55 protein-coding genes (1 of these 55 only partly in view) are annotated in these 57,671 nt (G+C 40.3%); 46 read left to right on the top strand and 9 right to left on the bottom strand.

Going from position 1 to position 57,671, the window contains the following annotated elements:
- Nucleotides 1-79 precede the first annotated feature (79 nt).
- Together fabZ and V7097_RS03770 are read left to right on the top strand one after the other, a co-directional pair.
- Nucleotides 80-514: a 3-hydroxyacyl-ACP dehydratase FabZ gene (fabZ, locus tag V7097_RS03765; protein ID WP_335702255.1), complete on the top strand. Its 435-nt coding sequence runs from the start codon at nucleotides 80-82 to the stop codon at nucleotides 512-514.
- Between the two features lie 163 nt (nucleotides 515-677).
- Nucleotides 678-1,055, top strand: coding sequence for a hypothetical protein (locus tag V7097_RS03770; RefSeq protein ID WP_335702256.1), 378 nt, complete (start codon nucleotides 678-680; stop codon nucleotides 1,053-1,055).
- Between the two features lie 258 nt (nucleotides 1,056-1,313).
- On the opposite strand, the gene V7097_RS03775 is transcribed toward V7097_RS03770, so the two are convergent.
- Nucleotides 1,314-1,664: a hypothetical protein gene (locus V7097_RS03775; protein WP_335702257.1), complete on the bottom strand. Its 351-nt coding sequence runs from the start codon at nucleotides 1,662-1,664 to the stop codon at nucleotides 1,314-1,316.
- A 602-nt stretch (nucleotides 1,665-2,266) separates the two neighbouring features.
- Nucleotides 2,267-2,704, bottom strand: a complete 438-nt coding sequence (locus tag V7097_RS03780) for a YwpF family protein (RefSeq protein WP_335702258.1) — start codon at nucleotides 2,702-2,704, stop codon at nucleotides 2,267-2,269.
- Nucleotides 2,705-3,003: 299 nt separating this feature from the next.
- Between V7097_RS03780 and ssb the strand changes: the two genes are divergently transcribed.
- The 8 genes from ssb to V7097_RS03820 all read left to right on the top strand — a co-directional run bounded on the left by ssb (nucleotide 3,004) and on the right by V7097_RS03820 (nucleotide 8,335).
- Nucleotides 3,004-3,345, top strand: a complete 342-nt coding sequence (ssb, locus tag V7097_RS03785) for a single-stranded DNA-binding protein (protein ID WP_335702259.1) — start codon at nucleotides 3,004-3,006, stop codon at nucleotides 3,343-3,345.
- A gap of 27 nt (nucleotides 3,346-3,372) precedes the next feature.
- Entirely contained in the window at nucleotides 3,373-3,543 is a 171-nt protein-coding gene (locus tag V7097_RS03790; RefSeq protein ID WP_335702260.1) for a hypothetical protein, read from the top strand.
- 400 nt (nucleotides 3,544-3,943) lie between these two features.
- Nucleotides 3,944-4,309 (top strand): GntR family transcriptional regulator, encoded by a 366-nt coding sequence (locus tag V7097_RS03795; protein ID WP_335702261.1) that lies wholly within the window; start codon nucleotides 3,944-3,946, stop codon nucleotides 4,307-4,309.
- Nucleotides 4,310-4,320: 11 nt separating this feature from the next.
- Nucleotides 4,321-5,010, top strand: coding sequence for an ABC transporter ATP-binding protein (locus V7097_RS03800; RefSeq protein WP_335702262.1), 690 nt, complete (start codon nucleotides 4,321-4,323; stop codon nucleotides 5,008-5,010).
- Nucleotides 5,007-5,837 carry a hypothetical protein gene (locus V7097_RS03805; RefSeq protein ID WP_335702263.1) on the top strand — a complete coding sequence of 277 codons (831 nt, stop codon included), beginning with the start codon at nucleotides 5,007-5,009 and terminating at the stop codon, nucleotides 5,835-5,837. Before V7097_RS03800 ends, V7097_RS03805 begins: the two co-directional genes overlap by 4 nt.
- 15 nt (nucleotides 5,838-5,852) lie before the next feature.
- Nucleotides 5,853-7,043 carry a hypothetical protein gene (locus V7097_RS03810; RefSeq protein ID WP_335702264.1) on the top strand — a complete coding sequence of 397 codons (1,191 nt, stop codon included), beginning with the start codon at nucleotides 5,853-5,855 and terminating at the stop codon, nucleotides 7,041-7,043.
- 53 nt (nucleotides 7,044-7,096) lie between these two features.
- Nucleotides 7,097-7,609, top strand: coding sequence for an RNA polymerase sigma factor (locus tag V7097_RS03815; RefSeq protein WP_335702265.1), 513 nt, complete (start codon nucleotides 7,097-7,099; stop codon nucleotides 7,607-7,609).
- A 102-nt stretch (nucleotides 7,610-7,711) separates the two neighbouring features.
- Nucleotides 7,712-8,335: a hypothetical protein gene (locus V7097_RS03820; protein ID WP_335702266.1), complete on the top strand. Its 624-nt coding sequence runs from the start codon at nucleotides 7,712-7,714 to the stop codon at nucleotides 8,333-8,335.
- Between the two features lie 249 nt (nucleotides 8,336-8,584).
- Here V7097_RS03820 and V7097_RS03825 read toward each other — a convergent pair whose 3' ends face one another.
- The 3 genes from V7097_RS03825 to V7097_RS03835 all read right to left on the bottom strand — a co-directional run bounded on the left by V7097_RS03825 (nucleotide 8,585) and on the right by V7097_RS03835 (nucleotide 13,167).
- Nucleotides 8,585-8,710 (bottom strand): hypothetical protein, encoded by a 126-nt coding sequence (locus tag V7097_RS03825; RefSeq protein ID WP_335702267.1) that lies wholly within the window; start codon nucleotides 8,708-8,710, stop codon nucleotides 8,585-8,587.
- A gap of 116 nt (nucleotides 8,711-8,826) precedes the next feature.
- Entirely contained in the window at nucleotides 8,827-11,556 is a 2,730-nt protein-coding gene (locus V7097_RS03830; protein WP_335702268.1) for a DEAD/DEAH box helicase, read from the bottom strand.
- A 12-nt stretch (nucleotides 11,557-11,568) separates the two neighbouring features.
- On the bottom strand, nucleotides 11,569-13,167 hold the full coding sequence (locus V7097_RS03835) for an SWIM zinc finger family protein (protein WP_335702269.1): 1,599 nt from the start codon (nucleotides 13,165-13,167) through the stop codon (nucleotides 11,569-11,571).
- 328 nt (nucleotides 13,168-13,495) lie between these two features.
- Between V7097_RS03835 and V7097_RS03840 the strand changes: the two genes are divergently transcribed.
- From V7097_RS03840 to V7097_RS03855, 4 genes are all read left to right on the top strand, one after another.
- A complete protein-coding gene (locus tag V7097_RS03840) occupies nucleotides 13,496-13,657 on the top strand; it encodes a hypothetical protein (RefSeq protein ID WP_335702270.1) in 162 nt (53 codons plus the stop codon).
- Between the two features lie 386 nt (nucleotides 13,658-14,043).
- The gene (locus V7097_RS03845; RefSeq protein ID WP_335702271.1) at nucleotides 14,044-15,900 is read left to right on the top strand and encodes a GAF domain-containing sensor histidine kinase; all 1,857 of its coding nucleotides are present in this window, start codon (nucleotides 14,044-14,046) and stop codon (nucleotides 15,898-15,900) included.
- A complete protein-coding gene (locus V7097_RS03850) occupies nucleotides 15,875-16,510 on the top strand; it encodes a response regulator transcription factor (protein WP_335702272.1) in 636 nt (211 codons plus the stop codon). The genes V7097_RS03845 and V7097_RS03850 overlap by 26 nt, the downstream gene beginning before the upstream one ends.
- Before the next feature lie 411 nt (nucleotides 16,511-16,921).
- Nucleotides 16,922-18,325 carry a S8 family serine peptidase gene (locus V7097_RS03855; protein ID WP_335702273.1) on the top strand — a complete coding sequence of 468 codons (1,404 nt, stop codon included), beginning with the start codon at nucleotides 16,922-16,924 and terminating at the stop codon, nucleotides 18,323-18,325.
- Between the two features lie 514 nt (nucleotides 18,326-18,839).
- Here the strand turns inward: V7097_RS03855 and V7097_RS03860 are convergent.
- Complete coding sequence (locus tag V7097_RS03860; protein WP_335702274.1) at nucleotides 18,840-19,301, bottom strand: hypothetical protein; 462 nt, start codon at nucleotides 19,299-19,301, stop codon at nucleotides 18,840-18,842.
- A gap of 751 nt (nucleotides 19,302-20,052) precedes the next feature.
- Between V7097_RS03860 and V7097_RS03865 the strand changes: the two genes are divergently transcribed.
- Entirely contained in the window at nucleotides 20,053-20,589 is a 537-nt protein-coding gene (locus V7097_RS03865; protein ID WP_335702275.1) for a glycerol-3-phosphate responsive antiterminator, read from the top strand.
- Nucleotides 20,590-20,752: 163 nt separating this feature from the next.
- Here the strand turns inward: V7097_RS03865 and V7097_RS03870 are convergent, their stop codons facing one another.
- Nucleotides 20,753-21,406: a hypothetical protein gene (locus V7097_RS03870; protein WP_335702276.1), complete on the bottom strand. Its 654-nt coding sequence runs from the start codon at nucleotides 21,404-21,406 to the stop codon at nucleotides 20,753-20,755.
- Nucleotides 21,407-21,987: 581 nt separating this feature from the next.
- Here V7097_RS03870 and V7097_RS03875 point away from each other — a divergent pair.
- From V7097_RS03875 to V7097_RS03885, 3 genes are all read left to right on the top strand, one after another.
- Complete coding sequence (locus tag V7097_RS03875) at nucleotides 21,988-22,218, top strand: DUF1659 domain-containing protein (protein ID WP_335702277.1); 231 nt, start codon at nucleotides 21,988-21,990, stop codon at nucleotides 22,216-22,218.
- Between the two features lie 36 nt (nucleotides 22,219-22,254).
- A complete protein-coding gene (locus V7097_RS03880) occupies nucleotides 22,255-22,470 on the top strand; it encodes a DUF2922 domain-containing protein (RefSeq protein ID WP_335702278.1) in 216 nt (71 codons plus the stop codon).
- Between the two features lie 64 nt (nucleotides 22,471-22,534).
- Nucleotides 22,535-22,705, top strand: a complete 171-nt coding sequence (locus tag V7097_RS03885; protein WP_335702279.1) for a YvrJ family protein — start codon at nucleotides 22,535-22,537, stop codon at nucleotides 22,703-22,705.
- 39 nt (nucleotides 22,706-22,744) lie between these two features.
- Here the strand turns inward: V7097_RS03885 and V7097_RS03890 are convergent, their stop codons facing one another.
- Nucleotides 22,745-23,128, bottom strand: coding sequence for a VOC family protein (locus V7097_RS03890; protein WP_438824191.1), 384 nt, complete (start codon nucleotides 23,126-23,128; stop codon nucleotides 22,745-22,747).
- An 826-nt stretch (nucleotides 23,129-23,954) separates the two neighbouring features.
- On the opposite strand from V7097_RS03890, the gene V7097_RS03895 reads away from it, so the two are divergent.
- From V7097_RS03895 to yiaK, 11 genes are all read left to right on the top strand, one after another.
- Nucleotides 23,955-28,499: a LysM peptidoglycan-binding domain-containing protein gene (locus tag V7097_RS03895; RefSeq protein ID WP_438824192.1), complete on the top strand. Its 4,545-nt coding sequence runs from the start codon at nucleotides 23,955-23,957 to the stop codon at nucleotides 28,497-28,499.
- Nucleotides 28,500-28,999: 500 nt separating this feature from the next.
- On the top strand, nucleotides 29,000-30,853 hold the full coding sequence (locus V7097_RS03900) for a sensor histidine kinase (RefSeq protein WP_335702281.1): 1,854 nt from the start codon (nucleotides 29,000-29,002) through the stop codon (nucleotides 30,851-30,853).
- A complete protein-coding gene (locus V7097_RS03905; RefSeq protein ID WP_335702282.1) occupies nucleotides 30,850-31,551 on the top strand; it encodes a response regulator transcription factor in 702 nt (233 codons plus the stop codon). Before V7097_RS03900 ends, V7097_RS03905 begins: the two co-directional genes overlap by 4 nt.
- A 102-nt stretch (nucleotides 31,552-31,653) precedes the next feature.
- On the top strand, nucleotides 31,654-32,940 hold the full coding sequence (locus tag V7097_RS03910; protein WP_335702283.1) for an ABC transporter substrate-binding protein: 1,287 nt from the start codon (nucleotides 31,654-31,656) through the stop codon (nucleotides 32,938-32,940).
- A gap of 68 nt (nucleotides 32,941-33,008) precedes the next feature.
- On the top strand, nucleotides 33,009-33,701 hold the full coding sequence (locus V7097_RS03915) for a hypothetical protein (RefSeq protein ID WP_335702284.1): 693 nt from the start codon (nucleotides 33,009-33,011) through the stop codon (nucleotides 33,699-33,701).
- A gap of 15 nt (nucleotides 33,702-33,716) precedes the next feature.
- Nucleotides 33,717-34,652 (top strand): carbohydrate ABC transporter permease, encoded by a 936-nt coding sequence (locus tag V7097_RS03920; RefSeq protein WP_438824193.1) that lies wholly within the window; start codon nucleotides 33,717-33,719, stop codon nucleotides 34,650-34,652.
- Entirely contained in the window at nucleotides 34,642-35,478 is an 837-nt protein-coding gene (locus V7097_RS03925; RefSeq protein WP_335702285.1) for a carbohydrate ABC transporter permease, read from the top strand. Before V7097_RS03920 ends, V7097_RS03925 begins: the two co-directional genes overlap by 11 nt.
- Before the next feature lie 24 nt (nucleotides 35,479-35,502).
- A complete protein-coding gene (locus V7097_RS03930; RefSeq protein ID WP_335702286.1) occupies nucleotides 35,503-36,843 on the top strand; it encodes an FAD-dependent oxidoreductase in 1,341 nt (446 codons plus the stop codon).
- Between the two features lie 36 nt (nucleotides 36,844-36,879).
- Nucleotides 36,880-38,529, top strand: a complete 1,650-nt coding sequence (locus tag V7097_RS03935) for a DUF4127 family protein (RefSeq protein WP_335702287.1) — start codon at nucleotides 36,880-36,882, stop codon at nucleotides 38,527-38,529.
- Between the two features lie 421 nt (nucleotides 38,530-38,950).
- Nucleotides 38,951-40,039 carry a YecA family protein gene (locus V7097_RS03940; protein WP_335702288.1) on the top strand — a complete coding sequence of 363 codons (1,089 nt, stop codon included), beginning with the start codon at nucleotides 38,951-38,953 and terminating at the stop codon, nucleotides 40,037-40,039.
- 305 nt (nucleotides 40,040-40,344) lie between these two features.
- Nucleotides 40,345-41,349 (top strand): 3-dehydro-L-gulonate 2-dehydrogenase, encoded by a 1,005-nt coding sequence (gene yiaK / locus V7097_RS03945; protein ID WP_335702289.1) that lies wholly within the window; start codon nucleotides 40,345-40,347, stop codon nucleotides 41,347-41,349.
- Between the two features lie 98 nt (nucleotides 41,350-41,447).
- On the opposite strand, the gene rpiA is transcribed toward yiaK, so the two are convergent.
- On the bottom strand, nucleotides 41,448-42,128 hold the full coding sequence (gene rpiA / locus V7097_RS03950; protein WP_335702290.1) for a ribose-5-phosphate isomerase RpiA: 681 nt from the start codon (nucleotides 42,126-42,128) through the stop codon (nucleotides 41,448-41,450).
- Between the two features lie 164 nt (nucleotides 42,129-42,292).
- Here rpiA and V7097_RS03955 point away from each other — a divergent pair, with 164 nt between their 5' ends.
- From V7097_RS03955 to V7097_RS04035, 17 genes are all read left to right on the top strand, one after another.
- A complete protein-coding gene (locus V7097_RS03955) occupies nucleotides 42,293-43,261 on the top strand; it encodes a C-terminal binding protein (RefSeq protein WP_335702291.1) in 969 nt (322 codons plus the stop codon).
- A gap of 27 nt (nucleotides 43,262-43,288) precedes the next feature.
- Nucleotides 43,289-44,317, top strand: coding sequence for a TRAP transporter substrate-binding protein (locus V7097_RS03960; protein WP_335702292.1), 1,029 nt, complete (start codon nucleotides 43,289-43,291; stop codon nucleotides 44,315-44,317).
- A gap of 68 nt (nucleotides 44,318-44,385) precedes the next feature.
- Nucleotides 44,386-44,877: a TRAP transporter small permease gene (locus tag V7097_RS03965; RefSeq protein ID WP_335702293.1), complete on the top strand. Its 492-nt coding sequence runs from the start codon at nucleotides 44,386-44,388 to the stop codon at nucleotides 44,875-44,877.
- Nucleotides 44,878-44,903: 26 nt separating this feature from the next.
- Nucleotides 44,904-46,208 carry a TRAP transporter large permease gene (locus tag V7097_RS03970; protein WP_335702294.1) on the top strand — a complete coding sequence of 435 codons (1,305 nt, stop codon included), beginning with the start codon at nucleotides 44,904-44,906 and terminating at the stop codon, nucleotides 46,206-46,208.
- Nucleotides 46,209-46,283: 75 nt separating this feature from the next.
- Nucleotides 46,284-47,288, top strand: a complete 1,005-nt coding sequence (locus V7097_RS03975; protein ID WP_438824194.1) for a zinc-dependent alcohol dehydrogenase — start codon at nucleotides 46,284-46,286, stop codon at nucleotides 47,286-47,288.
- A 9-nt stretch (nucleotides 47,289-47,297) separates the two neighbouring features.
- Nucleotides 47,298-48,053, top strand: coding sequence for an SDR family oxidoreductase (locus V7097_RS03980; RefSeq protein ID WP_335702296.1), 756 nt, complete (start codon nucleotides 47,298-47,300; stop codon nucleotides 48,051-48,053).
- A gap of 25 nt (nucleotides 48,054-48,078) precedes the next feature.
- On the top strand, nucleotides 48,079-49,071 hold the full coding sequence (locus V7097_RS03985) for a Gfo/Idh/MocA family protein (RefSeq protein WP_335702297.1): 993 nt from the start codon (nucleotides 48,079-48,081) through the stop codon (nucleotides 49,069-49,071).
- Between the two features lie 28 nt (nucleotides 49,072-49,099).
- Entirely contained in the window at nucleotides 49,100-49,555 is a 456-nt protein-coding gene (locus V7097_RS03990) for a YhcH/YjgK/YiaL family protein (protein WP_335702298.1), read from the top strand.
- A gap of 15 nt (nucleotides 49,556-49,570) precedes the next feature.
- Complete coding sequence (locus V7097_RS03995) at nucleotides 49,571-50,530, top strand: sugar kinase (protein ID WP_335702299.1); 960 nt, start codon at nucleotides 49,571-49,573, stop codon at nucleotides 50,528-50,530.
- A gap of 95 nt (nucleotides 50,531-50,625) precedes the next feature.
- Complete coding sequence (locus tag V7097_RS04000; RefSeq protein WP_335702300.1) at nucleotides 50,626-51,303, top strand: GntR family transcriptional regulator; 678 nt, start codon at nucleotides 50,626-50,628, stop codon at nucleotides 51,301-51,303.
- 158 nt (nucleotides 51,304-51,461) lie between these two features.
- On the top strand, nucleotides 51,462-52,481 hold the full coding sequence (locus tag V7097_RS04005; protein ID WP_335702301.1) for a zinc-binding alcohol dehydrogenase family protein: 1,020 nt from the start codon (nucleotides 51,462-51,464) through the stop codon (nucleotides 52,479-52,481).
- Between the two features lie 158 nt (nucleotides 52,482-52,639).
- Nucleotides 52,640-53,008 carry a hypothetical protein gene (locus tag V7097_RS04010; protein WP_335702302.1) on the top strand — a complete coding sequence of 123 codons (369 nt, stop codon included), beginning with the start codon at nucleotides 52,640-52,642 and terminating at the stop codon, nucleotides 53,006-53,008.
- Between the two features lie 130 nt (nucleotides 53,009-53,138).
- Nucleotides 53,139-53,267 (top strand): hypothetical protein, encoded by a 129-nt coding sequence (locus V7097_RS04015; protein ID WP_335702303.1) that lies wholly within the window; start codon nucleotides 53,139-53,141, stop codon nucleotides 53,265-53,267.
- A gap of 139 nt (nucleotides 53,268-53,406) precedes the next feature.
- The gene (locus V7097_RS04020; RefSeq protein WP_335702304.1) at nucleotides 53,407-54,378 is read left to right on the top strand and encodes a Gfo/Idh/MocA family protein; all 972 of its coding nucleotides are present in this window, start codon (nucleotides 53,407-53,409) and stop codon (nucleotides 54,376-54,378) included.
- Nucleotides 54,379-54,940: 562 nt separating this feature from the next.
- Nucleotides 54,941-56,620, top strand: coding sequence for a methyl-accepting chemotaxis protein (locus V7097_RS04025; protein ID WP_335702305.1), 1,680 nt, complete (start codon nucleotides 54,941-54,943; stop codon nucleotides 56,618-56,620).
- Nucleotides 56,621-56,670: 50 nt separating this feature from the next.
- Complete coding sequence (locus V7097_RS04030; protein ID WP_335702306.1) at nucleotides 56,671-56,820, top strand: hypothetical protein; 150 nt, start codon at nucleotides 56,671-56,673, stop codon at nucleotides 56,818-56,820.
- A 548-nt stretch (nucleotides 56,821-57,368) separates the two neighbouring features.
- Nucleotides 57,369-57,671 carry the start of an N-acetylmannosamine-6-phosphate 2-epimerase gene (locus V7097_RS04035; RefSeq protein WP_335702307.1) on the top strand. It continues 402 nt past the right edge of the window, so only the first 303 of its 705 coding nucleotides appear in the window; the start codon lies at nucleotides 57,369-57,371; its stop codon lies off the right edge, out of view.

Raw genomic sequence — 57,671 nt, forward strand, 5'->3', positions numbered from 1 at the left:
TCGTGTGGGCCTAAAAAATCTGGGTGCAAATACGCCAAGGCGCATTTGATTAGATACATAGAGGAGGAAATTGTAAATTATGTACGATATCAATGAAATAAAGGAAATTATTCCACATCGTTATCCGTTTTTATTAGTCGATCGGATTCTTGAATTGGAAGAGGGAAAACGTGCACTTGGTATTAAAAATGTTACGGCAAACGAAGAGTTTTTCAACGGACATTTCCCTGGCTACCCAGTTATGCCTGGTGTATTAATTGTAGAAGCATTAGCGCAGGTTGGTGCAGTAGCGATGCTTAAAAAAGAAGAAAACAAAGGCAGACTTGCGTTCTTTGCGGGAATTGACAACTGCCGTTTTAAAAAGCAGGTAGTCCCTGGTGACCAACTTCGTCTAGAAGTGGAAATCACTCGTCTTCGCGGGTCTATCGGTAAAGGAAAAGGCATTGCAACAGTGGACGGCGAGCTTGTTTGCGAAACAGAAATCATGTTTGCATTAGGAGATAAAACAGAATAAGTTTAGTTTTGAAAAACCGGATGGAATGAGCCCATCTGGTTTTTTTTATTCTTTTTTGACGAAATTTGTAATTTTTTTGATACATATTTAAACTTCGGGGAAAGCTATGCGAAGACCAAGTAGGTCAAACTATACTTAGACGAAATCAGAAAGGAGAATATCAATGAACAACAAATGGTTCTTAAAGCTAATGGGGTCACTCCTTGCCGTGTTTTTAATAACAGGCTGTAACACGGACGACCAAAATCCACCACCAGAGAATAATGGACTTGAAACACCGGGTGAGGGTTTCAATAATGACGTGGATAACGACCTAGATAATAACTTGGACAATAATGTGACTCCAGAGGAAGAAGCTGTTCCTAACAATAACGGGATGAACAGAGGTGACCAAGACGTCGTTGAAGATGAAAATCGTGACAGAGATCTTGATCTCAACAATGACAATAATAACCGTAATGATAACAACAATAAAGTAAATCCAAGTGGAACAGGTGGCGCTGAAGGAGCAGGCGCAGGTGGAACTGGTGGAGGTAAATAAGCCTTTTTCAATAGAAAAGGCGGGTATTGTCCTAACGGGTTCAGTTTTAAAGTACAAACCAGAAAATTGATGGGAAAATAGCAAGTTATATCTCATACAAAAAAACACCTAAATTAACGGTGTTTTTTTGTGTATTTTTTATTCAACTAAAGCTTAAGTACAATTTTTCACATTCCTTCTTGAAGAATCGCACCATATAATGCAAAATATTAACTTCAAATAGTTGGTTTTGTTCAAAAAAGACTTTTCTTTTGAAACTTACTTAACTTTTATAATGTCTAATCTTTTGCTAGTAGAAATCAAATCTATTGTGTGTTTTCCCTTTGTGTATAATACAGAAGAACCTACTCTTTCTCCCTTGATCCAATCGTTTTTCGCTAGAACTAATTCATATCCAAATGGTATTCCATTTTCTTCAGATGCCCTTAACCAATCATAGCTTTCCGTTTGGTTACTTTTATTAACTAATTCAGCATTTTTAGGAATTGGAAATCCATATAATTCTTCTGATGGCTCATAAAGCGATAATGTTATGAAATAGTAACCAACGCCAACTCCTATCAAAAGTGTCATTAAAGCTATCGTCCAACCAATTTTTGTCTTTATCATACTCACCTCAATTTTACTAAATTCATATTTTAAACAACCTGATCCTTTAGCTCAATAAAAGATTCAATATAAAAGGGTATTAATCCTGCATTGAACTTTAGGTTTCATAGAGTTAGCCCATTTCTAATCATCAACTAAATTTCTTTAGTTGAACAAGAAAAAAAGCTGCTTCTTTACAGCTCAATTCTTATACTCTAGCACCCATTCATATATTCAACTGCTCCGTTAGCCAGCCATGAAGCAGAGCTTCACCACAGAAAATGAAAGTTAATTACGTTCTTTCATAGTAGTTGGAGAACATCTTTCTTAATTTTAGCAGGAACATCCACCAACCCAATATAATAAAAAAGAAAATCGCTAAAACAATTGGTACTTTTTTAACATATGGATTAGCATAGATACACAATCTTCTGTAATTAACTAAAAGAGGTGCGAATTAGGGTGTAACTTACTTGTAATTACGCTAAAAATCCCATTATATCAACAAAAAAAGCAGTACAATTCAAATGCGAATTCAACTGCTAATTAAAGTGATATTTAATTTTTTGTACTCGAAAACAGAGCCAGCTAGGATTGTCCTGCTTTTTTGTGTTACGTTCTCTTTAACTTTGTATTGGTTTTTTCTTTTCTTGAAGGCGGTGTTTGAATTCAGCAAGTAGGCCTTCACCTTGTAGGCCTTGTTGGATAAGGTCAGTCAGTACAATCTCGGCAATGTTGAGTTTACCTGGGACTAAATTTCCTTCCAGGAGGACGCTTACGCTATTTTCCATTACTTTGATGATCTTAACTTCACCCGTTAAAGAGGCAGGATCATTTGATTTTTTTGTAATCGTAACTTGGAGATTTAGCTTTGCTTTGTCTTGTTTGGCTTTTTCGAAAATAGATTTATACGATTTTTCAATAAATGCTTCCACAATCCAACTATTTTCCCCATCCTCTTGATTGATGATCAATCCGTCAATCAATGGTATTTCCTCAATGCGGCTTGGCTGCTCATTCTGGTGAAGAACCATTAGTGACACCAATCTAAACGTTTTCAATTCCCTGACCCCCTTATATTCCGTTCGTACTATAAAGATAGTTAAATTATAGCATATTCACCTGTTTATTATATGAAATAGAAGAGGAAAAGAACCCGAATTATCCAACGTGAAAAAACTTGTAGAAATTTAGATAATTGATGGTTTTGGTAAACCTTCGATCAGAAAATTGAAAATAACGCAGAGAATTTCCATTTTTATAAGAAAAATCCATTTGATAATCAAATTTTCCTAATTTTACCTATGTCGAATCGTGAAGTATGATAGCTTTGTTAGATTTAACCAAGGAGGTAAAATACATGATTAATCAAGTGATTTTGGTAGGAAGACTGACCCGGGATCCAGATTTACGGTACACCCAGGAAGGAAAAGCCATAGCTCATGTGACGCTTGCAGTTAGCCGAAATTTTAAAACCGCAGGTGGTGAAATTAACACTGATTTTGTGAACTGTACGCTTTGGCAAAAGACAGCTGAGAATACGGCAAACTATTGTAAAAAGGGATCCATTCTAGGTGTAACAGGACGAATCCAAACACGTAACTATCAAAACAATGAGGGAAAAAGGGTTTATGTGACTGAAGTGTTAGCTGACTCTGTGAAATTTTTAAGTGGAAAGCCAAGGGAACTCGTTGAAAATTAAGGTTTATGAACTTAGGAGGAAATGCGTATGAATAATGATGAAATGAAGACCATCAATGACAAGCTAAATAAGCTAGCAATGGGAATAGCGTTACATTTGGAAACGTTACAAGGTCAAATTGGCGATCGAATGGATCAGATTGATCGAACCTATAATGAACGACTTTTACAAATCAATCGTATTTTAGAAGGGAAGTAGCTATGAGATGAAATCTTTGAAAAAGAAATTCGGAATTTGAAAAATTGTATTAGCCCACTAGCCATGTACCTCGCAACAAGAAGCCCCAGTCGCCTTTTCAAAAATGGATCCTCGAGAGATAGATGGATACTCCGGTAATTCCTCAGTTTATTTGCCAATCATGGTCACAACATGGTTGGCTTTTTCTTATTTATAATATAGAACACTAGTTCTGTATTGTCAACAATATTTTTTTAATGTTGACAGGGTTGTGTATTAATCATATAATACACAGTGTATTAACCAATTGATACACGGCGTATTTTTTTATCGCAACTGTATGGTCTGCTTAATACAGTTTTTTTATAAGTGGTGTATGAACCCCTTGATACAGGGAGATGAAATTTTAGGAGTTGGGTCTATGGATATAAAGTTTAACAATCGAGATCCTGTGTACGTGCAAGTCACTCAGTATTTTAAGGAGCAAATTGCGAAAGGTTTTTTTGAACCAGGGCAAGAGATTCCATCAAGAAGGGAATTGGCAAATCGGTTGAAGATTAATCCGAATACGGCGCAGCGTGCGTATAAAGAAATGGAGGAACAAGGGTTGATTTTTACGGAAGGAAATTTACCAAGTCGTATTACGAAGGATGAAGAGGTGTTGAAAATGGTTCGCGAGGAATTGATATTGGATGCAGTTTCTACATTTATTCAATCGGTTCGGTCCATTAACGTGCCTTTAGAAGATGTCTTGAATCTAGTTGAAAAAGAGTACGAAAAGGAATAGGGGGGATTTGGGTGATTGAAGTAAAGAATGTAACAAAGAAGTTTGGCAGGAAGACGGTACTTAAAGGGGCTTCATTTACTGCTGAAAAAGGAAAAATTACGTGTTTAATTGGGATTAACGGTGTTGGAAAAACAACGATTATGAAAGCAATTATGAACTTAACTCCGATTGATGATGGACAAATTCTTATTAATGGAGAAAAAATTCATAAAGGTAGCTATGAAAAAATCACGTTTATCCCTGACACGATTACGATGCTGCCTCAAATGAAAATAAAAGAGGCTTTCACATTTATGGCAGATTTTTATGACAGCTGGAATCAAAAACGTGCAGATGAGCTGCTTGAATTTTTCAGATTAAAAGAAACGGATCGAATTTCTGAGCTCTCAAAAGGAAATACAGCAAAAGTAAACCTGATCCTTGGATTAGCATTGGATGTCGATTTTGTATTAATGGATGAGCCTTTTTCGGGGATTGATATTTTTAGCCGTGAACAAATCGCAGACGTATTTACAAGTCATTTAATTGAGGACCGCGGTGTCATCATTACAACGCATGAAATCAATGATATTGAACATTTAATTGATAAAGTCGTTTTACTAGATGATGGTGTTGTGTTAAAAGAGTTCGATACCGAAGAAGTCAGAGAGAATGAAGGGAAATCGGTGATCGATGTGATGAGAGAGGTGTATAAGGGATGAATCGTTATTTGAAACTAGTGAATTTCGAGTTTTCACGTTTTTTAAAGCTCTATCTTGTTTTGGTTGGGATTACAGTATTTTTTCAGGTAATTGGCATTATTTTTACGTCAAAAAGATATTTAAATCGGGCAGATGAAGCGATTTTTGAAGAAATGCTCTCAAAGAGTGACTTTATTTCACAATATGGAAAAATCTCGATGATCGATTTTGCTCAGACCCTTTGGTTTATGGGGCCAATTATGCTTAGTGGTGCCACCTTACTTATTTATGTATTTTTTATTTGGTACCGTGATTGGCTTGGGAAAAACACATTCAGTTATCGTTTACTTGTGTTACCAACGGCACGGTTGAATGTGTATTTGGCGAAGGCTACGACCATTTTATTATTTGTTTTAGGTCTCATTGCCGTGCAATTAGTATTAATACCTGTTGAAAGTCGAGTGTTACAGTGGATGGTTCCAGGGGAGTTTCGTACGGATTTCACAGTGGGAGAAATTACGAATATCAATTATTTACAACTATTATTTCCTAAATCATTTATGGATTTTATCCTTTACTATGGCAGTGGAATCGCAGCGGTGTGTGTTGTTTTTACGGCTATTTTGTTTGAACGCTCCTACCGATTAAAAGGGATTTTCTTTGGAATTCTTTATTGTGCAGTTTCTTTCTTACTCCTTTTGGCACCGATATTGGTGGATGAATACATTTTAAGAAACTATTTATATCCAAATGAACTGTTTTATTTGGTGGTTGGAGCAGGGTTGCTTGCTTGGGCTGCTGCCATTTGGACTAGCAATTATCTTTTAAATAAGAAAATAAGGGTTTGATAGGAGGTAGCATGAATGAAACGATATTGGAAAATCCTCACGATCTGTCTCGTTACAGTCATCGTGCTTGGAACTTTTTATATACAATCAAGTTTAGCGTCTGGGAATATACAAGTTGAATTTGAAAAAGTAAGTGGCAATGAAAGTCTAGTAGAAAACGTAGTTCTTACTGCTGATTATGTTATTGGAGACATTCATCAACCCTTAAAAATTTCCGAAAAGGAAACAACAAATTTAAGCAATCGACCCGTTGTTCAACAATTGACTGGCCTTTATGCGGAAGCTCCTACACTTCAATTAGTTGAGAATTATAAACAATTTATGAGGGGGAAAAGTTTTTTCCCATCATACTTTTATGAGGATGAACATGTACTCGTCTATGTCAGTATTGAGGGCAGAGGTGTTAATGTTGCTTATGGTAAGGCCTATTTTGATATTGACATTTTAGATAAAAAATCAGATGAGTCTACTCCAATGAAAATTAATTTACCAAAAAACAGAAAATTAAACTGGGTAGATATTGCGAGTATTCAGATAGTAGATAGTGATTTGAAGGTAATCGCAAGGGGTTCTGGTCCGGATAGCGGAGAGGATTTGATTGTCTACACGATTGACTTGAATAGCAAGAAAATAACAAATGAAGAAGTCGTTTTCTCCATTCCAGCGGTTGAGAATGGCTGGTATGGCTTTAACATATTCAATGACTATTATTCGAATGAACCACAAAAATATCTGTTATTTAAAGCAGAGGCTTTTGAACATGAACAAGGTGAGGGTGGTCCGACGGTCCTAGCTGATGATTTCATGGTATACGACATTGAAAAGAATAAGATGGTTAAAAGCGAACTGCCTGAAGACTTTGAAGGGGACATTAGAAATGCATCGGTATTTAATTCCGTTGCTTATGTTCCTGTTCAGTCCGAAAATGAAGTAGAGATCATTCAATATGATATTGAAGCTGCGAAATGGGAGAAGAAACAAACCTTTGCAGTCGACCAATCAAAGGATGCTGAGACTGTGCCTTTTGTAAAAATACAAGATGGAAAAATCTATATCATTAGTAATACTGATGACGGACACACACTTTTAATTGGAGACGTAAATACAGGGGAAACATTATACGAAGGCAAGATAAAGGTGAAAAATCAAAAAACAGATCAAAACGATTACAGAATATACTTTCACGAAATAAATAATGCCGGGTAATGGATCTGGGTCATGGGGACAGGTTCCGTGACCCAGATAGTAGGGTGAGAAAAATGAAGGAACATCAAATCGAACAAATAATAAGTGAATATGAACCTGAGTTACGGTATGCGGCCTTTCGATATGTACGAGATTGGGTCGTTGTGGATGACATTATGCAGGAAGTATTTTTGAAGATTTTTTTGAAATTCAATTCTTTCAGGGATCCCTCTAAGATAAAGGCATGGTTGTACAAAATTACTCGCAATCAATGCATTGATTATCTTCGCAGCAAGGTTGTGAAAGCCACAGTATTAATGGATGATATTGAAGATTTACAGTATACAAACTATGAAACGGTCGAAAAAGAAATCGTTGAGAAATTTGATCGAGAAATGCTGTACGAACATGTCGATTCTTTGCCGAAGGATTACAAACAGGCATTATCTCTTTATTATTTTCATGATTATTCGTATAACGAAATTAGCCATTTATTGAGGAAGGATATTTCGTTTGTAAAGAATAAGCTTTTTAGAGGTCGGCGCTTGCTAAAGGAAGTATTTGAGAATAATGAGGTAATGGTGTAAATAATGGCCAATCATGTGTAAATTAACATGATTGGTCTTTTTTAATGGGTTTCTAATAGGGTATAATTATCCAAACATAACAATTTTCGGGGGTATTAAAAGATGAGATACATAGTTTTGTTTGGGGTAGCGATTCTGTTAGGAGTTTTGTTGGGATTTTTGGATGTAGGTCAACCGTTCAGTATGATCATAAGCATGATTGTCATAGTTGGTCTATCAACCTACTTATTTGTTTATCCGATCTATTGGGAGAAGAATGTGAAAAAGATAGAGTCCTATCTTGAAAAGCGAAGGAAAAACCCGTTGTTTAAGCTTTACTATGGGATGGGCAATCGGATTGATCAGGATGTGAAGGAAGCAACGGAGGCATTGCTTCAAAAGTATAAGCAGCCAGCAAGACAAGCGATATTTAAAACCTTATTCGCTTTGTATGAGGATGATATTGGACGAGCAAAAAAAGATATCGAGGAGATTCAGCCTCCACAATATAGATACTATTACCAAGCAATTATTGCGATTGAAGAGGGCCAGGTGAATGAGGCGACGGAGCTTAGTGGACAAATCAATAGCGAGTGGATGAAGCACGCCTTGGCAGCTGGGATTGCTAAAAAGGAAGGTAATCAAGCCGAGTATGTCGCTGAAATCCAAAAAGCGTTTGAAAAGACACGAGGAATGCAGAGATATGTCATATATAAGCAATATGAGAGGGATTTGAAGGCAGTTTGATTGGGGAAATGCTTCTTCATTAGGCTATATTTGCATCTTAAAATGAAGGTATGCGTCTGTTCTGAGATATTTGCGTCGAAATATAAAGATTTGCGTCAGTGCGTGGATATTTGCGTCAAAATGTGAGGATATGCGTCAGTGTGTGGATATTTGCGTCAAAATGCGAGAATATGCGTCTATGTACGTTTATTTGTATCTTAAAGGCTATTTACACAAACTAGGGTGGTGACAACAGTCACCACCCTTACTTTATTTCTTCAGTTTTTCTTCGACCAGGTGGTAGAACTTTTGCCAAGGTTCGGTTTTGTCTTTGTGCTTTTCACTTGGCACAAATTTCTTTGCCCTTTTCTTTGGTTTGGATGTTTTTTCTGCCAAATGAATCAGCTCCTTTGGTTTTCGGTATATCATGCACCAAAATTTTATCCCCCGATATGCTACTGGCCCTACATTTTTGGTAGAGGGCGGGGAAAGAGGCCCCCTGACTTACCCCATTAAAACACCCCAAGTAGCTCCTTCAGTTCGCTAGTGGAGAGTTCGGTGATCCAGTTTTCGCTGGTGATGATTTCGTCGTTCAGCGATTGCTTTTTCTCGAGCATTTCATCGATTTTTTCTTCGAGTGTGCCTGTGGCGATTAGCTTGTGCACGTGGACGAAGCGCTTTTGGCCGATGCGGTAGGCACGGTCGGTTGCTTGGTTTTCGACAGCTGGGTTCCACCAACGGTCATAATGGATGACGTGATTCGCTTCCGTTAAGTTCAATCCGGTTCCCCCTGCTTTTAGTGACAGGATTAGAATATTGAACTCTCGATCTTGGAAGCCTTCAATCATTTTGTCGCGTTGGGCCTTCGCAACACTACCGTTCAAGAATTGTACAGGTTCATTAAAGCGTTTTTGAAGCACATCCTGAATCATTTCGCCCATTTGAATATACTGAGTGAAAATCAAACAGCTTTCGTCCTGGTCACGAACGTGATCCACCAACTCAAGCAGCTTCTCCATTTTCACGGAGCGATCATCCACATTCACAGGATTCTGCTCTTTCAAATATAGTGCAGGATGGTCACAAACCTGTTTCAACTGCCCAAGCATTTTTAAAATCAGCCCTTTACGCTGCATACCCGCAAGTTGTTCGACTTGATCCAGGGTATCCTTCACAAGCTGCTCGTAAATCGAAGCTTGCTCAACCGTCAGCGGACAATATTCCTTCTGCTCGAGCTTATCCGGTAGGTTTAGCGCAACGGCCTCGTCATTTTTCGTACGTCTTAGTAAAAATGGCTTAATCAGGCGCTGCAGCTGGGCGATCGTTTCCTTATCATGTTCCTTTTCAATGGGGGACACATATCGTTTTTGGAAACCACCTAGGCTGTCTAAATAGCCACGATTGATGAAGTCAAAAATCGACCATAGCTCAGTTAAGCGGTTTTCCATAGGTGTTCCGGTCAATGCGATATTATGGTCGCTTTTTAGCTTGCGAATCGTGCGTGACTGCTTCGTTTGCGCGTTTTTAATGTTTTGCGCCTCATCTAAACAGATCGTACCCCAGTCAAAAGCGGAAATTTCTTCTTCGTCCAAATGAGACAACCCATAGGAGGTAAGGACAATGTCCGCCGCACTCACTCCTTCAGCAAATTCTTCGCCCTTCAAACGATTGGATCCGTAATGAAGGTGGACACGTAAATCAGGCCCGAATTTTTCAAGCTCCTTTTGCCAATTTCCTAGAACTGATGTTGGGCAAATGATGAGCGCTGGCTTAGCACTACTTTCTTTGACCGCTAAAAAGTACGCAATCATTTGGATCGTTTTTCCGAGTCCCATATCATCGGCAAGACAAGCCCCAAATCCGAATCGTCTTAAAAATAAGAGCCAGTCGACACCTTGCTGTTGGTAAGGACGGAGCTCGCCTTTAAATGTATTAGGAATGGCGGCTTGTGGAATCTCCTTGATGTCGGTTAGCTGTGTAATCATATGCGACAGGTGGCGGTTCAGTTCGATTTGAACGCCAGCAAATGCGCTTGCCGCTTCTTGTTCCTCACGTTCCGCTTTTTCCGAAAGCGAGAGTAGCTCCTGCTCAAGGACATCGCGGACATGCAGTCCCTCTTTGTTTGCGCGCGCTAGGATCGACTGAACCTGTTTAATAAACGCAGGGTCAAGCTTGATCCATTTACCGCGAATGTTGATTAAACGCCTTTGTTCATTCACAAGCGACAAAAATTCTTCTTCAGAAAGCTCAACACCATTTGTTGAAAAACGCCAGTCAAAATTGATGATAGACTGCAAGCCTACGAAGGATTGACGGCCACCACCAGTAGAGGTTTTAACCTTTGCTTTGATAGCGAGTTGCGCATCCTTGATGGCTTGCCACCAGGCTGGTAAAAGGATTCCGACTCCGGCTTCAATCAACCTTGAGCTTGCTTCTGTTAAAAAGTCCCACGCCTGGCGCTCGGTTAACTCGTGAACAATGCCGTCTCCATCACGAAGCCATGGTACGAGCTTACACCACATGGCTTGGTCGCTCTCAACTTTGCCTGCAAACTCTGTCCATTCTTTTGGCATAGCGGTATACAATGTATGAGGTTTTTCTTTCTTGCGAAGCACAGTGTGAAGAGTCCAAGCCCCATTATCCACCTCGGGTTCTTCGATTTGCAACATCACATCAAATGGTGTGTGATCTTCCTTCCAACCGATTCGTTCAAGCCAATTGTTTTCATCTACGACTGACTCAGCGCCGGCGGTACTTTTTACAAGAGGGAAGGTATGGGCGATCTCTTCCCAGGCGTCGGACAGCGTTGAATCCGATTGAATCCATTCGGTGATGGCTTCAGAAAACCACTCTGTTGCAAATCCGGTTAGCTCAGTGTTAACCGGTTTCCAGCCAAAACGTTCATTCTCGCGCCAATAGTCAAAATCGGGCATAAATTCGCCATCCTTAATATGCGGCAGCAAGGCTTGCGAAATGGAGTGATAATGTTCGACATTCTCGCTTAGTTCGATTTGGATATGTGAATTGACGGGCAATTCGGCGAAAAAGGTTAACGCTTGCCAGGGGGAAAGAAGGACTGCATGATCTGTCTCTTCAAGAAAGGTCCCGTAAAAGGAGGCTTCATGCCAGACAAAGAGATGTTGCTTCCATTCGTTTATTTCAAGTTCGTAGCCATCTTCCGTTGTACACCAAACATAACATCCTGTTTCCGAAACCCATTCTGTATGGACTAAAAGTATCATCGTTTCACCCCTTTACTCTGAAATCATGGAAGCCCGGAGCAGCTCTTGCTGGAAGGCACGTAATCGTTTATTCACAGTGGCAAGCTTTGTAATATAGTCATCCCAACGGTCTTCTTGTTTTAATTTTTTGTAATGCGTGCGGACCTTGCGCAAATATTTAACCGCCTTTTTATAGCTTGGTCGATTTTTGCCCTCAATTGCCTTCGTGATGGCTTGGTGATAAAGAGGAAGCAAAGCTGCACGATCGAGGGTTTCGATTTCTTTTATAATATAGCGGTCCATTTCATCGATATTATAGCCGACCATGATTTGCAGTTCGACCCATTTCCGGTATTGGTCGTTATCAAGCAAAAAGTCGTTGTATTCAACATAGCTATACGGAAGCAGCTGTTTTAGCGCCTTTATATAAGCGGCTGAATCGCGTTCATCAGCGTATGTCATAATGTTTTGTAAAAACAGCCTTGTCATGTGACGGCGGCCTTCATAGCTTTGAATGCCAAAAATATAGTCGTGGATTCCTTCTAATGCATGGTCAATCCACGGGCGAACCCGGTCCCAATTTTTTGCTTCAGACAGATAGGAAATCCACCAGAAGCTGTACGGTGTCGCCGAATGCCCAAGCTTTTTCATCGTTTCGATTGCAGTTGTATCGTCCTTTTGTAGAAAGCGAATATGGGCATAGGCTATCTGATGCACTAAGGTTTCGGTGTCCAATGCGTTTTCTTCGATTTCAAGCCATTTTTTTCGATTAAAAAAGGTTGCCCAAAGCAAACGGTACATTTGCATGCGTTCATATTGGAACATGGTTTCAATAAGTAGCGTTTTGCGGACAAGCTCGAGGCTTTCCTCAAGCAGCTCGTCAAGTGAAAATGGGAGAGACACCTTCCGCATCTCAAGCGAGTTATCGAGTACAACATCTGTAAAATTATGAAAATAAGGCTTAATATACGTATCCACCTGGTAATTTCGCACTTCAATTTGGCCGAGAAACTCGACCGTTTTTTGAATGCAAAAAAGAGCCGCATGGATCAGATACAAACGTTTGAGCTCCTCAGAACGAGGCGCTTTCCTTTTTAAGGTTTGAAACAGGGAATGATACAAGGTCGCGAAAGTATATACGTTCTTTTCGCGGTGACCTGATTCAAACCGCTTAAATTCACTGTTGAAAAGAGTTAGCCAGCTCTCAAGTGAATTCTCCTTATATTCCACACGCTGTAGGACGTTTCCATTTTTAATGGGAATGGATGCTAAGGTAGGCTTGGGTTTGTTGCCGGCCTTCCACTGTTCGAGCAGGGACCCCACTCGGTCAACACTTGCGTACATATAGAAAAACAACGCCATCCGGTGCCGGCAAAAGGAAGGAGATGGGCATGTACAGCTAGACATTTCTAAAAAATCAAGATCAAGTGTGACATCAACAGAGGTGACGTCCTGCACACGGCCCCCAAGTGCTTTTCCGTTGAACTGCACATTATAAACACTCCCCTGCCGGTAGAGGTTTAGTCCTTTTTTGATTAGAGTGCGGTCTTCTTCATTTTCGAATGTAATCATACCGCGAAGCTTTTCGGAAAAATGCATTACTGCATCCTTTTGAATATCGTTTTGAAGCAAAGTGGTCTCACTCCCCACAAAATTCATATCTTTTTATTATACCGCAAAATCGTATCAATTGGGATTTTGGGATTGGAAAGTGTGTGATGTTTACATCAATTTTATAAATTTTTCCATAAGACAGTCGCAAAACAGAGGCTACTGGCGTACATGTATAGTAATTACTTGGCGGAGCTGGTTTCTCCATCCAACCTCCCCAAGCTATCATTTTCTCCCAAAGTACCAAAATGGTACTTTCCAGAATTCTCTTGTGCCTGGTGGAGGCGTCTCCATCCTTCACCAGGCAATCTTTATATTAAAGCACTTTTCAACTAGGAGTGAACATATATTGGATCGTAAATCATCAGATAAGGTTATTTCTATTGATGAGAATAGAGTAAGAAGAGCATTAATTCGTGCTTACATGAAGGGAGAAAGAAGCACAGAAATCGATATGAAGAAATTTATTCAAGACTTAGCAAACGATATAAAAGGGTACCCGACAACATAATTCTATAGTCTAATGCCATGATTCGACACTATTTCGGGTGGTACAGGCGTCTGTTAGAAGCTGTCTACCAATAAGGGGACAGTTTTTTGCATGTCAAGGACAGGCTGTACTGCTTTTGTAGTATAGAAATAATAAATTTGGGTCATAGAAATTTTCCTATTTATTTGACATAATTATCAACACAAACATTCGCCGGTGTTTGTGGTTACCCAGCATTGGTCAGTGGTTTTTAAGCCATTCGACTAGTCTGGGTTTTTGTTGGGTTTATATGAATTTATTAAGATTGAATCCGTTTTCGAAGGTCTTGGATTGTGCTTTTTTTATGGTATATATATTATGATAATAATAAGGTTAATTAACTGAATGTTATGATAAGGGGGAGCGGTGTGAAGCTACCAGAGGTATCCTCTCAGAAGAGGGAGAATTATGCGAAATTCTATATGATTTTCATTTCAGTACTAGGATGTGCTGCTGTGGTGAATGCGTTTTTTCATCTTGAACCAACACCCAAAATTACCATCCTTTTATTGCTTACAGCATTTTTAGCGATAACGGAGTATTACCCAATTCCGCTATTGAGAGGTTCAACGTCAATCACGTTCCCGTTTATCTTTGTCATGTATGAGCTTTTTGGGATTTCGTATTCAATCATCATCTATGCGGGGATTGCGCTAGCGATTAACATCCTCCATCAACGTCCCTTGAGGATAATCCTGTTTAACCCAGCTCAGTTGGCTGTAAGTTTATTTTTAGCGGAGTATATATTATCACATACGAATGTGGTGCAAGTTCAATCATCCACGAGTAATTTTATATCAGGTTTTAGTACATATATTCTTTTTCTTACCCTGTTTTTTATCATAAATAATCTAATTGTGGATATAGTGTTGTTAATTCGTCCGCAACCCTATACATTCTATTTATTTAAAACCAAAACGCTGACTGAATTAGGGAATGTAGTGATTTCCTTGCTCTATGGAGCGATGATTTTTTATCTTGGCAATCGAAAAATCGACGAATTCTCGCTGTTCTTTTTCTTCTCGCCATTGGTGGCGGTTTCGTTATTGTACTCGGTCATATCAACTTTAAGAAATGAAAAAAAGCGCCTAAATGCACTTTTTGAAATCACAACTAGAGTTAACAAGAAAATCCATTCAACAGAGTGGATTGAGACATTTAAGAACACATTTTCTCAAATCGTTGATGTGCAGGCAATTATGATGTGGGTCAAGGAAAACGATGTGTGGAAGATATTATACTACGATGGGCGTGTGATACCGAAAGACGAACTGACAGGTGAAGCGCTAGCTCGTTTTGATGGAAAAAAAGAACCAATTGTCTATCAGGACAGAGTGAAAAAGCTAGGCCCGATTGATGAGTTTTTTAAAAAGGATATGAAGGCCTTTGTGTATTCACCGATGGTGGTAGAGGATGAAACGATTGGGATGCTCGTTGTTGCAAAAAGTCGGTCGCGAAGCTTTGAGGATGACGAAATCCATTCCATCGCTACACTTGCAAACCAGCTAGCGATTGCAGTGAATTCAAGAATTTTAATTGAAGAAAAGGAAAAGCGAATTGTTCTTGAAGAGCGCAACCGAATTGCTAGAGGAATTCATGATGGGGTTGCTCAAACCTTGGCCGGTGCGGTCATGAAGCTTGAGACGGCAGAGCGAAAATTCGATCGTCATCCCGATGAAACGAGAAAGCTCATACGGGAAAGCATGGATAAATTAAGGCTTAGTTTACGGGAAGTGCGCGAATCGATATACGAGCTACGTCCTTATCCAACGGAGCGGGTTGGACTTTCCACTGCGATTGAAAAACGAATTGAAATTGTAAAAGATGAGTACGATATTAAATTTTCATTTGATATAAGAGGCCAGGAGGTTCCGCTCAGTCCAATGGTCGAAAAGGAACTATTTGATATTTTTCAAGAGAGCCTGCAAAACACAATTAAACATGCACAGGCCACAAAAATAGAAGTTCTGTTAAGCTATCAGAAGGAGCATATAATTTTAAAAATAAAGGATAATGGTGTAGGTTTTTCATTATTTCAGGCGATGGTCAAGGCACAGAACAATCCTCATTTTGGAATTTTGAACATGAATGACGCTGCAGAAAAAATTAATGCGACTCTTCAAATTGACACAAAAGAAGGCCTTGGTACTGATATTACATTAACTGTTCCAAAAATGGGACTTGAAGGAGGTAGTACTATTGATCAAGCTTATGCTGGTGGATGATCATGCTGTGTTACGTGACGGACTTAGGAATATTTTAGAGCTGGAGGATGATATTCGTGTTGTCGGCGAGGCAGTATCAGGGGATGATGCCCTTGAGAAGGTGCCGGAGTGTGAGCCCGATGTGATTTTAATGGACATCAATATGCCCCAGAAAAATGGCGTTGAAGTGACGGGCATAATAAAGAAAGAATACCCATCGATTAAAATATTGGTGCTGACGATGCACAACCATGATGAGTATTTCATGGCTGCGATTCGTGAGGGTGCCGACGGTTATTTGCTAAAGGATGCTCCATCTGAACAGGTGGTCGAAGCCATTCGCACAGTTGCACGCGGTGAGTCTGTGATTCATCCATCGATGACGAAAAAACTCCTTAATTTCCATCAGCAAAACCAGGAGCAACCGAGGGACAACGCACTAACGGAGCGGGAAACGGAAGTCCTTCAATGCCTGGTGGAAGGATTGAGTAACAAAGAAATCGCCGAGCGCCTCTTCATCAGCGACAAAACCGTAAAAATTCACGTCAGCAAAATCTTCAAAAAATTCGACGTCAAAAGCCGCTCCCAAGTCGTCATCTACGCCGTACAAAACAAACTAGTTCCGATGTAGGTGGGAGGGGACCAGGGGGACGGTTCTTGCGGTTCCTTGGGTCATGTTGGGGACCAGAGGGGACGGTTCTAGTGGTTCCTTAGGTCATGTTGGGTCGGGTGACAGGTCCCTTTACCCAGAAGTTTGCATTTTTGGGTTCAGAGGTTCCATCCCCAAGCAATCTGTGCTTTTTTAATAACGAAGTCAACAACTGTTATCCAGTGTGGAGGCAGTTGTTTTTTTTGTGCTCATTTTAGTAAACTGTAACTTTATTAAAAAAATAAGTGAAAGATTACATCGATATGTCTTTTGTATAACAAGAAATACTGCTTTTGAGAAAGGTTTTACGACTTTTGCGGAATAGGAATGATCGAGCTGGGGCGCGATAATAGGATTACAGAAGTTACAAATCTGAAAAGAAAGGGGAATAAGATGAGAAAACTTGTTGTAGTTATATTTGCACTTTTACTAGTTATCCCGACATTTTTACAAGAAAAGAAGACTGTTTCAGCAGCTGAGACGGGTTCAGCGGTCATTGATCCTGCCTTAGAAGCTGTGCGGGACAAGGTCAGTTCCTTGCAGGTGATCGTGACGTTCCGTGGTGAAGGTGCGCCAAAAGAGCATCAATTGAATCTTTTAAAATTGCTCGGAATCAAGGTTGGCGTTTCGATGGAAAATCTGCCGATTACCGGAATTGTTGCAACGAAGTCACAAATTGAAAAACTCGCACAAAGTAATGAGGTCCGCTCGATATATTTTAATAGAAGGCTAGAATATTTCAATGAAACATCGACGGATATTACTGGTGTGGACCGAGTGAGGGCGGATGAGCAAATCAGGCTCACAAATGGTAACCTGCCTTTAACGGGTAAGGGAGTTGGGGTTGTCATCAATGATAGCGGTGTTGACGGGACACATGGTGACCATACTTTTGGTGAAAATCTTGTGCAAAACGTGCTTGGATCTGTGAATTTGGCAAATGTGGTACCAGGACTTCTGCCGATTACCTACCTTGAAAATGTGCCGAATACGGATACGAACTCCGGGCACGGTACACATGTGGCGGGAACGGTCGGAGGAACAGGTGCGATGTCAGACGGTAAATATGAAGGTGTGGCACCAGGCGCAGATTTAATTGGATATGGTTCCGGTGCAGCGCTGTTCGTTCTTGATGGTATTAGTGGTTTTGATTATGCGCTTAAAAATAAGGATAAATACAATATCCGTGTGATCACAAATTCTTGGGGATCATCAGGGGATTTTGACCCGAGTGATCCAATTAATATTGCAAGTAAAAAAGCGTACGATGCTGGGATTACGGTTCTTTTTGCAGCAGGAAATGAAGGGCCGAGTGATAACACTCATAATCCTTATGCAAAGGCACCGTGGGTGATTTCAGTAGCAGCAGGTGACAGTAGCGTAAAACTGGCGGAATTCTCATCCCGAGGTACAAAAGGAGTTGGCGGTACTTTTACATTGGATGGCAAGGAGTGGACATGGAAGGACGCTCCAACCATTACGGCACCAGGCGTGGATATCGTGTCAACAAGGGCAATTGCACCAATTTCATCTTTAGCGGCTTTACAGGACTTGCAAACCTTGAATCCATTACATGTTCCGTTCTACACGATAATGAGTGGCACATCGATGGCAACACCACATGTCGCAGGAATTGTTGCACTTTTACTTGAAGCGAATCCACAGTTAACACCGGACGATATTAAGCAGATTATCCAAGAAACTGCGATGTCAATGCCAGGCTACGAGGAGTGGGAAGTCGGCGCAGGCTACGTAGACGCATATGCGGCGGTGAAGAAGGCAATTGAAATGAAGTAGTGTGGGTCACGGGGACCAGGGGGACGGTTCCTGTGGTCCCACGCAAAAAGTTAGCCTTCCGGGTTGAACGGAAGGCTTTTGAAATAGCTGAAGCTTTATGATTGTCCCTTCTCTGGATGTTTTTGGTATGGAAAATTTTATGAGGCAAATATCGGTACCCAGACGCAAATCTTCATATTTTGACTCAAATATCAGTACTCAGACGCAAAACTTCATATTTTGACGCAAATATCCGAGCTTGGACGCAAATCTTCCTATCTTGCCGCAAATATCGGTATTCAGACGCAAAACTTCATATTTTGGCGCAAATATCAGTACCCAGACGCAAATCTTCATATTTTGACGCAAATATTAGGACCCAGACGTAAATCTCAGCTAAGCGACTGGTTTTTAGAGTGAAATCCTTTGCTCAAACTGCGGTACCAAAACAAGTACTCCAGGGAGAATATATTTTACCCACATTCTTGCCGCGAAATCAGCGGCCCACACCACAATCGAGGGCCAGCTCTTCCAACTATTGATAAGACCACAAGATCGTCCAGTCACCAGATTCTTGAACGACGAAGACATCTTGGTGGATAGTGAAGGTGCCGTATGTGCTTTTGTAGGTTTGAGTGATGGGCACTTTGTAGACGTCGTGAAAGATGGGGGTGTTCTTCGTCATCTGCCAGGATTTGAGTTTTTCTACGTCCTCCACAGTGTATTTGAACGTATCGGTCCCGAAATGGCCGACAAATACATGGTTGCGCTGCTGGATGTAGTCGGCTTTTTTAAACCGCTCCTGCAATAGGGGATGGAATAATTCCCACGAACTTCCGAAATCCGCGTCTTGCTCGTATTTATAAAAGGATTGGACCAGCTCCTTCGCTTCCTCCTCCGGTGATGAGCGAAACAATGAAAGAATAAGAATAAATATAAGGATGACCCCAGCTGATACCAGAATCAGCTGAATGGGTAAGCCGCGTCGTCGTCTCATATGTAAATAAAAGCCCCCTTAAGCTTGTTTACTATCATGGATATGCGCTCGGAAAGTTGTCCTAGTACAAGATTCGATTTTAATGTTTGGTTTGAGACAACGGCCTGACACTCTGTTCAAAAAAAATAGGCTAGAGCCTAAGCCCTAGCGCTAAATTTACTTAATCGAGTTAAAAACGGACGACGAGGTCCTTTTCCGAGTCTCACAAAATAAATCCGATCTTCAAGTCTTTTATAAAAATGAATTCGCACAATCTTTAGTGGTGTCCAAATTTCTTTAAACGAATAATACGGCACGTTTAGCACTCCTCTCCCAATCGAAAAAAAGATTTCTATGATATTTTTCCAATTTTCGGAATCCATTAATGGAATGATAGCATGTCCTGGGTGATAAAAATGTTGATTCGTGTAGAAAAAAATTAAATTATTTCGGACAAATTTAGACAAAAATGGCTAAAAAAAGCCCATTTTAGGAAAGTTGCCTCAAAAAAACACCAATAATCGCTATAAATTTACACGGATTTTCCCAATATACTTTTTTCTAATACATTGGTACTATATAATTATAGTAAAATACTTGATTGGACTATCACCAATCAAACTATTGTTAGTTAATGTAGATTTTCTACATTTGACTATATATTTTTACCTGTAGACTTTTTTCTCTTTTTGCCCTGCTCATGTGCGAGCAGGGTCTTTTTTTGCCTGCAACCAAAAGTGTATACTACTTATAAGAGATGGAGGGGAGACAGGTGGACCAACAAATTTTTCCTGCATCGACGACGATGAAGGAATTTGAGTGTTTTTTAGAAAGTAAATATGAAATCGGTATTTTTACAGAAATTCACATTGCTCAGTTAAAAAATATTAAGAGAATGGCACAGCAGCACGGGAAAAAAATGATCTATCATGTGGATATGGTACATGGGATTAAAAATGATGAGTATGCGACGGAATTTATTTGTCAGGAATTTCAGCCGTACGGGTTAATCTCTACGAAATCAAGTGTGATTCAAAAAGCGAAGCAAAAGGGTGTTTTCGCGATTCAGCGGATGTTCTTGATTGATACGCATGCACTTGAAAAAAGCTATAAGCTGATAGAAAAAAATAAACCTGATTATATCGAGGTGCTGCCTGGGGCAATGCCGTGGATGATCCAAGAGGTTAAAGAAAGATTGAAGATTCCCGTGCTTGCAGGTGGGCTTATTAGGACAGAGGAGGATGTGCGAAAGGCACTCGAAGCTGGTGCGTCTGCGATTACTACTTCAAAACGGGAGCTGTGGGTGTAACTAAGTATTCGGTTGTTAGTAGAAAATATAAATTAGCAAGCTAAATAACCCGCTAAATCACATGTATTTTGACAGCCACTTGCATAAGAAAACGCAGAGGTTATTACTCCTCTGCGTTTATTCCTTATTTTAATGATTTATTCTTTAACTGATACACTCTTTACTACCAATCAATATATCTAGCCTCACCCGTTCCAAACAATTTATCTGCAACTAAATTACCATCCTTATCAAGTGCTCTTATTGTCCATGTTGCTTCTGAATACTCATCAAGTACAAAGAAAGCATGGTTAGCAACTACCTCTTCGATATGATAACTAGAGGGATATTTCTCAACCGTTTCCATATTAAAGCTGTATGTATCAGAGGGTGTAAAATTTTTAAGATGATTACCAACTACTATGTACTTTATATTTGGATTACTAGTTCTAACTCCTATTATAAAACCATCTTCTTCGTCATTTCCGTAACCAGCAGCTTGGAAGGGTTCGTTTCCTTCAATGAAATAGTCGGAAGTTCCGCCTGAGTAATGATATATGAACCCAAGGTTTCGTTCTACTTTCGCTAATCCAAATGTATTATCATTGGTATCCTCATATAATATAGCTTTACCATAAGTTGTATTTATGCTTTGGATAGCTTTCGAACCCGAAGGTAATGCACTTGATGCAGTAATGCGAAAGCCCATCAGTAATAATACTCCACTGATTAATATTAATATCACTATGCTGAATTTCCACGGCTTTCTTTTTTTAATAGTTAAAAATAATATTATTCCAATTATAATTATTACTATGAAAATCAGTAAACTTTGCAAATAAAAACCTCCCTCAAATAAAATCTAGTATTACTATGAAATAATTAATGATGAAATGTCAAATCTATTTATCATTTTTACTCTGAATCGACCTCCCAAGGGTATAAACGCTCCTTTTTTTGATGCAATTTGGCAGAATTTGTTGGGGAGTTCTTATGTAAGCGTTATCCAAATTCCGTTATAATATAAGTAAGACAAGATGAGGAGGCGAAGTGATGGAAGAGAATACGAATCAATTAGCGGTTGGCATGGTATGGGGAACGACATTGAGTATACCTCTTTGGATTGCATTTTTTGGTTGGTTGAAGCTTCTATCACATCTCATCCTTTGATCGGAAATGCTTTGCAAACACTTGCTAATAGAGGAACCAGGAGAACCGTCCCCGTGGTCCCAACTATTTTTTTCTTTTTACGTATAAGAAAGTCCAAATCAGGCAAAGATGAATAATGTATTCCCCCCCTTTGTTTATATATTTTGTTGAACCTCCTTTTTGGAGGTATTTTTTTTGCCTTTTTTCAAAATCGATGCCCCTTTTTACCTCTTACCTCTCTATAACATAGGTGTAAAGGAGGTGAGGGACATGGCAGCAACACAGGATATTCAACGTACACAGCTACGCTTTGTGTTTGAAAACGGGATTGATGAGAAAGGAAAGATGACTTACAAAAACAAAAACTACAACAATATCAATCCTGTCGTGACAGCTAATGATTTATATTCAGTAGCCGTTGCAATTGAAAAACTTCAAACTCTACAGCTTGTTAGCTTAGAGCGCAACAACAGCTATTCATTAGCAGGTGACGGAAAGTAAGAGTGAAATCAATTTTAAGGAAAGGGGGAATAAAAAGTGGCAAAAACACTAGAAATGCAATTTATCAATGAGGATGGAAAAACTGCAACAGTTTCCATTGAAAATCCGATCGAACCGGTTGATGCAGTGGCGGTTTCCGCTGCGATGGATCTCATCATATCAACAAATGTGTTCCTAACATCTGGTGGTCCGATTATCGAGAAAAAAGGCGCACGCCTTGTCGAGCGCAATGTTGAGTCAGTGGAATTTTAATGAGATTGGGCCAACTCTCTTATAGGGAGTTGGCTCTACTATTTTAAAGGAAGGAGGAGTCTTGGTGGAGCAGTTACTGCCTTTTATTCAAGAGGTTGGCTTTCCTGTCGTCGTGACATTCTATCTATTGCACCGGATCGAAACGAAGCTTGATAGTGTCATTGACTCAATTCAATTGCTGCCACAAAGCATGAAGGCCGACCCACCATATGAGACGAAGAAAAGTATATCGTAATAGATTGAACATCTGACGGGACCTTCGTCAGGTGTTTTTTTATGGTGCCACCAGCTCCACCTTAATCCGGTCAGGATCCTCGAAATAGACGGCGTAATAGTTTTCTCCTCCAGCATAGGGTGTTTGATCGGCATACAGAATGGAAATTCCTTTCTCCTTCAGCATCTCTGTCACCTCGTCCACATGCCCTTTTGACCGCGCATGAAACGCCAAATGATTCAGCCCAACCCGACAGCGATGGTATGGAACATCCGCAAACCGCTCCTCCACCTGCACAAACACAAGATAGGTTTTACCATATTTCCAGCTAACTCCAGCATCCCACTCCTGATATTTTTCGTATCCCAGCTCCTTTAAAAACCAACCCCAAAATGCGTTCGACTTTTCTAAATTGGACACATATATTTCTACATGATGTAGCATAAAAATCCCTCCTCTCTCCATCTTATCTAAAAAAAGGAATGAATAAATAGGAAGTTGAGAAACTAAGACGAGAAATGAGGTGTTCCGTTTGGAAATTCAAGGATATAAGCTTGTGAAAAATAAGAATGAGTATACACTCATTGTCTATGTGGAGTCTCAAATGACAGAATTTGCATCGGAGTTTGGTGGACATTTTCAACAGGAAAAAAAGGACCTGAACACACAAATTCGCCAGCTCGTAAAAGAAAGATTCCCGCACCTACCGATTAAGGTCGCGAAGGTGCTAGCGGGTTCGATGCTGATTACGACCTTCTATTTTGGAGCAACTGCCCCAAACGTCGGGGCGCAAACCATCAGTGGTCAAACTCAAACAGTCAATGATCTGTACACCGTAAAAGCGGGCGACACTCTATACTCGATCGCTATGCGCTACAATGTGTCGGTAGATTCGCTTAAAAAAGTTAATGGACTTACGTCGAATATGCTGTTTGTTGGTCAACAACTGAGATTGCCGTTTTTTACATATACCGTGAGATCAGGCGACACGCTCTATAACATTTCGAAGCGTTATAACACAACAGTTGGCGAGATTCGCACAACCAACAATTTAAAATCAGACATGCTGATGATTGGACAAAAATTGCGGATTCCGCAGCAACAGCCGGTCACAACACCTGTACCAACGCCTAAACCAGTGCAGGAAACTTCTACTTATACGGTTGTCGCGGGTGATACGTTGTATAAGATATCTATAAAATTGGGCACAACGGTTGATCAGATAAAATCGCTCAACCAAATGACGTCAGATGTGCTGAGCATTGGGCAGGTGCTTAAGGTTCCGAGAAGTGAAGCCAAGCCAGATGTGGTTACACCGACAATTCCACCTCCGACACCCGTCACTTCAACATATACAGTTGTTGCAGGCGACACATTATATAGTATTTCCAAGCGGTTTGGCACATCTGTTGGAGCCATCCAAGCTGCGAATAATTTAACAACGACAAATTTATCAATTGGTCAGGTGTTGACGATTCCTGCTGCACCGACTATCCCGGTGGAACCAGTAGAAACCCCAGACACGGATCCAGTCGTCGAAGAGCCACCACCTGTTCCTGCTGACACAACTGCGCCAACCGCACCAGCTCTCGTGCAGATTCTCGGGGTTACAACAGCCAACCAGTCCAATCTCACGGTTTCTGGTACGACTGAAGCCAATGCTTTGGTGACACTTACGGTAACTGATGCTGTCACTTCACCAATAACCGTTCAAGTAAAGGCGGATGTAAATGGTGCATTTAGAACAGGAATTGATGTTTCCGAATTACAAGATGGTTCCATCACCATCACAGCTACAGCAACAGACGAAGCAGGAAATAAAAGCACCGAAGCAACCCAATCGATTAAAAAAGATACAAAAACGGATGCACCAACCTTGGTTCATACCCAGATTATCAATAGCGAGTCGGCTCATTCCTATCCGGTGACAGGAACGGCGGAGCCCGCATCGCGAGTGCAAATTGTCTTTTTTGATGGAGTAAATGCACCAATTACGACGGAAGTTCTCACGAATGAAAGAGGGGAATTTAGTGCGTTTGTGAATCTCAGCAAATTGCGCGACGGTCCAATTTCGATAACGACGAAGGCCGTTGATTCTACTGGAAACGAAAGTGGCATGACGAAGCTGACAGTGAAAAAGGATACCACAGTTGAGGCGCCCATTTTTCAAGAATTACAAGACATTACTGGTAAAAATGTAGCTAATTATACGTTCGCAGGAACGGCTGAGCCAAATTCGACAATTACAATTCGCGCAACAGATGGTGTTAACCCGGCTGTGGAAACCACAATTACAACGAACGAAAACGGCGAATTCCAGACGGCTTTGGACCTGTCTAGTTTGAAGGACGGAACGATCACCATTACCGCAACCACAACAGATGAAGCTCAAAATAGCTCTGCACCGGCACAGGTTACCGTAACGAAGGACTCTATTGTGGGTGAGCCTGTCCTTGACACGAAGCAAACGGTCACCACACAAAATGCCAACAGCTACACGCTGTTAGGAATGGCGGACCCAGGTTCGACCGTACAAATGGTGTTATCGGATGGAGTGAATCCTGAAATTACGGTGGAAGCTGTTGCGAACGAAAGCGGCGAGTTCCAAACAACTGCTGACCTTCGCACCTTGAATGACGGGGAAATTTTTATCACAGCAAGTGCAATTGACGAGTACGGAAATCGAAGCGAAATTGAGCAGGCAACACTCATCAAGGAAACAACGCTAGCACCACCTGTCATTAGTAATACGGAGATCATCAACAGTATGACGGCGACAAGCTATCATATTTTCGGAATGGCACAGCCGGGCACAACCGTTGATATCACAGTGTCTGATGGGGTGAATCCGGATATCATCACATCGACAACAGCGAATGAAAATGGGGAGTTCAATGTCGCCATTGATGTGAGCGCCTTGTTGGATACAAATCTGACAATTTCAGCGTTCCAAACAAGTGCAGCCGGCATTACAAGTAATGTGAGTAATGTAACGGTTGAAAAAGACACAAAGGCGCCGACAGCACCGATTTTTCATAATACCGAATTTATTACCGGAAAAAATCAAGCGAACTACCAGCTAATCGGGAAAGCTGAGGCAAACACAGATTTACGGATTCGCATTTTTAATGGAAATGGACAGGAACAGGTTGTGACCGTAACCGCAAATGAAAATGGTGAATACCGCTTGCCTGTTGATTTGACTGCTTTTTCAGATGGGGATTTATCGTTTGAATTAACCCAGGTCGACCGAGCGGGAAATGTGAGTCCGGCAGTAACCAAGACCTTGATCAAGGATACAGTGGGGCCATCCGATATTCAGCTGGAAACGCCGCTGCCCATTTTTTCGGATAATGTGTTGGTTTACCCAATTCGTGGTGTCGTTGAACCGCATAGTACAGTTGTGATCGAAATTTCGGATGGTGCGAATGTGGTTACGAAAACGGTTGAAACGAATGACGACGGAAGGATAGAGGAAATTTTTGATCTGAGTGTGTTGAAGGATGGCGAGCTGACCGCCACATTCCGTGCAACAGATAATGCCGGAAATGTTGGTGAAACGAGAACCTTTACGCTTGAAAAAGATACAACGGTACCATCTGGGGTGGTGACGAATCAGCCAGCTTATGTGAATCTCGAGAACCAGTCGAATTTTACAATTACGGGCTCAAGCGTGGAAGAAGGAGCGACCGTTGAGATGGTTGTTAGTGATGGCGCGACAACAGTGAGGCAAACCGCACAAGTTGTAAACGGAGCGTTCGGTGCCAATTTCAATCTATCAGGGCTGAAGGATGGGCCATTGACCTTTGAAGCGCGACAAACAGACCGTGCTGGTAACAAGAGTATTGTCGAAGCGTTGACAATTGTAAAGGACACAGTCGTTGAAAATGTAGCCGCAACAAAGAACGGCTTCCGCTATGAAAACCTGCAGTACATTTATACGGTGATTGGGACTGCGGAAGCGAATGCAAAGGTTGAGGTTTCCCTTTTAGATGCTGATAAAAATGTGCTCGTCACAAGAATCGCAAATGCAGATGAGAATGGATATTATTCAGTCGATGTGTATGTCGACCAAGCCTCTAATGTTGCGTCAGCCTCTGTTACGCAAACAGACGAAGCAGGAAATAAAAGCGGAGTAACAAATGTTTCGCTGAATTCGTATACGGTTGCCCAGGGAGACACCTTGTATACTGTAGCAAAGCGCTACAACACGACGGTCGATTCACTAATGTCGCTGAACAATTTGACGAGCGATGTGCTTCAACCTAACCAAACGCTACGCCTGCCAATAACTGCGAGCGAGGTCGTCAATCTTGGGTATATGTATTTTGGCAATACAAAAGAATATGTGAATACGGTGAATTCAACGGGACATGCCGTGAACATTGTCGCACCGAGTTATTTTGATATAAACCCGGACGGAACGCTGAAGCTCACCTACCAGGTTGATCCGAATTTTATCGAGACGATGCACAGACAAGGAATTCGTGTTGTTCCATTTTTAAGTAACCATTGGAACCGCGATGTGGGTCGGGCGATGCTTGCAAACAAGGAGCTTGCTGCACAGCAAATTGCTGATGCAATCGCGCGCTATAATCTCGATGGAGTCAATGTCGATATCGAAAATGTGTCCGATGTGGACCGCGCAAACTATACCGAATTTGTTCGACTGCTACGTGAAAAAATACCGCCAACGAAGGAAGTGTCAGTCGCGGTTGCAGCCAATCCAAATGGCTGGAATGCGGGTTGGCATGGGTCGTACGACTACACAAATCTTGCGAAATACGCAGATTATCTCATGATCATGGCGTACGACGAGAGCTATCAGGGCGGCAACCCTGGGTCAGTCGCAAGCTATTCGTGGGTTGAAAAATCAATTCAGTACGCCCTGGCGCAGGATGTCGCGCCTGATAAGATTGTCCTTGGAATTGCACATTTTGGTCGCTATTGGATTGAAGGACAAACCTATGGTGGCTTCGGAATTTCAAATAGTCAGGTTCAGACCTTGATTGATCGCTATAACGGCACCGTTGTGTTTGATGAAGTGAGCAAAACCCCAAAAGCGATCATCACAATTAAAGAGGGCGACCCTCAGACATTTGTGAGTGGGGCCGCACTTTCTCCAGGAACCTACACCATTTGGTATGAAAATGACGAATCGATTCAGAAAAAGCTTGAGCTTGTCGGTAAATACAATATTCGTGGCGTTGGAAACTGGAGCCTCGGTCAGGAAAACAAAGACGTCTGGAACAGCTACACGACAACATTGCCTAACACTGTGCCAGTTGTGTCCCCAGTCTATACTGGACCTGTCCAGAATTATAAAACATACACAGTTGTTGCCGGTGATTCGCTCTGGGCAATCGCGAACCGCAACGATACAACGGTTAGTGCGTTGAAGAAGACAAACGGTCTAACATCAGACTCGTTGTATATCGGACAGGTATTGCGGATTCCGACGGATGAAGTTGCACAAACGGCTCCACCTCCTCCTGGGAACGTGGGCGGCGCGACTACACCGGCATATACAGTAAACTATACAGTTGTAGCGGGCGACACACTGTCGCAGATTGCTTCGAAAAATGGCACATCCGTGACCGCTATTAAAAATGCAAACAACCTAACCTCGGACATGATCTATGTCGGGCAGGTATTAAAGGTACCTACAAATGTTGTGGTGTATACAGTCGCTTCAGGTGATACCTTATATGGAATTGCCAAACGGTATAATACCACCGTTGCCGACATAAAAACGGCGAATAACTTAACGAGTGACATACTGAGTATTGGACAGACGTTGAAGATACAGGTTTAAGTAGGGACCCGAATGCCTTTGGTGGCGTTCGGGTTTTGCTGAATTGTCGTTAGTGAGAGTATTTTTAAAATAGTGGCAGCAAATCGAGATTAGTGGCAGTATTTCTCGGATAGTGACAGTATTTTGGATATAGTGACAGTAAATTGGTGTTCAGACGATAACACCACTGTCGACAACATCAAAACGACAGTGACATACTAAGTATTGGCAAAACGTTGAAGATACCAGTTTAATTGAGGACCCGAATGAGGACATTCGGGTTCTATTTTTGCTAACGGCCGAAGAACAGGACCTAATGACCATAAAATGAAAATAATGGCTATAAAAACAAAATAATGACCATAGAATGCTGCTTAACGGCCATAGGGAGGTTAATCTTAAATGCGAGCAATCAAAAGCAGCTTTGTTAGCCGTATTTTTCAAATGATCAGTCCAAAAATGTTATGTATTAGCAGTAGTTTCTTTTTCCTTTTGAAGCATACAAAGGATTTCAACAGTAAATGTCGAATGAAATAAAAAAACACTTCAAACATGAGGGGAAATCAATGGGGATTCCGCATTATCAACGACTTAAAAACAATTTACTTTCGTTACCTTACCGTGTAAAACTTATGCTTGTTTTTTCACTCTTAATTCTTTTAACAGCTCTAATATTGGGGAGTATCACGTATTATCAATTTGCGAAATCTAGTCAAAAAAGGACGGAGGAATACCAGATTCAACTGGCCGATCAAATTAATCAGAATATCAATCGGTATTTAAAAGAGATGCAAATTATTTCACTTTCACCACTATATGACCAGCGGGTTTTGGATATTTTAAAAGTCCATCAAGAACCAAGTGCATCTACTGTATTTCCACCTGCATCCGAACGGCTCCCGATGTGGAGGTATATTTCAAGTTTAATACATATGCGAAATGAGATTAAGGGGATTCATATTTTAGCAAATGATGGGACCATTTTTAGTAATTTGGATTCGAATTCTGTGATGCTAAAAGTTTTTGAAAGAAACAATGAATGGATTAAGAAGATTGAGAAGGCAGATGGAGAGTGGGTGTTACTACCCCTTCACCAACCCAATTACTATTTAAATAAAGAAACATCCGTATTTTCTGTTGGCAGGCTTATTCGCGACCCTTCAACATATGAGCCACTTGGAATTATAAAAGTAGATTTGAAGCAGGAGCTTATCGAGGAAATTATCGGAAATACAATCTCAAACAGTCATATTTTTATTTTAGACAGCGACAATCAATTAATTTATCCAAACAAGGAAAATAAAATAATTGAGCCAAGCTTTTTGGAAGAATTGGAAGGAGTGACCGTAAAAAACTATACAAATTTTTCGACTAAAGGAAAGGATTACATGATGGTTTACAAGGAATCCTCATACTCTGGAGTGAAAACGATCATGCTAACCCCCAGTTCTGTTGTATTTAGTGAAGTGAATCATTTAAGAAAAATGATTATAATTGTTGTTATTATTGGAATCATAATTTCTCTTTTACTAGGTTTTGTGCTCTCCAAACCACTAGTACAATCAATCCATAAATTACGAAAGGCCATGGATAATGTTCAAAAAGGAAGCTTTTCTCAGAGGGTCGAACTAGCATCTAACGATGAAATTGGCCAGCTTGGAAACGGCTTTAATCATATGATTAAGGAGATTGATAGACTTGTATCAGAAGTATATAAGACGGGCTTGCGAGAAAAAGAGGCGGAAGTAAGAGCCTTACAAAGTCAGATGAATCCTCACTTTCTCTATAACACATTAGAATCGATTAATATGCTTGCGATTACGAAAGGAAATCTGGATATATCTGATATGGTATCTTCGTTAGGGAGGCTCCTAAGATATACAATTGATAATTCATCAAAGGTTGTGTCGTTAAAGAAAGAGTTACAGTTTATACAATCTTACATTTCGATTCAAAAGGTAAGGATGGGCGAAAAGCTCCATTATTTAGAGGAAATTGAGCCTTCCTTATATGATGTATTGCTGCCAAAGCTAGTCCTCCAGCCCCTAGTTGAAAATGCGATAGTTCATGGTTTATCAAGTAGTGCGGGTTCCATTTTTATTAGGGTAAACAGGGAAGGCAATCATGTAACGATCAAGGTCGAAGATAATGGAAAAGGAATTAAAAATGAACGTTTAACAGAGCTTAGAAGATTAATAGAAAATCAACAACATACATCCACTGAAAAACATAGCGGAATTGCTCTTTCAAATGTTCATGAAAGGCTTCAGCTTTTGTATGGAAAACAGTATGGAATACAAATAGAAGGTGGAAAAACAAAAGGCTTTTCAGTAATTTTGACGTTTCCGATTCAAAGAATGGGGGAAGAAAAGTGAAAGAAATTCTAATAGTTGAGGATGAAGAGGTTATAAGGGCGGGTCTAAAGGTATTACTCGAACAAGTAATTGGTGGATTTTCTGTCCGCGAGGCTAAAAGTGGAGAGGAGGGACTATCGCTTTCTCACCAACGAATTCCTCATCTAATAATTACCGACATTCGAATGGGAGCAATGGATGGTTTAACCTTTATTTCTAAGGTTAGACAGATATCGAAGGAGGTTCCAATCATTATTTTAAGTGGACATAGCGATTTTGAGTATGCACGGATGGCAATGCGTTATGGAATAACGGATTATTTATTAAAGCCGATTAACAGGGTTGAACTATCTGAAACCATTTCAAAGCTATTTAAGGATTCGGAAGAGGAATCATTAGAAACCTCAAAACAATTTCAAAAAATCCTTCAATACATTGACGATCATTTAAGTCATGAAATAACGCTCAAGCATATTGCAGAACATGTATATTTGAACCCCCAATATGTGGGTCAGCTTTTTAAAGCAGAACGTAATCAAACATTTACAGAGTATATTACGGAGGAACGACTAAAACGAGCAAAAAAACTTTTAGAAGATACCAATTTAAAGGTGTATGAGGTTGCTCAGCTTTCTGGTTATAAAAGTCCTAAACATTTTATGTCCGTATTTAAGCAAGAGGTAGGGATGACACCGATTCAGTTCCGTAAGCTTTCTTAATATTCACTATATCTAAGATTAGCGAACTATTTCTATTTTTGAGAGGATATTTTTTTCTGGGCTTATTCATTAAAATGAAACACAAAGGGAGGGATTACTAAAATGAAAAAGCTTGGAATTATTTTTTTAACGGTTTTTTTGATAGCGTTTACAGCTGCATGTAGCAATGATGCAGGTACGAGCGGTTCAAAAAACGATGGGGACAAAAAAACGGATAAACCAGTAGAGTTAACCTTCATGATGTGGGGAAGTGAAGCTCACCAGGAAGTCTACAACAAACTTATTGAGAAGTTCAACGAAACACATCCAAATATTAAGGTAAAAATGGAAAGTGTACCTTTCCCAGACTACCAGCAAAAGATTACAGTTTTGGCGGCAGGTAGAGAATTACCGGATGTTGGATGGGTAGCGGAGCGCATGGTGCCACAATTTATGGAAAATGATCTGTTAGATGATGTATCTTCCTTCAAAGATGATGCTGAGTATAACATGGATGACTTTTTCCCATCTACTCTTGATCTATTTAAGAAAGATGATCAACTTCTAGGGATTCCGTTTTCAACTCCTCCATCTGTAATATTTTATAATGAGGACTTGTTCGTAAATGCAGGTGAAAAAACACCTAACGAGCATGCGGAAGCTGGAACATGGACATGGGAGCAATTTGAAAAGTCCGCAAAAGCTATTTCAGCTGATGGTGTATATGGTGCAAACTTCTTCCGTGATTGGAATACATGGATTACTTTATTATCACACACTTGGGCAAACGGTGGGGACTTGTTTAATGAAGGTCAAACAGAATTCACTTGGAATAGTCCTCAAGGTGTAGAAACTTTTAAAATGCTTGACCGTATGATGTTTGCAGACGCATCACATCCAAAAGCTGGGGAACAAGTAAGCTTTGAATCAGGAAAAATTGGAATGTTTTTCGATGTGTATAGTTATGTGTCGGCTGCACGTAATGTACAAGATTTTAAGTGGGATATTGCCCCACTACCAGAGGGACCTGAAGGTAGATTCCCAATGCTTGGTCAGGCAGGTTATGGTTTATTCAAAGGTTCTAAACATCCTGAGGAAGCTAAGGAGCTATTAAAGTTCTTTACAAGCCAAGAGGGAATCACAGCAACATCTACTTTCTTTGTACCTCCACGTGAGTCTGTTTTAAGCTCTGATGAGTTTGTGAATCAACCAAATAATCCGCCAGTTGAGAGCATTCAAAGAGCGGTAATTGATGAAATGGACAATGCAAGACTTCAAGCCGGTCATATTGAGTGGCAAAAAATTGACAACGCTATTCAATTTGGATTTGACGAGTTATTTGGACAATTAAAAGAGCCTGAAGACATCTTAAAATCGATGGAAGAAAAAATTAATCCACTATTGAAATAAAAGAATTACAAGGAGCGGTTAACCTGTAACAGGATTAACCGCTTACCTTTTACTAGGGGTGAAATCGCTTGACTACATCTTTACAGCATGTATTAGAAAAAAAGAAAATGACATTAATTGTGAGTTTGCCAGAAAATCGGTTAGATCTAGCGAGAGCTGCCATTCGTGCCGGCGTTGATGTAATAAAAATGCATGTAAATGTTGAACATCGTGCATCAGGAAATCATTTTTTAGAGGTTGACTCTTATTCTGAAATATTTCGTAGTATTAGGGATGAATTTTCTGGACCACTTGGGATTGTTCCGGGTGGCTCATTTGAAGATATAAAACAAACTGAAATGGAGAAGCTTATCAATCTTGGTTTTGGTTTTTATTCGATTTATGCGCACGATAAGCCAGGTTGGATGCTAGGGCTAGATCCGATTGAAAAAACATTTGCTATAACCAATGATTACAATCTCGCGAATATAGGGAATGTAAAGCATTTTGGAATTACTGCCTTAGAAGCATCAATCATCAGAGGTGAGGAGTATGGTACGTCACTAACTTTTAAAGATGTACTTGCCTATAGTAAACTCGTGCAAAACGTAGATGTACCTGTACTTGTTCCTTCACAAAGAAAACTGGCGCCTCATGATATACCAGTTCTTTATCAAGCAGGAGTAAAGGCTGTTATGCTTGGCGCCATCGTTACTGGACACACCGTAGAAAGTATTGAGAAAGCAATCTCCACTTTTCGAGAAGAAATTGACAAATTATAAAGGAGGTAGGATGAAGTGGAACCAAAAGTACAAACAGCGAATCGCCTACCTTTGAACAGTGAAAAGAGGAGACGAAAATTCGTAGGTAGTGAGTCATTTTACGGGTATTTATTTGTTAGCCCAATGGTATTGGGATTCTTGTTAGTAATGGTATTTCCGCTTGTATATTCGATTTATATTAGTTTCACAGATTGGCAGCTTCTTGGGGATCCGAACTTTATTGGTGCGGAAAACTACGAAAGGCTAGTCAATGACCCTGACTTCTGGGTAGTACTAAAAAATACGTTAATTTTTGCGGCAGGACTTGTTCCAATCAATATTGTCCTTGCATTATTTTTGGCACTTCTTTTACAACGGAATTTACCAGGGATTGGTATCTTTCGAACAGCTATTTTTATTCCAGTTATGACATCGATCGTAGTATGGTCCATTATTTGGAAGTATATGTTCGGGACAGATGAAGGCTTTATCAATCAACTACTTGCTGTGTTTGGGATTGATGGGCCGGCTTGGTTATATTCACCAAACCTTGCGATGGCAGCTGTCATTGTTGTAAGTGCATTGAAGAATGTAGGGTTAAATATGGTTCTGTTTTTAGCTGCATTACAGCAAGTAGATAAAAATTTGTACGAGGCGTCTGTATTAGATGGGGCAGGAAAAGGAAGACAATTTTGGAATATCACCCTTCCGATGATTACACCAACCGTCTTTCTAACATTGATTTTAACGGTTATTGGATCGATGAAAGTGTTTGGCCAAATTTATGTAATGACAGGTGGAGGACCAGGGAATTCTACCAAAGTACTAGTCTACTATATTTGGGAAAATGCATTTAAACTGTTTGATTTTGGGTACGCTTCAGCAATCGCCCTCGTATTATTTGTAATCATTTTATTCTTTACCATTATTCAGTGGGTTGGGAGAAGAAGGTGGGTATTCCATGAACAATAAAAAGAAAAACGGTATACTTACGAAAATTTCATTTTACGGAATTTTGTCACTCATATCTCTTATCATGATTGTTCCATTATTATGGATGGTGAATACATCCTTCAAAGACTCAACGAAGGTGTTTGTTTTTCAGTTAATCCCAGAACCATTTAAATGGGAGAATTATTTAAAAGTACTTGATTCTACACCCTTTCACCTTTTTTATTTTAATAGCTTATATATAGCAATTCTTGTTACAGTTGGGACCATTTTTTTAGGCTCATTGGCTGGCTATGCGTTTGCGAAACTACAATTTAAAGGAAGTTCATTCCTATTCCTCTGTTTACTTAGCACAATGATGATCCCAGTTGAGGTTATTACAATACCACTCTTTTTGTTTATGAGGGATTTAGGATTAATCGATACACATGTTCCGTTAATTGCTATTCCTATTTTAGGCCCAGCAGGTGTATTTGGCGTCTTTGTCATGAGACAGTTTTTCTTATTAGTTCCTAAAGAATTGGAAGAGGCAGCAAAACTTGATGGTTGCTCGTATTTTCGAATCTATTGGAATATCATGCTCCCACTAGCGAAACCAGCGATTGCTACTTTAACGATTTTTACATTTTTAACAAGCTGGAATGAATTCTATGAGCCACTCATTTATATCAATTCAAAAGAGTTGATGACATTGCCATTAGCATTAGCCTTGTTCACTGACGAGGTTGGAACGAAGTGGGAGCTACTCATGAGTGCATCAGTTATGGCAACCGTTCCATTATTAATTGTATTTTTCTTTGCACAAAAACAATTTATTCAAGGTGTTGCAATGACCGGTGGAAAGTAAAAAACCTACAAGGATGTGTCTATTTTGAGGAGAGAACTAGAGTTTGATGTCGTGGTTGCAGGGGGAGGTCCTGCAGGTATTAATGCAGCGATTGCTTCAGGTAGAGCAGGAGCAAAAACACTACTTATTGAAAGATATGGATTTTTGGGTGGGATGTCTACGGTAGCTTTAGTATATCCGTGGATGACCTTTCATACATCATCAGGAAAGCAAGTAATAAAAGGGATTGCACAAGAAATTGTCGATCGGCTAATGGAACAAGATGGTTCGCCGGGTCATTTACGGGATACCGTCGGCTTTACCAGTACACTAACTCCCTATCATCCTGAAAAATACAAGCTTTTAGCACTCGAAATGCTTGAAGAGGCTGGGGTTGAAGTCCTTGTTCATAGCTTTGTTGATAAGGTAGAGGTTGACGGGGACATCATTACATCTATTAACTTAACAACGAAGTCCGGACCAATCACTGTTTCGGCAAAGAGATTTGTTGATACAACTGGGGATGCAGATATTGCCTATTTATCTGGAGCTCCATGCTTAAAAGGAAGAGATAGTGATAACAAAACACAGCCAATGACAATGAAGTTTCGTATGAGAGGCGTGGATTTGTCAAAGGTAAAGGAAGAGATGAAGGCAAACCCGAGTAATTTTTATAAAAAAACCCCGATCGCCGAATTAGATGAATTGCCACTAACAGGTGTTCAAGGCTTTTATAAGGAATGGAATGAATCTGGTGTTCCGATTAATCGTGATCAAGTGCTCTTTTTTGCAGGTCCCGAGGATGATGAGGTTTTAGTCAATTGTACACGCGTTCAGGGATTAGATGGAACAGATGTATTTGACCTATCCGAGGGTGAAAAAGAAGGTAGAAAACAAGTACTGATGATGGCTGAATTTTTACAGAAGAAGATTCCTGGCTTTGAAAAAGCGTCTATTTCGGCTGTTGGTACACAAATTGGTATCCGAGAAACTCGCCGTATTGATGGACAATATGCCCTTACAATTGCGGATGTAGTGGCGGGGAAAAAATTTGAGGATACGATTGCTCTTAGTGGCTACCCAATTGACATACATGACCCAACTGGTAAAGGTGTTCAGGCAAATGACATCGAGGGAGATGGAAGCTATGGCATTCCATATAGAAGCCTTGTGCCCAGGAAAATTGAGAATTTATTAGTAGCAGGGAGGTGTATTTCAACTACACATGAGGCATTAGCAACAACAAGACTTACTCCTAGTGCAATGGCAACAGGGCAAGCAGCTGGAACAGCCGCAGCACTTTCAATTACTGAAAATGTTGCACCAAAGGATATAGACATCAACAAGCTACAAGCGATTTTAGTAGAAAATGGGGTAGTTCTATAAGGTGTAAAAAAGTAAGTAATAATTAGGAGGAAACCAATGAAGAAATGGAGAAAAGTGATTACGATGGGTCTTGCGGTTCTTTTGTTATTTAGCTCAGCCAGCGTTATAAGTGCTGCAAAGGAAAAAGATGAACTTGCAACAATCTTAATGGTTCCACTTGATGATCGACCAGCAAACATCTATTTTCCAATCCAAGTAGGATATTCAGCTGGTGTTGAAGTTAGTGCACCACCTAAAGAGATGATTGGAAAGTTTACGACACCAGGAAATGGTGAAGAAATTAGTAAATGGCTAATCGAAAATGGAGATAAAGCAGATGGGTTTGTTATTTCAACAAGTATGCTGGCTTATGGGGGACTAGTTGCCTCTCGAACAGGAACAAAGTCGCTTGAAGATGCTATCTCCGACATTCAGGTGATCAAACAACTTAAAGAACTTTATCCTGATAAACCAGTTTACGTGTATGATACAATTCAACGATTAGCTGTCACAGCAATTAGTGATGAGTATCTGAAGTATTATTCACAAATCAGTGAATGGGCGATCCTTTTTGATAAGGTTGTTAACCTTGGGATGGAAGGAAAGGAAAGACTTGAGGAATTAGAGAGAATAATTCCTGAAGCGGTATTGGATGACTATAAAAAAGCAAGGGCAAGAAATCACACGGTTAATAATCTCATGATTGATTGGGTGAATGAAGGTTATATTGACCATTTGATTTTATCCCAGGATGACGCTGCCCCATATGGCCTTCATCGTGCTGAAAGAGAGCTTTTAGTTGAAAAAGTGAATGCTCTGAATGTTGAAGATCAAGTATCGGTTTTTCCAGGGGCAGATGAGGTAAGTGTAGTCTTGGTATCCCGATTTGTGAATCAACTATTTGGTACAACACCAACATTCTTTGTAGAATACGGTGGGGTTCACGGGGAAGATTGGATAGCTCCTTTTGAGGACACAACCTTTGATTATAATGTTCAAAAACATATTGTTTCAGCTGGAGGAAAAGTTGTTACTAACGAAGAGGATGCTGATATCCATCTTCTGCTAAATACTCCATCAGCATCTGATTCAACAAGAGAGAAGGACATAGAAGGTCTTGTAGCAAGAACTAGTGAACTGCTTGCAAATGGAGAACAGGTGGCTATTGGAGATGTTTGGATCGTGAACAAGGCTGATGAAGCGTTTGTGACTGAGTTAGCTGAGAATGTGGATTTAACCAAGATTCTTTCTTATAGTGGCTGGAATACTGCTGGAAATGCATTGGGTATAACAGTAGGTCATGCTGCAGCGCGTTATGCATTTTTATCTCAAAAAAATGGATTTGGTGTCCCTTTATATGAGCAGACAGCAGAGTACCATTACGAATTTTTACTCCATCGCTTTACGAAGGACCAAAGCTATAAAAATATTGTTCATCCAGCGGCAAGACAATATCTTCAATCTATCGGGGCAAGTGAATGGGACCTAGGAGAAAAATATGATCAAGTAAATAGCTTTGTTCAAGAAAAGCTAACACTTGAAACAGAAAAATGGTACCAGTATTTTGACGGGAAAAAAGTATACATCGGTTCTAGAGGAGACAAGGATTTCTATAAGACGATCTCTGATCTAGAAAGTGTACACGTCAAACTTCCTTGGCCGCGTATCTTTGAAGCAGAACTCGAGCCAGAGCTTGAATTAAAATAAGGATTTGCGAAAGAAGGTAGACTGAATTGGTCTATCTTCTTATTTATTTTGGGTAAAGATGTTAATATGCTGGCGACGACGCAAATATGTGTGCGTCGTCGAAATTCCCGTGTCTGCAAAAGCAAATAAATGAGAAAGGACGCAAATCCTGCTAATGCGACGCAAATAAGTGAGAGAAGATGCAAATCCAGTTGGAGCGACGCAAATATGTGAGAAAGGATGCAAATCCTGCTGATGCGACGCAAATATGTGTGTCGACGCAATTCCCCAACTAAAGGCGCAACCAATTATCAGCTGTCTTCCTATTTGTTACCGCCCAAATACCCCGCCCAACTCCTGAAAAATATATCCATTCACATTATTTTACAAGTAATTATGATATGATAGTCTCATAGCTAAAAGGGAAGGGTGAATGGTTTTCATGAAGGTTATTGGACGGAACGACCAATGCATCTGTGGGAGTGGAAAAAAGTATAAAAAATGCTGCGGCCGGTCTGCAGTCGTTTCAATAGATCAAGTCGTGGAAAACGAGCTGAACGATATCCAACATGATATGTTTCAGTACGCACTCCATTTGTATGAAGAGTTCTTAGATGATGTTTTGGATGAGTATGCTGATATTTTCGAGGAGCTTCCGGATGATGTGTACGATTTATTTTCATTCTTTTCGCGAGTTTGGGTGATTAGCTCGATTCCGGCTGACGGGAAAACCATTTTAGAAGAGTATGTCGATATTTATGGTCCGAAATGTAGCCGCCCACGTACTCGCGACCTTTTACAAAAATGGAAGGCAGCGCGTCCGTCTGCCTACACGGTGACTGAGGTTGACGAGCGGAGAACCTATATGAAGGTGCGGGACATTTTTACGGATGTGGAGCACCGCGTGCGGATCTATGAAACAGAAACGGGAGTGGAAGCAGGTTATTTTGTGTTTGGAACGTTGTTGCCTGCTGGGGCGAACTCCATCTTTTTCCCGACATTTCTTGAGTTGCCAACACAATTTGCAGGTGATATGAGAAAAATGATTCTTGACCTCTTTGAAAAAAGTGGCGAGACGAATCCGGTTGATTTTATGTCACATGATTTTATCAACGTATTCATGGTTTTTATGTTTGGAAAGGATTCCGTATCCGCAGAGGATTACGAATGGAAATCGCCAAAACAGCAAGAGGTAGCGGAAATGTTTCAAGTTCGGATGAAGGAGTACGATTACGAAGAAGAAATTATCGGAATTGGACTTACATTATGGCATAAATATTGTGTTCGTAAAAACCCGAGGATTATCAAAACGGGCATTTATGAGGCGGCTTTGGTTTACATGATTGAGATGATTTATCCCTATGAGGGTACATCCACACAGGAAGAGCTTGCCGAGGAATTCGACGTGTCACCAAGTAGCATTTCGGTAAAATTCAAGGAACTTGAAAAAGTTCTTCAGGAGGAAATTGCGAAATACGAGGCACTTGTTGATGCAGATGAATTTGAAGATGACTTATTATGGGAAGAGTAGAAACAATCCACTTGTTGGGTTGTTTTTTTATTTATCAGATTCTACTTTAGGTAGGAAATTTATAATGCGAAATCTCGAAAAAAAGGGAATAAATAAAATTTTCAATAAAGGGGTTGTAAAATGTGACAATTTTGTGTTAGCATACTTGTGTACAAGTACTCATGTATTCAGAATAAGTTCAATTAAAATTTTTTGATGAACTATGAAAGGGCTTACTTGTTTGTGGAATAGTCAATTTTCATCCAGAACAGCATTAGCAACACCTAAGATTAAATATGAATCGTAAGTAGTGGAGGGGATCTATTATGCAGGTTACTTTTGAGGAAATGAAGCATGAAATTAAACAGGCATTTTTACGAAATGGACTTAGCGAAGAGCAAGCAGAGCTATGTGCACAGATTCATACGGAAACAAGCAGAGACGGGATTGAGTCTCATGGTTTGAACCGTGTTCCTCGATTTCTAAACTATGTTAAGAAAGGCTGGGTCAATCTTAACGCAGAAATGAATTTGGTGAATAGCTTTGGTGTTGTTGAAACTTATGAGGGAAATCGCGGAATTGGCATCATCAATGCAAAGAAAGCGTCACAGCGTGCGATTGCATTAGCGAAGGAAAATGGTGTTGGAATTGTCGCTTTACGTAATACAACCCACTGGATGCGTGGTGGTACATATATTTTAGACATGATTGATGAAGGGCTAATGGGAATTAGCTGGACGAATACAGAATCCTGTATGCCAGCATGGGGCTCTGCCAATCAAAATATCGGGAACAATCCAATTTGTATGGGAATTCCGAGAGAAGAAGGGCCGTTTCTTTTAGACATGGCAGCAAGCCAATTTTCATGGGGAAAAATCCAAGTAACACGTTTAGCTGAAGAACAACTACCATTTGCTGGCGGGTTCGACTCAGAGGGCAACGTTACAACAGACCCAGGTCAGATTGAGGATTCTGGAAGAATTATGCCAATGGGTTACTGGAAGGGCTCAAGCTTTGCTATTTTACTAGATTTATTCGGATCTGTCCTTGCGAACGGTAACACAACAGCTATGATGGATGAAATCAACCAAGGAAGTTGTACTGGATGCTCCCAAGTCTTTATGGCATTTGATCCGAAGCGTTTCATTTCTGAGGAGCAAATGGAGTCAGTTATTCAAGGAACAGTTGACCAACTTAGAAATAGCATACCATTGCAAGAAGGTGGGAAGGTTCGATATCCAGGTGAAGGACAAGCAGCATATCGTGAAAGAAGCAAAACAGAAGGCATTCACGCAGATGAATCCGTTTGGGAAAAGGTTAAGATTATTTAAGAATAGTACGGGGCGGCAACGAAAGCCACTGTGGTGAAAACACACACAGGTTTAAGTGGAAAAAAATCCCTCCACAATCAAGTGGGGGGATGGGCAATTTATCTCGATAACATCCGTATTTCTGAGTCACCGCTAAGGATAACAATATCAGCCATGTCGATAAAAAGTCCTGTTTCGACAACGCCTGTTAAAAGCTTCAGCTCTTTATGTAGACTTTTCGGGTCCGATATTGTGTTGAATTGGCAGTCAAGAATATAATTTCCGTTATCAGAAATAAAAATCTCTTGACCATTCATTCGTAATTTCGGGATGGCTCCGAGCTGTGAAATATGTGAGGTAGTGACTTCCCAACCAAATGGAAGAACCTCAACAGGAAGTGGGAAATTTCCTAGTTCAGATACGAGCTTGGATTCATCAGCAACGATGATTAATTGATCGGCATGGATGTTCACCATTTTTTCGCGGACGAGGGAGCCACCACCACCCTTAATTAAGTTGAGGTGCTGGTCCACCTCATTGGCACCATCAATTGCAAGATCAAGTCTTTGGACGTCTGCCCATGTGGTGAGTGGAATGTTGAATTCATGAGCCAATCCTTCAGTGCGTTTGGAGGAGGGAATCCCTTTCACCTTCATGCCCTGCTGGATGATTTCACCGAGTTTTTTGAGCGTCCAATAGATCGTGGAACCAGAGCCTAGACCAATTGTCATACCGTCTTTAATAAATTCTGTTGCCTTTTCACCAACTGCCTTTTTACTTAATTCTTGTTGATTGACCATGTTTTTCCCTCCAATTGGGGATTTACCCATCATCTGATGAGGTGAATTTTTCACCTATCTTATCATATTTGGTGGAATTGAAGTAGTTTTTGTTTAAGAGTTCACTTAATTGATAGCATATATGATTAAGTTTTGTGAAATTTTTGAAAGGTGTAGATGACAACATGACAGATAGAAAGATTATGATCACAGATTGTGATCATGACAATTTTGATGCAGAGAAAGCTGTCTTTTCAAACCAAGGTTATTCATTTGAATTACTTCAATGTAAGACAGAGGATGATGTCATTAATCAATGTCAAGGTGCTGTAGCGTTCATTAACCAATATGCACCAATTACAGAGAAGGTTTTTGCTAGTTTACCAGATTTGAAGTTTGTTGTACGCTATGGGGTTGGTGTTGATAACATTGATTTGAAAGCGGCAACAACATATGGCGTGCAGGTCTGTAATGTGCCTGACTATGGGACCAATGAAGTGGCCGATCATGCATTAGCCTTAATGTTAGCGTTAACAAGAAAAATTCCATTCATGAACCAGCTTGTGAAGAGTGGAACCTGGGATTATTCAAAGAGTGTTCCAGTCTTCCGCCACGGTGTTCAAACTGTTGGTATCATTGGCCTTGGTCGTATCGGAACAGCATTTGCTCAAAAAGTCCATGCACTTGGCTGTAGGGTCATTGTGAATGACATTAGCAAAAAGGAAATATATCCAGACTTTGTTGAGTTTGTATCACTTGAAGAATTGCTTAAACAATCAGATGTGGTTTCCATCCATTGTGGACTAGACACATCTAGAAATCTCATCAGTGAAAAAGAGCTTCAACTCATGAAACCGACGGCTTACCTTGTGAATGTTTCTCGCGGTGGCATCATTGATGAGGATGCATTAGATCTTGCACTTGAGGAAAAATGGATCGCCGGAGCGGCCATTGATGTGGCGAAGACTGAGCCAATGAGTGCAGAGGCTAAATTAATGAGACATGATAACTTCCTCATTACCCCGCACATGGCTTGGTATTCAGAAGAAGCAGCGGTCGAGCTGAAACGCAAGGTAGCAGAGGAAACAGTTAGATTTTTAAACGGTGAGCAGGTTCATTACCCTGTTAACCAGCTAGTTGTAGGTAGTAAGTAAATTTAAATATATAGGAGTGAAGGGAAAATGAAAAAGGGGTTAAAATTATTTTCAATTCTTGCAGTAGCAATCCTTATGATGTCAATCTTGGCAGCATGTGGAGGTGGAGGCTCTGAATCTGCTTCCAATGGCGATAAGAAGAGTACAAAGGTATTAAAATTAGGATTTAACCAACCAGAAAATCATCCACAGTATAAAGCGGTGGAGGAATTTAGTGAGAAATTTTACGAAGAAACTGACGGTGCATATAAGATTGAAATCTATCCAAACGAATTACTAGGTGCACAGCGTGAGGTTCTTGAATTAGTTCAATCTGGAACAGTTTCAATGTCAATCACTCCAGGAAGCTTATTGGAAAACTTAAATAAAGATTTCGTTGTCTTTAACTTACCATTTGTGTTTGATTCTGTTGAACACCAACAGGCTGTTCTTAATAACCAGGATGTGACAAGTGAGTTATATACATCATTAGAGGGCCAAGGTATAACTGTTCTAGGTGGTTTCCACGGTGGAGTGCGTAACGTCTATAATAGTGAGCAACCAATCAATACTCCCGAAGATTTAAAGGGTATGAAGATTCGCGTTATGGAATCTGACACAAACATTAAAATGATGGGACTCATGGGTGGCGTTGGTACACCAATGGGCCAAGGTGAAGTGTATACAGCGATTCAAGCGGGTGTTCTTGAAGGTGGAGAAAACAACGAGTTAATTTATAACAACTTAAAGCATGTTGAAATCGCACCATACTATTCTTACACAAAACACTTAATGGTTCCAGACTATCTTTTGATTAATGCAAATGTATTAAAAGAAATGTCTGAAGAGCACCAAAAGACATTCAAAGAAGGACTCGCTTCTACGTTTGACCGTGAATTTGAATTATTCGCAGAGTTCGTAGCAGAAGCTAAAGCAGCTGCAGAAGAGTCTGGTGCTAAATTTAACGATGTTGACATTAAAATCTTCCAAGACGCAGTTGCACCATTAATCGAAGAGAAATTAGAAAATGATGTCCAAAAAGGTTTATATGAGAAGGTTCGTGAATTGGCTCAATAAAGTGAAACTTCATTAAGGGGGGCTTTATCTCCCCCTTAATAATGCGGGAAAAACAATGGAGTGATTATATGAAAATCATCAAAAATACTTTAGACAAAATATTAAGTGTGATTTGCATTATTTTGTTCGCGGTCATGGTTATACTCGTTACTTGGCAAGTTATCACTCGGTTTATTTTTAATGATCCGAGTGCTTTTTCAGAAGAGCTTGCGAAGTACTGCTTTGTATGGCTCGGACTGTTTGGCTCTGCGTTTCTCTTTGGGGAAAACGGACATATGGCAATGGATTTACTTAATGGAAAGTTACCAAAACCATGGAGACTAGGTGTCGAGTTATTTATTCAGCTTATCATCATCGCGTTTGCTGCGATTGTTTTCATCAAAGGTGGAGGCGCTGCTACATCACTTGCAATGGGTCAAATTAACCCAAGCTTACATATTCCAATGGGCTATTTATATATAGGAATACCTGTGAGCGGTATCTTTATTATTTTCTATGCTGTGAATTGTATTTATTTAATTTTAACGAAAAAGCAAACTATAGAAGAGCAGCTACAATAACTTCTTTTGTAGGAAGGAGATAGAATATGGATCCGGTCGTCATTTCAGCCTCACTTATTATGTTGATAGGGCTTACACTCCTATTAATCATTGGTGCACCTGTTAGTATTGCTCTTGGGGTTCCATCCGTATTAGCAATGATTGTAATTGTTGGTTTTGATAACGGAATGCTAGCTTCTGCACAACGTATGTTTTCAGGAATAAATTCCTTTCCTCTTCTTGCCATCCCCTTCTTTGTTTTAGCTGGGGTCATCATGAATAACGGAGGAATTGCTACAAGATTAGTAAACTGTGCGAAGGTTCTAAGTGGTCGTATACCAGGATCTCTTGCACAGACGAACGTAATAGCTAATGCCATGTTTGGTTCGATTAGTGGATCGTCCGTTGCCGCTGTTGCAGCGGTAGGACAAACATTAACACCTGAAATGGAAAAGGACGGATATAAGAATGAGTTCTCTGCAGCAGTTAACGTTGCAGCAGCTCCATCAGGAATGCTTATTCCTCCTAGTAATACATTAATCGTGTACTCACTTGTAAGTGGTGGTACCTCAATTGCAGCCCTATTCATGGCAGGGTATATACCTGGTATCCTATGGGCACTTGCCTGTATGGTTGTTGCATTTATTATTTCAAAAAAACATGGGTACCGTAGCTCTGAACGAGTATCACTTAAAGTAGCGATTAAGACTATTCTTGATGCAATTCCTAGTTTGTTACTGGTTGTCATTGTTATTGGTGGGATTATCGGAGGAGTTTTTACTGCTACAGAAGGGGCAGCCATCGCTGTAGTGTATTCGTTGTTATTATCATTCATTTATCGTGCAGTTAAGATTAAGGATTTACCAAGAATCTTTTTAGAATCAACGAGAACAACTGCTCTGGTTACATTGTTAATCGCTGTATCATCCATCATGTCTTGGGTTATGGCTTTCACGAATATTCCAGGCTTAATGGGAGAAGCCATGCTCTCTTTGTCAGATAACCCAATCATCATTCTATTAATTATGAACATTGTGTTGTTATTTATCGGAACATTTATGGACCCAACTCCTGGAGTTCTTATTTTTACACCCATTTTTTTACCGATTGTAATGGAATTTGGAATGGATCCCGTTCATTTTGGAATTATTATCGTTATGAACATGGCTATTGGTAACATTTCGCCACCTGTTGGTAGCGTTTTATTCGTTGGGGCGAAGATCGCCAACGTGAAAGTCGAAAATATCATTATGCCGTTGATGCCATTCTTTGGGGCTTTGATTGTGGCATTATTGCTCGTTACATATATTCCAGAGCTGTCACTATGGCTTCCAAGATTATTTGGCTTGTAATTCTATCAAACTTTCAATCTTGTGTTGAACGAATGAGATTCAGCAAGGTTAAGACTGAAAAGAGGAGTGTTCGAATTGAAGGCAATCGTGTATGAAGGACCTCAAACTGTAGGTATTCATGAAAAAGAAGTGCCCACTGTTAAAGAAGGATGGGCTTTAATAAAAGCATCACATGCAGGCATTTGCGGTACAGATTTAATTATTTATGGCGGCACGCACCCACGTGCTGCCGCTCCTCTAATTCCGGGACACGAGTTTTCTGGGACCATTGTGAGTGGTCATCCGACATTACAGCCAGGGACTCCAGTAACAGTGAATCCATTACTAAGCTGTGGTACATGTCCACCATGTCAATCTGGTCAATCCCATGTGTGCGAAACTTTACAATTAGTCGGGATCGATTGTGACGGAGGGATGGGCGAATATGTCCAAGCACCAATTGATAAAATCATTCCACTACCAGAAGGCGTTTCTCTGAAGCTTGGTGCGTTGATGGAGCCAATTGCAGTAGGTGTCCACTCAGTGAGACAGGCTGGCTTTGTACCGGGAGATGAAGCTCTTGTCTATGGGGCAGGAACCATTGGTTTATGTGTTGCACTATCCTTGAAAAATCTTGGTGCACGTAGAGTTGTGATTGTAGAAACAAACCCTGACCGTATTAAAAAAGCGGAGGAGCTTGGATTTACAGCCATCAATTCTCTTACACAAGAAGTGAAGGAAGTCGTCGAGCTAGAGACAAAAGGCAGTGGCTTTGACTTTGTCTTTGATTGTGCCGGTCACCCTGCTGTAGCAGCTCAGCTTACCGAAGTTGTAAAAGTAAGAGGAACCGTTGTGGTCGTAGCTTCTTATAAAAATCCAGCCGCACTTCAATTGCAGCAAGGAATGTTTAAAGAACTTTCGATTCGATTCGTTCGCGTCTATACACATAAGGATTTTGAAATCGCGGCAGAGCTAGTCGCGAAGGAACCAAACTTCGAAAAAATCATTACACATGTCCTCCCACCTGAAGAAGCACAAAAGGGATTTGAGCTGTTAACAACCCCAAGCGATGCTGTTAAGGTCATGTACCATTTTGAATGAGGTGAGGAAATGAATAAATTATTTGATTTAACAGGAAAAGTAGCCGTTGTAACTGGCGGTACGCGCGGTCTTGGTAAAGATATTGCCGTTGGACTTGCAAGTGCAGGTGCAGATGTAGTCGTTGTAGCCCGTACGATAAAAGAAGTCGTTCTTGAAGAAATTCGAAGTCAAGGTGTGAAAGCGGTTGGAATTTCATATGATCTTGGTGATGTTGAAGGGCTTGATGGTCTCGTTGACCAAATTATCGGTGAAATGGGCAAAATTGATATTTTAGTAAATAATGCAGGTGTTCAACGAAGACATCCTTCTGTAGAGTTTCCAAAAGAAGATTGGGATCATGTCATGGATGTCAACGCAAACTCTGTCTTTTTCCTATGCCAGAAGGTTGGCAAGCATATGATAGAACAAGGCAAGGGTAAGATTATTAATCTAGCTTCAATGCTTTCATTCTTTGGGGGCTTTACGGTACCTGCCTATGCGGCAAGTAAGGGTGCAGTTATGCAATTTTCAAAGGCATTGGCAAACGAATGGGCAAAGCATCGTGTGAATGTCAACTGTATCGCGCCAGGCTATATGGCAACTGAAATGAATTCAGCGTTGATTGCTGATGAATCACGTAATAAAGAAATTTTAGCTCGTATTCCGGCTGGACGTTGGGGAACTGGTGAGGATTTACAAGGTGCTGCGATCTTTTTAGCCTCAGATGCATCCGATTATCTCCACGGGTTTACAATTGCAGTCGATGGAGGCTATTTGGGCAGATAAACCTTGATAAAAGGAGGACAATACGATGTCATTACAAAAGGTGCGATGGGGAATTATTGGCTGTGGGGATGTTACCGAAGTTAAAAGTGGACCAGCATTTCAAAAAGTTGAGAATTCGGAACTAGTTGCAGTTATGCGAAGAACAGGTTCACTTGCGAAGGATTATGCAGAACGTCATAACGTTCCAAAATGGTATGACGATGCAGATGCACTCATTAACGATCCTGAGGTTGATGCTGTCTACATTGCAACACCACCTGGATCACATAAGGAATATACGATTAAGGTTGCAGCCGCAGGCAAGCCAGTGTATGTTGAAAAGCCAATGGCGTTAAACAGTGCTGAATGTGAAGAAATGATTGCCGTATGTCAGGAATCGGGAGTGCCATTATATGTTTCCTTTTATCGACGCGCAATGCCAAGGTTTTTGAAAATCAAGGAATTACTTGAAGCGAATGCAATTGGTGAGGTTCGTTTTGTTAAAACTACTCAGTATCAACAGGTATCTGAGGATTTATTAGACAAGGATAATCTACCATGGCGTGTGCAACCAGACCTAGCGGGTGGAGGATTATTCTTCGATTTAGCGAGCCATACCATTGATATATTGGACTTTTTACTTGGACCCATTTCAGATGTACATGGCTTTGCGTCCAATCAATCAGGACATTACGAGGCAGAGGATATTGTGACTGGAACCTATTTATTTGAATCAGGTGTTCACGGGGTAGGCAGCTGGTGTTATTCGGCCTTTGATAATGTAGACATGAATGAAATCATTGGAAGTAAGGGAAAGATTTCTTTTTCCACCTTTAGTAATGACCCGATAGTGTTTACAACTGCGGAAGGTGCGCAGGAATGGAGTTTTGAGCAGCCAATGCATGTTCATCAGCCTTTGATCGAAACAATTGTTGCGGATTTAACGGGGCTGGATTCATATTGCTCTTGCACTGGTTCGACCGCGTTACGTACGAGTAAGGTCATGGACGAAATGGTGAAGAATCACTATCAGGAATAACCTGCGAGTTTACATTGGAGGAATCATTATGATTATTGATAAATTATCAAATGCTCATTTATATGAAGGAGTGCGACCGCGTTTGAAAATGGCACTCGATTATTTGCGTGAACATGATATAGCCGCACTTCCTGTTGGGGAGTATGAAATTGATGGACATCAGGTGTTTATCCAAATTCATGAGTATGAAACAAAAAGCAGTGAGGAAGCACGCTTTGAATGCCACGCTCGCTATGCAGATGTGCAATACATTATTCATGGTGAGGAAAAAATGGGTTACACAAATGTAGAGAATACAAAAGTTGTTGAAGAGCTGAAGGAAAAAGACCTTTATTTCTTGGAAACAACTGCGGAAGACCGGATTCTTGTAAAAGAAGGGATGTTCGCACTCTTTACTCCGGAAGATGCTCATATGCCAGGGATGTACGTAAGTACTCCAAAGCCAGTAAAAAAAGCTGTTGTAAAAGTGCTTTGGAATGAATGATTGGAGGAAATAGCTGTGTACCCTGAACTTGTAACAATTGGGGAATCAATGGTAGTATTTGAGCCAGCTACTGATGGACCATTAAGATATGTCCCTCAGTTTAATAAAAAGTTTGGGGGAGCTGAGTCCAATGTAGCAATTGGTGTTACTAGACTTGGGAAATCCGCTGGCTGGATTAGTCAGGTAGGGGACGATGAACTTGGTCAGTATTTAGTTTCATCGATTCGTGGTGAAGGTGTGGATACTTCCCGTGTTTTATACGATGCTAGCTCTGCAACAGGCCTTTATATAAAAGAAAGAATCCGAGCAGGTTCAACCCAAGTGTACTATTATCGTAGCGGTTCAGCAGCAAGTAGACTGCAAAAAGAACAAATTGACTGGAATTATGTCAGTAACGCAAAAATCCTTCATCTTTCAGGAATTACTCCTTTTTTAAGCGAAAATTGCTTGGAAGTTGTATATGAAGCACTCAAGATTGCAAAAGAAAATGGCATCCTAGTGTCATTTGATCCTAATTTGCGGTTTAAATTGATGGAAAAATCCACGAATGCAAAGGAAATCGTTCTAGGTCTTGCTAGACAGGCAGATATTTTTATGCCAGGAATTGATGAAGCTGAATATTTAATTGGGTCTAGAGACTATAAGGAGATTTCTAGTTATTTTTTACAAGCAGGTGTATCTAAAGTTGTGATAAAAAATGGTGAAATCGAGACATACTATCACTCAACGGATGAAGGAGCGGGGATAGTGCCGAGCTTAAAGGTGGATCAGGTGATCGACCCAGTCGGAGCCGGCGATGGATTCGCTGCTGGGGTGCTGGCTGAATTGCTTGATGGGAAATCACTACAAGAAGCGGTTAAACTAGGGTCAACAATTGGAGCATTGGTTGTAACTGTTAAAGGAGATTTCGAAGGACTGCCTGATAGAATTGCGATTGACAGATTCAGCGGGAAATACAGTGATGTATTAAGATAGGAAATATCACGTAAAAGGTTGAATCCTCTTGCTAAAAAGTGTTATTTTCCATTACTCTAATAATAGAATGAATGATTGAAAGGTGAGAGGTTATTTTGGAACATGTAACGGATTTACAAGGTGCTTCGTTAGGGGAAAAAATCGCATATGATCTTCGATTGCAAATCATTAAAGGTACCGTTAAAAATGAGGAAACTTTATCAGAAAATCAAATAGCATCTAAATTTGGTACGAGTCGATCTCCAGTTAGGGAAGCATTAAAAATCCTGCAGCATGAAGGGTTGATTCGCCTTGAGAGAATGGGAGCAGTGGTACAAGGTTTAACCCCTAAAAATATGAGTGAGTTATATGATGTACGGATATTAATTGAAAACTTTGCAATTAAAAAACTTCTGGCAGGTAACTGCGAAACGACTGTTCAAAAACTTGACGTCATAATCGATAAAATGGAAATGGCTGCTAAGCACAGGAACTTTGAGGAGTTTTCTTATTATGATATACAATTTCATGAAACGATTATAGTTGATACGGGCCATGAAAGAATTTTTCATCTATGGAATAGCATTCGGCAAATTGTGTATGCAGCAATGTTTGTTGCAACTGAAAAAAGATTTTTAACTAACGCACATGAAATTGAACCTTTATTGAAACAGCATCGAGAAATTATACAGTTTTTAAGTTTAAAAGATAGAAAACAAATTGAAAAAATATTAAACGCGCATTTTGAAGATATGATTGACAGTGTTGGAAAAAGTATATCAAAGGGACAGTAAGTATCTGAATGTAGGAACAAGCATAGGAAAAATCCTTAATCTTTCAGGGCGTTACTGTCCGGTTTAAATATTTTTTTTAACTTCTTACTTGTCGACAAGTATACCGAGGTGCAACGGGAAAATTGCATAATACGGCTAGATAAGGAGGAGAGGGATTAATGAAAGTAATCATGATTAATAAGCCATTTGAGGTGGAAATCAAAGAAGTACCGAAGCCTGAAATCGCCGATGGAAAAGACGTTATCATTAAGGTTATAGCAGGGGGAATTTGTGGATCAGATGTAGGCATTTATAATGGAACGAACTCTCTTGCGACATATCCTAGAATAATCGGTCACGAATTTGGTGGCATTGTTGAGTCTATTGGGGACAAGGTAACGAAGGTTAAAGTGGGTGACTTAGTTGCTGTTGATAATGTCAATAGCTGTGGAACATGCTACGCCTGCCGTACAGGTCATCATAATGTGTGCTCCACTGTTGAAGTAACTGGAGTACATCGCGACGGTGGTTTTGCTGAATACGTAAAAACAATCGAAGAAAATGCCTATCAGGTAAACAAGGACAACATCAACCCACTTCATGTGGCACTTGTCGAGCCGTATTCAATTGGGGTAGAAGTAAATGAACGTGGCCGAATTACTAAAGGAGATAAAGTGTTAGTGATGGGCTCTGGCCCAATTGGGATAGCTGTCATGCAAGTGGCTAAATCACGCGGTGCTGAAGTAATGATGACAGATCTTGTGAACAACCGTTTGGAACGTGCAACTGCAATGGGAGCAGACAAGGTCGTAAATGTCGGCGAAGAAAATTTGGTAGAAGCTGTTCGAGAGTTTACTGATGGGGAAGGAATTCCCGTGGTAGTTGACTCAGTATGTATACCAAAAAGTTTGGAAGAAGCATTGAAATTAGTTTCTCCTGCAGGCCGAATTGTAGTATTGGGAACTGGAAACAAACCGTCAGAAATAGCTCAAGTAGTCATTACAAAAAAGGGTGTAGATGTTGTAGGATCCCGGTTAAATAATTTCCGATTTCCACAAGTTATAGAATTAATAGAAACAGGTAACCTTACGCCGGAAAAAATGCATACCCATACCTTTGAATTTACTGATGTCAAAGCAGCGTTAGAAGAAGTAATGAATAATAAGGATGAGGTATGTAAGGTTGTCTTGACGTTTTAAATAGATACCGGCAAGAATGATATGTTCATTTATAGGTCTAAACAACCGACTTAAGTAGGAATAATCCGACCTTCGACTCATTTTTACAGAAAATAAAGGAATTTGTCGCATTCCTGTGTAATTTGTAAAAATGAGGCTATGAAAAGGGAGGATATGGAATGAAGAAAATGGTCAAGTTTTTAGGAATTGTGCTTGTGCTGTTGATGCTTGCTCTGCCTGGAAACACGGCGTTTGCACATGGGGATGATTGCGAATGTGGGGTAACCTATTTACAAGGGGCAGAACGCAACAAGGCTGTGGCAGACACATTGAAGCTGACAGAGTTTAAGAATGTGAAATCAGACCTAGGCAAACAGGGCTATGAGTTTACTGGCGCGGACCAGGTGATGGTAGTTAAGATGCCTGCTCCAGATGGGAATGTCTTTACCATCGTCGCTGTTCCGTTTGTTCATAAAAATGGAGATGTGTTGTTCGCAGGCTTTACGAATGGGAAATTTGCTGGATTTCAAGGAGAACCAATGGAATAAGATGAATTATTTAACCCCTGACATCAAGTTGGGGGTTTTGTCATAAAGTTGTCACGATTTTCCTTTGCAAAATTTAGCGAATAGTGTAAAATGGATTTTAATTGGAAAATAAGATTGGTAGGTAAAAAGTATGAGTGCCGAACAACTTTTAAACATTATGATAGAAATTCAGAAAAAAGTAGAAGAAACAGCTACTATTACAACAGAAGAGGTTATGCAGGACCTCATTGGTAGATTGAAAGAGTGTCAATCCGCTTAAGTCATAAAATACCGCAAATCGAAGTCAGAGGAGAAACTCTGGCTTTTTCGTATTTCTGTAAATATAAAGCCCTTTCAAAACCTGTGAAAATATGAGAATATAGATTTGTTAAGCATCTGAACAAATAGGAGGAACTCTGATGAAGAAGGTTCGTTTTGGTGTTTTATCTACAGCAAAAATTGCGCGAAATACATTGATTCCAGCGATGGATCGTGCGCACAATGCGCAAGCTTTGGCTGTTGCGAGTGAAAGTGGGAAGGCGAAGGATTTTGCAGCAGAACTTGGCATCCTAAAATCTTATGATTCCTACACAGATTTATTAAATGATCCTGAAATTGATGCAGTGTATATTCCACTTCCAAATCAACTACATAAACAATGGGCAATTGAAGCTGCGAAGCACGGCAAGCATGTGCTTTGTGAAAAGCCAGCTGCTTTGACATCACATGACGTTGAAGAAATGGCTGCTGCTTTTAAAGAAAATAATGTGATTTTTATGGAAGCATTTATGTATCAATTCCATCCTCAGCATAACCGAGTGAAGGAAATTATTGCGGCAGGTGAAATTGGCGATGTGAAACTGATTCGTTCATCATTCTCCTTCCCTCATGATTTAAATTCAGGCAGTATTAAAATGCAAAAGGATCTTGGTGGCGGTGTGCTGTACGATGTCGGCTGCTACTGCATCCATGCAAGTCGCTTAATCACAGGAGAAGAGCCATTTGAAGTGAAGGCAACAGCGAATTTTCATCCGACACATGCTGTCGATATTACCGCAGCTGGTACATTGAAGTTCGAAAGTGGCGTGATTGCGAATTTTGATGTGAGCTTTGAGCAAGCATTTAAGGCATCATATGAGGTTGTTGGTACGAAAGGTTCTATTCTAGCGAAGCATGCTTTCCGTCCAGACAATGAAGGTGGAAACGGAGTGCTTGTTGTGAATGCTGAAACTGGACAGCGTGAAGAAACAATTCAAGGTGACCAATACAAGCTTCAAGTGGAGCATTTTGCAGACTGTGTTCTTTCCAATAAACAGCCGTTCTACAGTGTGGAAGAAACGTTGAAAAATATGCGTGTAATTGAACAGGCGCTTGCGTCTGCTCGCAAATAAAAGTCAGCCTCCGGGTTGGCTTTTTTGTTTCTTCCTCTTTTTCCTGTTTATATTTTTAAATACTGTCGTTAACGTGCTCTTTACTGTCGATAATCTTAATATACTGTTTTTAACCCGAAAATACTGTTTTTATCAAATCCCTCCCTCACTAAATCTATTAAAACTTTTTCTATCAAAAATGTATATCTATCAAAATTGTGGCAATACTAGATTACTAGTGATAGAGCGTTTACAAGTGGAACCGTCCCCCTGGTTCCTAAAATTGGAGGGATTCTATGATGAAAACAAGTGTTGAGTTACCAGAGGTGCTACCGGTGAGTAAGGATGAGTTTTTGAAATTATTGTTTGATTTAGTAGTAAAAAAGTAATAGAAAACACGGTGTCGAGTATTGTTGAAAAGTGCAAAAGCTTATATACTATAGGTAGAAAATCATATATTTGAAGACTAGGGCAAACCATGATCGCCTGGCAACTAAATATGTAAGCGTTTAGGCCAATCAAGTGGAGTTGGCTTTATTTTTTTGCTTGTTTTTCAATAATCAATAAGAAAGAGGTACCACAGATGAAAAGTATTCGCACGCGGTTATTTGCTAGCTTTTTTACTATTATTGTCCTTTGTATTGGTTTAGCAATCTATAATTATTTTGCTGTGTCCAGTATGAATCAAAAGACGGACGACATGGTGTCCGAGGAACTCACTGTTTTACTAGAATATGATAATTTGAAATACAATATTGCACAGAGCATTGCGCTAGCTCGAGGCTATGTATTATACGGAGAATCTACCTATAGAGACGACTATGCTATCTTTTCTGTGGAATACGATCTAACCAGCCGACAGTTAACCTCGATGAAGATCAAAGAGGTTGAGGGCCTATTGCGCGAGACGAAACAATGGCGTGACATGATTGATGAATATGTGTTTATCCCTTATGAAAGTGGCAATACCGAGGTTGCGAAGCATAATCTGCAGACCCATATCCAGCCGGCAGCAAGGAGCTTGATGGATAAAGTTGAAAAGCTATCACATGACCGCGAACGACAAATTGCGTCAACTGGTAAGGAAGTTGTGAATTACGGTGAGATGGCGAACATCGTTGGACTTGCGGTAGGTGTTTTGGCGGTTATTTTAGGAACGATTATTTCAATTTTCACATCCGAGGTGATTGCAAGACCAGTGAAAAATGTGGCAACTCGGATGAAGGCAATTTCGAATGGAGAGCTTCATGCTGAGCCTATTAAAACGAAGCTGAAGGATGAAATCGGCCAACTTGTAACAGCGGTCAATGATATGAACGTAAACATAAGTGGAATGGTCAAGCAAATGGCTGTCGTTTCAGATAATGTGACCGGCCAAAGTGAGGAATTGACCCAGTATGCGGATGAGGTCATGGCAGGTAGTCAGCAAATCGCAGTCACGATGGAAGAACTCTCACGCGGTGCTGAGGACCAGGCATCTTCTTCAACCATTTTAATTGAAAAAATGTCCGATTTCTCGCAGGAAATCATGCAAGTCGCGGTTCAGGGCGACGGGATTAAGGAACATTCACAAGGCATGCTAGCACTGACAAATGATGGTAGCTCCTATATGGATACATCGATTCAACAGATGAACAGCATCCACGAAAAAATGAAACAGTCCCACGGGATGGTCGTTGGGTTGGATAATAAAACGAATGAAATTACAAAGCTTGTGAATGTAATTCAAGAAATTGCAGGACAAACGAATCTTTTAGCGTTGAATGCAGCAATTGAGGCTGCTCGGGCAGGCGAACACGGAAAAGGCTTCGCGGTAGTCGCGGACGAGGTTCGTAAGCTCGCAGAACAGGTTGGAAAATCTGTAGCTGAAATTACTGTGATTGTAAAAGACATCCAGAGTGAATCAAAGCAAGTCGTTCAATCCTTGGATGACGGCTACCAGTCTGTTGAAGAAGGTACAGCGCAAATCCAAACAACTGGTAAAACTTTTAATGAGTTGAAGCAGAAAATCGATGATATCGGCACCCGAATCGAGGCAATGTCCAACTCACTCTATGGTGTTCTAGATGACACAAGAGAGATCAGCGGTGCTATCGAAGGAATCGCTACTGTGGCAGAAGAATCCGCAGCGGGCGTCGAAGAAGTATCCGCAACTGCTCAACAATCCAGCAGCTCTATGGAAGAAGTTTCAAAAAGTGCCAAACAACTCGAAGAAAACGCTGGCGAACTAAACACACTAATCCAGCGATTTAAGTTGAAGTAAACTTTCAAAATTTGGTATATTAAAGGAAAAAGAGAGAGGAAAATCCTACGGTGGTAAATATCGGAGACATTCTTTTTCAATTATTTGCACTTCTCGTTCCACTTAGTTTTGTTGCGGTTCTCGTCTATGTCGTGCGTTTTTCTAAGCGAGTCAAACGGATGGAAACAAAGCTAGATGAAATTTCAAAAAAGGTAGAATAAAGACTTGGGAGATGATCTCAAGTCTTTTTTTTGAGGAATAACTGTGATTGATACATTAAGGAAGATTGCGGCAGCCATTGGTAATCGATAAATTGAAGTACGTGAAGCATCCGGGGTTACTTGAGCGTGCTTTGAAACAGCCATTGCCTTTTGAGAATAGAAAAAAGGTGGAAAAGTTACTGGGATAGAAAAGGATGCCATGACATCCTTTAATCAACAATTTCACACCACACCATTCAAATTTTTGAACCAAACCAGCAATTTGTGCTGGTTTTCTTCATATTTATTTTGAAAATCAATTGAATAAATATAAAAATTGTTCAGACTTTTCTTGACAGTCATTAGAAAATCATATACTTTGGAATAGAGGAGATATCCATCAAAAAAAATAAAAAAGGAGTAAATATCCACACAAACACTCCAATATATCCAAATTACTATATAAGAAAAGGCTAACGCACCCTAGGTCAGCTTTTCTTGTGTTAATATTTAATCATTTTAAAGCGCTTTCGTAGAATCGGAAAAATAATCAAAAGTAGGGTGACTACATGAAAAAAGAAGAATTCTTTAAGTTAATCAAGAATGAATTGATCGTATCTTGTCAAGCGTACTCTGGCGAACCATTGTTTGGCTCCAATATAATGGCGAAGATGAGTCTTGCGGCTAAAAAGGGTGGAGCAGTTGCAATAAGAGCGAATGGGAAGGAAGACATTATCGCCATTCGAAAGGAAACAGGTCTTCCAACTCTAGGCATAGTCAAGAGAGAATATGAAGATAGTGACGTTTACATCACACCAACGCTGAAGGAAGTACAAGAGTTAATAGAATCTGGTACGGAAGTGATTGCCCTT

Source organism: Bacillus sp. JJ1562 (assembly GCF_036962705.1).
In the GTDB taxonomy this organism is placed as follows: domain Bacteria; phylum Bacillota; class Bacilli; order Bacillales; family Bacillaceae_L; genus Ferdinandcohnia.

Coding starts and splice junctions, on each gene's coding strand:
- fabZ (WP_335702255.1), top strand. CDS start 80: ATGTACGATATCAATGAAATAAAGGAAATTATTCCACATCGTTATCCG.
- V7097_RS03770 (WP_335702256.1), top strand. CDS start 678: ATGAACAACAAATGGTTCTTAAAGCTAATGGGGTCACTCCTTGCCGTG.
- V7097_RS03775 (WP_335702257.1), bottom strand. CDS start 1,664: ATGATAAAGACAAAAATTGGTTGGACGATAGCTTTAATGACACTTTTG.
- ssb (WP_335702259.1), top strand. CDS start 3,004: ATGATTAATCAAGTGATTTTGGTAGGAAGACTGACCCGGGATCCAGAT.
- V7097_RS03790 (WP_335702260.1), top strand. CDS start 3,373: ATGAATAATGATGAAATGAAGACCATCAATGACAAGCTAAATAAGCTA.
- V7097_RS03795 (WP_335702261.1), top strand. CDS start 3,944: ATGGATATAAAGTTTAACAATCGAGATCCTGTGTACGTGCAAGTCACT.
- V7097_RS03805 (WP_335702263.1), top strand. CDS start 5,007: ATGAATCGTTATTTGAAACTAGTGAATTTCGAGTTTTCACGTTTTTTA.
- V7097_RS03810 (WP_335702264.1), top strand. CDS start 5,853: ATGAAACGATATTGGAAAATCCTCACGATCTGTCTCGTTACAGTCATC.
- V7097_RS03815 (WP_335702265.1), top strand. CDS start 7,097: ATGAAGGAACATCAAATCGAACAAATAATAAGTGAATATGAACCTGAG.
- V7097_RS03820 (WP_335702266.1), top strand. CDS start 7,712: ATGAGATACATAGTTTTGTTTGGGGTAGCGATTCTGTTAGGAGTTTTG.
- V7097_RS03830 (WP_335702268.1), bottom strand. CDS start 11,556: ATGATACTTTTAGTCCATACAGAATGGGTTTCGGAAACAGGATGTTAT.
- V7097_RS03855 (WP_335702273.1), top strand. CDS start 16,922: ATGAGAAAACTTGTTGTAGTTATATTTGCACTTTTACTAGTTATCCCG.
- V7097_RS03860 (WP_335702274.1), bottom strand. CDS start 19,301: ATGAGACGACGACGCGGCTTACCCATTCAGCTGATTCTGGTATCAGCT.
- V7097_RS03875 (WP_335702277.1), top strand. CDS start 21,988: ATGGCAGCAACACAGGATATTCAACGTACACAGCTACGCTTTGTGTTT.
- V7097_RS03890 (WP_438824191.1), bottom strand. CDS start 23,128: ATGCTACATCATGTAGAAATATATGTGTCCAATTTAGAAAAGTCGAAC.
- V7097_RS03900 (WP_335702281.1), top strand. CDS start 29,000: ATGTCGAATGAAATAAAAAAACACTTCAAACATGAGGGGAAATCAATG.
- V7097_RS03910 (WP_335702283.1), top strand. CDS start 31,654: ATGAAAAAGCTTGGAATTATTTTTTTAACGGTTTTTTTGATAGCGTTT.
- V7097_RS03925 (WP_335702285.1), top strand. CDS start 34,642: ATGAACAATAAAAAGAAAAACGGTATACTTACGAAAATTTCATTTTAC.
- V7097_RS03935 (WP_335702287.1), top strand. CDS start 36,880: ATGAAGAAATGGAGAAAAGTGATTACGATGGGTCTTGCGGTTCTTTTG.
- V7097_RS03940 (WP_335702288.1), top strand. CDS start 38,951: ATGAAGGTTATTGGACGGAACGACCAATGCATCTGTGGGAGTGGAAAA.
- yiaK (WP_335702289.1), top strand. CDS start 40,345: ATGCAGGTTACTTTTGAGGAAATGAAGCATGAAATTAAACAGGCATTT.
- rpiA (WP_335702290.1), bottom strand. CDS start 42,128: ATGGTCAATCAACAAGAATTAAGTAAAAAGGCAGTTGGTGAAAAGGCA.
- V7097_RS03955 (WP_335702291.1), top strand. CDS start 42,293: ATGACAGATAGAAAGATTATGATCACAGATTGTGATCATGACAATTTT.
- V7097_RS03960 (WP_335702292.1), top strand. CDS start 43,289: ATGAAAAAGGGGTTAAAATTATTTTCAATTCTTGCAGTAGCAATCCTT.
- V7097_RS03965 (WP_335702293.1), top strand. CDS start 44,386: ATGAAAATCATCAAAAATACTTTAGACAAAATATTAAGTGTGATTTGC.
- V7097_RS03970 (WP_335702294.1), top strand. CDS start 44,904: ATGGATCCGGTCGTCATTTCAGCCTCACTTATTATGTTGATAGGGCTT.
- V7097_RS03980 (WP_335702296.1), top strand. CDS start 47,298: ATGAATAAATTATTTGATTTAACAGGAAAAGTAGCCGTTGTAACTGGC.
- V7097_RS03985 (WP_335702297.1), top strand. CDS start 48,079: ATGTCATTACAAAAGGTGCGATGGGGAATTATTGGCTGTGGGGATGTT.
- V7097_RS03990 (WP_335702298.1), top strand. CDS start 49,100: ATGATTATTGATAAATTATCAAATGCTCATTTATATGAAGGAGTGCGA.
- V7097_RS04005 (WP_335702301.1), top strand. CDS start 51,462: ATGAAAGTAATCATGATTAATAAGCCATTTGAGGTGGAAATCAAAGAA.
- V7097_RS04010 (WP_335702302.1), top strand. CDS start 52,640: ATGAAGAAAATGGTCAAGTTTTTAGGAATTGTGCTTGTGCTGTTGATG.
- V7097_RS04015 (WP_335702303.1), top strand. CDS start 53,139: ATGAGTGCCGAACAACTTTTAAACATTATGATAGAAATTCAGAAAAAA.
- V7097_RS04020 (WP_335702304.1), top strand. CDS start 53,407: ATGAAGAAGGTTCGTTTTGGTGTTTTATCTACAGCAAAAATTGCGCGA.
- V7097_RS04025 (WP_335702305.1), top strand. CDS start 54,941: ATGAAAAGTATTCGCACGCGGTTATTTGCTAGCTTTTTTACTATTATT.